General features: G+C 67.5%; 46 protein-coding genes and 1 tRNA gene (1 of these 47 running past the window's edge). 14 read left to right on the top strand and 33 right to left on the bottom strand.

All coding sequences use genetic code 11. The features are described 5' to 3' along the window. The 4 genes from KZX42_RS11840 to petA form a co-directional block, all read right to left on the bottom strand. On the bottom strand, nt 1-710 hold the 5' end (the start) of the coding sequence (locus KZX42_RS11840) for a M28 family metallopeptidase (RefSeq protein ID WP_248119544.1). 958 nt of this gene lie to the left of the window's left edge; only the first 710 of its 1,668 coding nucleotides appear in the window; its start codon is at nt 708-710; the stop codon falls past the left edge of the window. A 145-nt stretch (nt 711-855) separates the two neighbouring features. Next, nucleotides 856-1,731, bottom strand: a complete 876-nt coding sequence (locus KZX42_RS11835) for a cytochrome c1 (RefSeq protein WP_248119543.1) — start codon at nt 1,729-1,731, stop codon at nt 856-858. 5 nt (nt 1,732-1,736) lie between these two features. Beyond that, nucleotides 1,737-3,041, bottom strand: a complete 1,305-nt coding sequence (locus KZX42_RS11830; protein WP_248119542.1) for a cytochrome b N-terminal domain-containing protein — start codon at nt 3,039-3,041, stop codon at nt 1,737-1,739. A gap of 15 nt (nt 3,042-3,056) precedes the next feature. Further along, nucleotides 3,057-3,614: a ubiquinol-cytochrome c reductase iron-sulfur subunit gene (gene petA / locus KZX42_RS11825; RefSeq protein WP_248119541.1), complete on the bottom strand. Its 558-nt coding sequence runs from the start codon at nt 3,612-3,614 to the stop codon at nt 3,057-3,059. A gap of 193 nt (nt 3,615-3,807) precedes the next feature. On the opposite strand from petA, the gene KZX42_RS11820 reads away from it, so the two are divergent. Beyond that, a complete protein-coding gene (locus KZX42_RS11820) occupies nt 3,808-4,269 on the top strand; it encodes a tRNA (cytidine(34)-2'-O)-methyltransferase (RefSeq protein WP_248119540.1) in 462 nt (153 codons plus the stop codon). 14 nt (nt 4,270-4,283) lie between these two features. Here the strand turns inward: KZX42_RS11820 and KZX42_RS11815 are convergent, their stop codons facing one another. After that, nucleotides 4,284-6,101, bottom strand: a complete 1,818-nt coding sequence (locus KZX42_RS11815; RefSeq protein ID WP_248119539.1) for a hypothetical protein — start codon at nt 6,099-6,101, stop codon at nt 4,284-4,286. 155 nt (nt 6,102-6,256) lie between these two features. Here KZX42_RS11815 and hemF point away from each other — a divergent pair, with 155 nt between their 5' ends. Beyond that, a complete protein-coding gene (gene hemF / locus KZX42_RS11810; protein ID WP_248119538.1) occupies nt 6,257-7,138 on the top strand; it encodes an oxygen-dependent coproporphyrinogen oxidase in 882 nt (293 codons plus the stop codon). Nucleotides 7,139-7,195: 57 nt separating this feature from the next. On the opposite strand, the gene KZX42_RS11805 is transcribed toward hemF, so the two are convergent. Further along, nucleotides 7,196-7,930 carry an SDR family NAD(P)-dependent oxidoreductase gene (locus KZX42_RS11805; protein ID WP_248119537.1) on the bottom strand — a complete coding sequence of 245 codons (735 nt, stop codon included), beginning with the start codon at nt 7,928-7,930 and terminating at the stop codon, nt 7,196-7,198. Between the two features lie 169 nt (nt 7,931-8,099). Further along, the gene (locus KZX42_RS11800) at nt 8,100-8,972 is read right to left on the bottom strand and encodes a LysR family transcriptional regulator (RefSeq protein WP_248119536.1); all 873 of its coding nucleotides are present in this window, start codon (nt 8,970-8,972) and stop codon (nt 8,100-8,102) included. A 77-nt stretch (nt 8,973-9,049) separates the two neighbouring features. Between KZX42_RS11800 and KZX42_RS11795 the strand changes: the two genes are divergently transcribed. Beyond that, nucleotides 9,050-10,108, top strand: coding sequence for a putative sulfate exporter family transporter (locus KZX42_RS11795; RefSeq protein ID WP_248119535.1), 1,059 nt, complete (start codon nt 9,050-9,052; stop codon nt 10,106-10,108). On the opposite strand, the gene KZX42_RS11790 is transcribed toward KZX42_RS11795, so the two are convergent. Next, entirely contained in the window at nt 10,105-10,836 is a 732-nt protein-coding gene (locus KZX42_RS11790; RefSeq protein ID WP_248119534.1) for a type 1 glutamine amidotransferase, read from the bottom strand. The two genes, KZX42_RS11795 and KZX42_RS11790, sit on opposite strands and share 4 nt — an antisense overlap. A 310-nt stretch (nt 10,837-11,146) precedes the next feature. Next, the gene (gene rlmJ / locus KZX42_RS11785) at nt 11,147-11,953 is read right to left on the bottom strand and encodes a 23S rRNA (adenine(2030)-N(6))-methyltransferase RlmJ (protein WP_248119533.1); all 807 of its coding nucleotides are present in this window, start codon (nt 11,951-11,953) and stop codon (nt 11,147-11,149) included. 116 nt (nt 11,954-12,069) lie between these two features. Between rlmJ and KZX42_RS11780 the strand changes: the two genes are divergently transcribed. Together KZX42_RS11780 and KZX42_RS11775 are read left to right on the top strand one after the other, a co-directional pair. Next, nucleotides 12,070-13,092, top strand: a complete 1,023-nt coding sequence (locus tag KZX42_RS11780; protein WP_248119532.1) for a DNA topoisomerase IB — start codon at nt 12,070-12,072, stop codon at nt 13,090-13,092. Nucleotides 13,093-13,193: 101 nt separating this feature from the next. Next, entirely contained in the window at nt 13,194-15,593 is a 2,400-nt protein-coding gene (locus KZX42_RS11775; protein ID WP_248119531.1) for a TonB-dependent receptor, read from the top strand. Nucleotides 15,594-15,647: 54 nt separating this feature from the next. On the opposite strand, the gene tdh is transcribed toward KZX42_RS11775, so the two are convergent. From tdh to KZX42_RS11725, 10 genes are read right to left on the bottom strand one after another with little or no spacing between them, the layout of a single operon-like run. After that, nucleotides 15,648-16,688 carry an L-threonine 3-dehydrogenase gene (tdh, locus tag KZX42_RS11770; RefSeq protein WP_348983634.1) on the bottom strand — a complete coding sequence of 347 codons (1,041 nt, stop codon included), beginning with the start codon at nt 16,686-16,688 and terminating at the stop codon, nt 15,648-15,650. A gap of 24 nt (nt 16,689-16,712) precedes the next feature. After that, nucleotides 16,713-17,033 carry a barstar family protein gene (locus tag KZX42_RS11765; RefSeq protein WP_248119529.1) on the bottom strand — a complete coding sequence of 107 codons (321 nt, stop codon included), beginning with the start codon at nt 17,031-17,033 and terminating at the stop codon, nt 16,713-16,715. Then, nucleotides 17,034-18,224: a glycine C-acetyltransferase gene (locus KZX42_RS11760; RefSeq protein ID WP_248119528.1), complete on the bottom strand. Its 1,191-nt coding sequence runs from the start codon at nt 18,222-18,224 to the stop codon at nt 17,034-17,036. Nucleotides 18,225-18,266: 42 nt separating this feature from the next. Then, nucleotides 18,267-19,181, bottom strand: a complete 915-nt coding sequence (locus KZX42_RS11755; protein ID WP_248119527.1) for a DUF4232 domain-containing protein — start codon at nt 19,179-19,181, stop codon at nt 18,267-18,269. Nucleotides 19,182-19,241: 60 nt separating this feature from the next. Then, nucleotides 19,242-19,664, bottom strand: a complete 423-nt coding sequence (mce, locus tag KZX42_RS11750; protein WP_248119526.1) for a methylmalonyl-CoA epimerase — start codon at nt 19,662-19,664, stop codon at nt 19,242-19,244. Continuing rightward, nucleotides 19,661-21,820: a methylmalonyl-CoA mutase gene (scpA, locus tag KZX42_RS11745; RefSeq protein WP_248119525.1), complete on the bottom strand. Its 2,160-nt coding sequence runs from the start codon at nt 21,818-21,820 to the stop codon at nt 19,661-19,663. The genes mce and scpA overlap by 4 nt, the downstream gene beginning before the upstream one ends. Next, nucleotides 21,817-23,199 carry a methylmalonyl-CoA mutase family protein gene (locus KZX42_RS11740; RefSeq protein ID WP_248119524.1) on the bottom strand — a complete coding sequence of 461 codons (1,383 nt, stop codon included), beginning with the start codon at nt 23,197-23,199 and terminating at the stop codon, nt 21,817-21,819. The genes scpA and KZX42_RS11740 overlap by 4 nt, the downstream gene beginning before the upstream one ends. After that, a complete protein-coding gene (locus KZX42_RS11735) occupies nt 23,199-25,178 on the bottom strand; it encodes an acetyl/propionyl/methylcrotonyl-CoA carboxylase subunit alpha (RefSeq protein WP_248119523.1) in 1,980 nt (659 codons plus the stop codon). The genes KZX42_RS11740 and KZX42_RS11735 overlap by 1 nt, the downstream gene beginning before the upstream one ends. An 8-nt stretch (nt 25,179-25,186) precedes the next feature. Next, nucleotides 25,187-25,981 carry a hypothetical protein gene (locus KZX42_RS11730; protein WP_248119522.1) on the bottom strand — a complete coding sequence of 265 codons (795 nt, stop codon included), beginning with the start codon at nt 25,979-25,981 and terminating at the stop codon, nt 25,187-25,189. An 11-nt stretch (nt 25,982-25,992) separates the two neighbouring features. Continuing rightward, complete coding sequence (locus KZX42_RS11725) at nt 25,993-27,528, bottom strand: acyl-CoA carboxylase subunit beta (RefSeq protein WP_248119521.1); 1,536 nt, start codon at nt 27,526-27,528, stop codon at nt 25,993-25,995. A gap of 131 nt (nt 27,529-27,659) precedes the next feature. On the opposite strand from KZX42_RS11725, the gene KZX42_RS11720 reads away from it, so the two are divergent. Then, on the top strand, nt 27,660-29,096 hold the full coding sequence (locus KZX42_RS11720; RefSeq protein WP_248119520.1) for a short-chain fatty acyl-CoA regulator family protein: 1,437 nt from the start codon (nt 27,660-27,662) through the stop codon (nt 29,094-29,096). A gap of 7 nt (nt 29,097-29,103) precedes the next feature. Next, a complete protein-coding gene (locus KZX42_RS11715; protein WP_248119519.1) occupies nt 29,104-30,075 on the top strand; it encodes an oxidoreductase in 972 nt (323 codons plus the stop codon). A gap of 61 nt (nt 30,076-30,136) precedes the next feature. On the opposite strand, the gene pyk is transcribed toward KZX42_RS11715, so the two are convergent. From pyk to KZX42_RS11675, 8 genes are all read right to left on the bottom strand, one after another. Then, a complete protein-coding gene (pyk, locus tag KZX42_RS11710; protein ID WP_248119518.1) occupies nt 30,137-31,582 on the bottom strand; it encodes a pyruvate kinase in 1,446 nt (481 codons plus the stop codon). Nucleotides 31,583-31,719: 137 nt separating this feature from the next. Beyond that, nucleotides 31,720-33,447 (bottom strand): alkaline phosphatase family protein, encoded by a 1,728-nt coding sequence (locus KZX42_RS11705; protein WP_248119517.1) that lies wholly within the window; start codon nt 33,445-33,447, stop codon nt 31,720-31,722. 85 nt (nt 33,448-33,532) lie between these two features. Beyond that, on the bottom strand, nt 33,533-34,477 hold the full coding sequence (locus KZX42_RS11700) for a DUF808 domain-containing protein (RefSeq protein ID WP_248119516.1): 945 nt from the start codon (nt 34,475-34,477) through the stop codon (nt 33,533-33,535). A 6-nt stretch (nt 34,478-34,483) separates the two neighbouring features. Next, nucleotides 34,484-35,692: an LL-diaminopimelate aminotransferase gene (locus KZX42_RS11695; protein WP_248119515.1), complete on the bottom strand. Its 1,209-nt coding sequence runs from the start codon at nt 35,690-35,692 to the stop codon at nt 34,484-34,486. 172 nt (nt 35,693-35,864) lie between these two features. Next, nucleotides 35,865-37,253: an oxygen-independent coproporphyrinogen III oxidase gene (hemN, locus tag KZX42_RS11690; protein ID WP_248119514.1), complete on the bottom strand. Its 1,389-nt coding sequence runs from the start codon at nt 37,251-37,253 to the stop codon at nt 35,865-35,867. Continuing rightward, nucleotides 37,240-37,389 carry a cytochrome bd-I oxidase subunit CydX gene (cydX, locus tag KZX42_RS11685; protein ID WP_248119513.1) on the bottom strand — a complete coding sequence of 50 codons (150 nt, stop codon included), beginning with the start codon at nt 37,387-37,389 and terminating at the stop codon, nt 37,240-37,242. The genes hemN and cydX overlap by 14 nt, the downstream gene beginning before the upstream one ends. Nucleotides 37,390-37,408: 19 nt before the next feature. Next, on the bottom strand, nt 37,409-38,557 hold the full coding sequence (gene cydB, locus KZX42_RS11680; protein WP_248119512.1) for a cytochrome d ubiquinol oxidase subunit II: 1,149 nt from the start codon (nt 38,555-38,557) through the stop codon (nt 37,409-37,411). A 24-nt stretch (nt 38,558-38,581) separates the two neighbouring features. Beyond that, on the bottom strand, nt 38,582-40,162 hold the full coding sequence (locus KZX42_RS11675) for a cytochrome ubiquinol oxidase subunit I (RefSeq protein WP_248119819.1): 1,581 nt from the start codon (nt 40,160-40,162) through the stop codon (nt 38,582-38,584). Nucleotides 40,163-40,356: 194 nt separating this feature from the next. Between KZX42_RS11675 and cydD the strand changes: the two genes are divergently transcribed. Both cydD and KZX42_RS11665 read left to right on the top strand, forming a co-directional pair. Then, a complete protein-coding gene (gene cydD / locus KZX42_RS11670; RefSeq protein ID WP_248119511.1) occupies nt 40,357-41,961 on the top strand; it encodes a thiol reductant ABC exporter subunit CydD in 1,605 nt (534 codons plus the stop codon). Continuing rightward, nucleotides 41,958-43,601 (top strand): ATP-binding cassette domain-containing protein, encoded by a 1,644-nt coding sequence (locus KZX42_RS11665; RefSeq protein WP_248119510.1) that lies wholly within the window; start codon nt 41,958-41,960, stop codon nt 43,599-43,601. Before cydD ends, KZX42_RS11665 begins: the two co-directional genes overlap by 4 nt. Here KZX42_RS11665 and KZX42_RS11660 read toward each other — a convergent pair. Continuing rightward, nucleotides 43,598-44,335 carry a helix-turn-helix domain-containing protein gene (locus KZX42_RS11660; protein ID WP_248119509.1) on the bottom strand — a complete coding sequence of 246 codons (738 nt, stop codon included), beginning with the start codon at nt 44,333-44,335 and terminating at the stop codon, nt 43,598-43,600. The genes KZX42_RS11665 and KZX42_RS11660 overlap by 4 nt on opposite strands. 72 nt (nt 44,336-44,407) lie before the next feature. Then, nucleotides 44,408-46,444: a TonB-dependent receptor gene (locus KZX42_RS11655; protein WP_248119508.1), complete on the bottom strand. Its 2,037-nt coding sequence runs from the start codon at nt 46,442-46,444 to the stop codon at nt 44,408-44,410. A gap of 132 nt (nt 46,445-46,576) precedes the next feature. Between KZX42_RS11655 and KZX42_RS11650 the strand changes: the two genes are divergently transcribed. Continuing rightward, complete coding sequence (locus tag KZX42_RS11650; RefSeq protein WP_248119507.1) at nt 46,577-47,164, top strand: class I SAM-dependent methyltransferase; 588 nt, start codon at nt 46,577-46,579, stop codon at nt 47,162-47,164. A 35-nt stretch (nt 47,165-47,199) separates the two neighbouring features. Here the strand turns inward: KZX42_RS11650 and KZX42_RS11645 are convergent, their stop codons facing one another. Beyond that, nucleotides 47,200-48,315, bottom strand: a complete 1,116-nt coding sequence (locus KZX42_RS11645) for a glycosyltransferase family 4 protein (RefSeq protein ID WP_248119506.1) — start codon at nt 48,313-48,315, stop codon at nt 47,200-47,202. A gap of 4 nt (nt 48,316-48,319) precedes the next feature. After that, on the bottom strand, nt 48,320-49,285 hold the full coding sequence (locus KZX42_RS11640; protein WP_248119505.1) for a hypothetical protein: 966 nt from the start codon (nt 49,283-49,285) through the stop codon (nt 48,320-48,322). 199 nt (nt 49,286-49,484) lie between these two features. On the opposite strand from KZX42_RS11640, the gene KZX42_RS11635 reads away from it, so the two are divergent. The 3 genes from KZX42_RS11635 (at nt 49,485) to KZX42_RS11625 (ending at nt 53,545) form a co-directional block, all read left to right on the top strand. After that, nucleotides 49,485-50,012, top strand: a complete 528-nt coding sequence (locus KZX42_RS11635; protein ID WP_248119504.1) for an RNA polymerase sigma factor — start codon at nt 49,485-49,487, stop codon at nt 50,010-50,012. 106 nt (nt 50,013-50,118) lie between these two features. Further along, on the top strand, nt 50,119-51,084 hold the full coding sequence (locus KZX42_RS11630) for a FecR domain-containing protein (protein WP_248119503.1): 966 nt from the start codon (nt 50,119-50,121) through the stop codon (nt 51,082-51,084). Further along, a complete protein-coding gene (locus KZX42_RS11625) occupies nt 51,071-53,545 on the top strand; it encodes a TonB-dependent receptor (protein ID WP_248119502.1) in 2,475 nt (824 codons plus the stop codon). The genes KZX42_RS11630 and KZX42_RS11625 overlap by 14 nt, the downstream gene beginning before the upstream one ends. A 70-nt stretch (nt 53,546-53,615) precedes the next feature. Here the strand turns inward: KZX42_RS11625 and KZX42_RS11620 are convergent, their stop codons facing one another. Next, nucleotides 53,616-55,868 (bottom strand): TonB-dependent receptor, encoded by a 2,253-nt coding sequence (locus KZX42_RS11620; RefSeq protein ID WP_248119501.1) that lies wholly within the window; start codon nt 55,866-55,868, stop codon nt 53,616-53,618. 327 nt (nt 55,869-56,195) lie between these two features. Here KZX42_RS11620 and KZX42_RS11615 point away from each other — a divergent pair, with 327 nt between their 5' ends. Continuing rightward, nucleotides 56,196-57,473: a metallophosphoesterase gene (locus KZX42_RS11615; protein WP_248119500.1), complete on the top strand. Its 1,278-nt coding sequence runs from the start codon at nt 56,196-56,198 to the stop codon at nt 57,471-57,473. Nucleotides 57,474-57,545: 72 nt separating this feature from the next. Here KZX42_RS11615 and KZX42_RS11610 read toward each other — a convergent pair. Then, a tRNA-Met gene (locus KZX42_RS11610) sits at nt 57,546-57,622 on the bottom strand. Nucleotides 57,623-57,671: the final 49 nt, after the last annotated feature.

Here is a 57,671-nt window from a genome sequence, read left to right as displayed (position 1 = left end):
CGCAGGATGTCGAACTGGGGCACGCCCCAGGAGTTGGCCACCGTCTGCCAGCCATAGGACGCCGGCGCCGTCTCATGGACGATCAACACGCCCGCCGCGCCCTGGCGCGCCGCCTCCTCGTATTTGTAGGTCCAGCGCCCGTAATAGGTCATGGCCTTGCCGCCGAAGGTGTTCAGCGCCGGCTCCTCGAAGTCGGCGTCATTGACCAGCACGACCAGGATCTTGCCGCGCAGGTCCTGACCCTTGAAGTCGTCCCAGTTCCGCTCGGGCGCCTTGATGCCGTAGCCGACGAAGACCAGCGGGGCATCCTTCAGGCTGACGTGCTGGGCCGGGCGGCGGGTCGAGATCGCCACCTCGCGCCCTTGGGTCATCGGCAGGGTCCAGTCGCCCAGCTTCAGCGAGGCGTGGACGTTGGACTGGACGAAACGGTTCAGGATCACGTCCTGTGTCCACTGACCATTCGGCCCGCCCGGCTGGAAGCCGGCGGCGGCGTAGCCTTCGCTCAGATAGCGGATGACCTTCTCTTCCGCCGGGGTGGCGATGCCGCGCCCCTCGAAACTGTCGTCCGACAGGGTCTTGATGTCCTGCGAGATGCGCGCCGCATCGAAGGCGGGAACGGCATGGACCGCCGCAGGATTTGGCGCGGTCGCACAGGCCGACAGGGCGGCGCCGGCCAACAGCATGGCGGCGAAGGAAGAGACGAAACGCATGAAGGGCCCCACAGCCGGAAACGATAGCGGACCCTAGGCGGCGGAACCCATCGTGTCGATTCCGTGTCGCGGGCCAATCGTCGCAAACGAAAAGCCCGCCGAAGCGAACTTCGACGGGCTCAAGGATTTCGGCCTTGCGGCCGCTTTAGTGGGCGACGCCCTTCCAGATGCGGCGATAGGCGGCGTAGGTGACGCCCGCGAAGATCAGCAGATAGATCAACACGCCGAAGCCGGCCTGTTTCCGCTCCACCATCTTGGGTTCCGAGGTCCAGGCGATGAAGGCGGCGACGTCTTTGGCGTACTGGTCCACCGTTTGGGGCGAACCGTCGTCATAGGTGACCTGGCCGTTCTGCAGCGGCGGCGGCATGGCGATGAAGCCGCCGGGCGGCACATGGCCCTTGGTCTCGTCCCAGAACGGCGTCAGGTCGCCGGCCATATAGGGGTTGTAGTGCTGACCGTCGCGGATGGTCAGGCCCGCCGGCGGGTTCCGATAACCCGACAGCAGCGAATAGATGTAGTTGGCGCCGTCGTGACGGGCCTTGGCCATCACCGACAGGTCGGGCGGGGCCGCCCCGCCGTTGCCCGCCGCCGCCGCCGTCGCGTTCGGATAAGGGGCGCGGAACTTGTCGGCGGGAGTGGCGTCGCGCTGGATCGCTTCGCCGGTCTCGCTGTCGATGTCGCCGACCTGCACTTCCTTAGCCAGGGCCTTCACGACCGGGTTGTCGTTCGGGTTCGGATACTTGGGATTCCAGAACGGCCCATGACGGTCGCCCAGGTTCCGATAGTGCATCAGGTTCATGCTGTGACAGGCGGCGCAGACCTCGTGATAGACCTTGTAGCCGCGTTGAAGCTGGCCCTGGTCATATGTGCCGAACGGCCCTTCGAAGCTGAACCCGCCCGAGCGCGGATGCGCGGCCCCGCCCGAGGCCAGGGCGGGCGCGGCGCCCGCCATCAGGCCCAGGGCGACAGCGGCCGAGGCGATGATCGTCTTGAACGACATGGTCTTGGTTCCGATCGTCATGCCCCTCACCCCTTGTGCTCGACGGCGTCCGCGCCAGTCAGCACCGGCTCGGAAATGGTCGCCGGGATCGGCAGCGGCTGCTCCTTCAGGCCGACCAAGGGCATGATCACCAGGAAGAAGACAAAATAGTAGAGGGTGAACAGGCGCGTCAGCCACAGATAGCTGTTCAGGTCGCCGTCGAAGAGGGTGAAGGTCTTGAACGACCCGATCACATGGGCGTCCGGCAGTTGCCCGCCGCACCAGCCAAGGCCCACGCCGACCACCAGGAAGATGATGAAGAACACCTTCATCGTCGGGCGATAGCGCATGGAGCGCACCTTGGACGTATCCAGCCAAGGCAGGACGAACAGCACGCCGATGGCGCTGAACATCGCCACCACGCCGCCGAACTTGTCGGGGATGGCGCGCAGGATCGCGTAGAAGGGCAGCATGTACCACTCGGGCACGATGTGCGCCGGCGTCTGCAGCGGGTTGGCCGGGATATAGTTGTCGGCGTGGCCCAGGGCGTTCGGCTGATAGAAGACGAAGATCGCGAACAGGATCAGGAACAGGATGATGGCGAACCCGTCCTTGACCGTGAAATACGGATGGAAGGGCAGCGTGTCCTTGGCCTGACGATCCTTGGGGATCAGGATGCCGACCGGATTGTTCTGACCCGCCGCGTGCAGCGCCCACAGGTGCAGGACGACGCAGCCCAGGATGGCGAACGGCAGCAGATAGTGCAGCGAGAAGAAGCGGTTCAGCGTCGCATTGTCGATCGCCGGGCCGCCGCGCAGCCAGATCAGGATCGGCTCGCCGACGCCGGGGATGGCTCCGATCAGATTGGTGATGACCTCGGCGCCCCAGAAGGACATCTGGCCCCATGGCAAGACGTAGCCCAGGAAGGCGGTGGCGATCATCAGGAAGAAGATCACGCAGCCGATGATCCAGATCATCTCACGCGGCGCCTTGTAGGAACCGTAGTACAGGCCCCGCAGCATGTGCAGATAGACCGCGATGAAGAACATCGACGCCCCGTTGGCGTGGACGTAACGGATCAGCCAGCCGCCGTTGACGTCGCGCATGATGCGCTCGACCGAGGCGAAGGCCAGGTCGACGTTGGGCGTATAGTGCATGGCCAGAACGATGCCGGTGACGATCTGGGTCACCAGGCACAGGGCCAGGATGCCGCCGAAGGTCCACCAGTAGTTCAGGTTCCTGGGCGTCGGCAGGGACATATAGTCCGCGCCAAAGCGAATGATCGGCAGACGGCTGTCCAGCCATTTCTCGACGCCCGTCTTCGGGACGTAGGTGCTCTCGTGGTCGCTCATGATCCCCCCTTGTCCTCAGCCGATCTTGACGCGGGTGTCGGACAGATAGTCGTAGTCCGGCACAACCAGGTTCAGGGGCGCAGGCCCCTTTCTGATGCGGCCGGAGGCGTCGTAGTGCGAGCCGTGGCAAGGGCAGAACCACCCGCCGAAATCGCCCGCGCCAAAGGTCGGCACGCAGCCCAGGTGGGTGCAAGAACCGATGACGACCAGGTATTTCTCGTGCCCCGGCTTGGTGCGCTCGGCGTCGGTCTGGGGCTGTTTCAGGTCGGACGCATGGTCGTCGGCGATGACGCGCTGCAGCTCGGCCGGAGTGCGATAACGCACGAACACCGGCTTGCCCTGCCATTTGATGACGACCTGCTGGCCTTCCTGCACCTTGGTCAGGTCAAACTCGATCGAGGCCAGGGCCAGGGTGTCGGCGGCCGGGTTCATCTGGTTGATCAGGGGCCAGGCGATCATGGCGCCCGCGCCGACCGCTGCGGCGCCCGCCGCGATATAGATGAAGTCACGGCGATTGGGATCGCCGCTCTCGGGATTGCCAGAGTCTTGGGTATGCACGACCGATTCGGCCAAGTTTCCACCTCCCGATCGCCGCAGGAGAAGCCCTAGGGCCTCCCCAGCCGCGGCGCCAAACCAACATACGACGCGGGATTTCCCCACGGCCCTTGACCTGCGCCCCTCTGACGCAAGCTGCTGACGTTTCTTGCGAAACGCTCGCAAATAGACCGCGACAAACCCCCTCGCCGCGCGTATCAACGGGCTTAGAATGCGTCTCGCCCTTTTTCAACCGGACATTCCTCAGAACGTCGGCGCCTGCATCCGGCTTTCGGCCTGTTTCGGCGTCGATCTGCATGTGATCGAGCCGACGGGCTTCCGTTTCGACGACCGCGCCATGAAGCGCGCCGCCTTGGATTACGGTCCCCTGTCGCATATGACCCGCCATGCGGACTGGGACGCCTTCCAGGCCGACCGCCCGGCGGGACGGCTGGTTCTGCTGACCACCAAGGGCGCCACGCCCCTGCCCGACTTCGTCTTCCGCCCCGACGACATCCTGTTGTTCGGCAAGGAAAGCGCAGGCGCGCCGGACCATGTCCACGCCGCCGCCGACGCCCGCGTCGTCGTGCCGCTACGCGCGGGCGCCCGCTCTCTGAACCTGTCGGTCACCGCCGGCATCGCCCTGTGGGAAGGCCTGCGCCAGACGGGCGGCGTCGGTCAGCCCTCAAGCTAGCTTCGACGCCTGGCCTACGGCGTCGAAACGGCGTTCGCTTCCAGCACGCGATCGCCGGCAAGAAGATAATCCCCCGCCGGGTCCAGCCGGACACGAACGACGCGGTCAGCGCCTGACAAAGGCGTTCGGGCGCCGTCGATCTCGAGGGTCCGCCACTCGACCGAGCCGTCGTCCCGCTCCAGACCACAGCTGAACCGAGGCAGCCAGTAGACCGCGCCGTTCTGCACCAGGATCAACTGATCCCCCTGCCGCTCCAGGGCGATCCTCGGCGCACCGCGACCTTCGACCCAGGGCGTCAGGAACCGTCGCGCAACGTCCGCACTAGGTCCGAACCCCTGGACGAAGCTGTCATAGTCGGTGCGGCCCAGAGGTTCGGCGACATAGGCCCGCACGCCGGTGTCGAAAGCCTGTCGTCCCAGCACCCGTTCCAGCATGGCCAGCGTCCACGCCCCCTTGGCGTAGGAGACCCCCGCGTTTGACGGATCATCGTTCAATGCGCCCGCCATCGCCGTTTCGTTGATCAGGAACAGGCGCGCCTGATCGTTCCAGAACCAGCGCCGCGCTTCCGCACCATATCGGCGCTCTATGACCAGACCCTCGGCATAGGTCGACCAGCCTTCGGCCAGGAAGTTGCGGGCCGCCCCCGATGGTCGCGTCCACAGGTGCGCCACCTCATGGTCGAAGAAGGCCCTGACCGGAAAATCATTGATGCGCGAGGGCACGCCTCCCGCCGCCCCCGTAAACAGGGCCTGGTTCGAGAAGAAGTGCCATCCCGTCCCATTGCGTCCCCTGGCCTGGATTACTGAAATGCGATCCAGCGGCGGCGCGCCGAACCGGCCCGCGAGCAAGTCCCAGGTTTCGTTCGCGGCGGCGACTAACTGATCCGTCTTGGGCGTATAGTCGGGCGTGGCGAAGACCGAGAGCGTCACCTCTCCGAACCGGGCGTCGACGGGGGCCCAGGCCTCGTCATAGGCGAAGGATACGGCGGCGATCGGCCCCGATGATCGGGCAACGACCGTCCGCTGTCCCTCCACGACCGCATCGGTCTGAGGCAGATCGACGGCCAGCTTCAAACGCTCTGGGGCGCGAATCGAAATCTGGAAGTCCGCCAGCCCCTCATCCACGCCGAAGCCGAAGAACGGATGCCACCAGTACTGATTTCGGATGTGGCCATAGGCGTCGGCGAACATTGCGGAGTTCCCGCCCGGCGTGCGCTCGACCTTGATGTGATACTGGACCGAGACGCGGTGCGATCCCTTCGGCGCATCGACCCAGGCGAACCCGTCCTGGAAAAGGAATGGAACCGAGCGGCCGTCGATCGTTACCGCATCTATGACCGCCCCCGTGTTCAGCCCGAAGAAGAAGCCCTGGTCCGTTCCGACCGTAACCTCCATCTCGTCCACGGCCGACAGGCCGACGCTGGGATCAAGCTGGACAGCGATCCGATGCGTGCGGATGCGGTTGACGCTGAACGGCGTTCGGGCCTCGATCTTCCACCCCATTTCGGTCCAGCGCGCGCTGTGAAGCCCGGAGTATCGAAGCGAAGCAGAGGTTTCATTACCGCTGTCGTCCAGCTCGGCATGACCGGAAAGCAGGATGGTCGCCGTCTTCTCGCGTGCGTTCCAGCGGATGATGTGCGGGCTGCCCGACAGACGGGGCAGGTCGGCGCGAACCAGCCGGTCTGTGGCTGGCGTGGATCCATACCGCGCGATGAAGCCGTCGGGATCGTTCACGAATGCCGTTGAGATCGCGGTCGCATAGTCCTGCAGGGACGCGCGATCTTGAGCCGCCGCTGGCGCCACGCTCAACAGCAGCGCAAGCGCGATCGACACCGAAAAACCCTTCATGACAGCGCCCCCGCCCAACGATCAAGACCAGCTTCCGAGGTAGATAAGGCTCCGCTTCCGGTCACGTTAAATGGCGGTAAGTGTTCGCCTCGGGCTCTGCCACATTGGCGGACGCGCCGCGTCGGTCTAGGACCGAACCCATGAGCGACGCCGTCTTCTCCGATCCGCTCGACCTGAAGAAGGTCGAGACCCGCGCCTGGTTCGAACATCTGCGCGATCGCATCCACACCGCCTTCGAGGCGCTGGAGGACGCGGCACCCGCCGATCTGTTCCCCGGCGCACCGGGCCGTTTCGTCCGCACGCCCTGGGAAAGGCCGGAAGGCGGCGGCGGCGTCATGGGCATGATGCACGGGCGGCTGTTCGAAAAGGTCGGGGTCCACGTTTCGACCGTCCACGGCAGCTTCCCCGCCGACTACGCGAAGTCTGTGCCCGGCGCCGACGTCGATCCGCGCTTCTTCGCCACGGGGATCAGCCTGATCTGCCACCCGGTCAGCCCGCGCGTGCCGGCGGTTCACATGAACACCCGCTTCATCGCCACGACAAAAAGCTGGTTCGGCGGCGGCGGCGATCTGACGCCGGTGCTGATGGCGGATCGGCGTCAGGACCACCCCGACACCCTGGCCTTCCACGCCGCCATGCAGGCCGCCTGCGACGCCCACGACCCGGACTGGCACGCCAATTACAAGGCTTGGTGCGACGAGTATTTCTACCTGCCGCATCGCCAGGAGCCGCGTGGCACCGGCGGCGTCTTCTACGACCATCACGACAGCGGCGACTACGACCGCGATTTCGCCTTCACCCGCGACATCGGCCTGGCCTTCCTGGACGTCTATCCCCGTATCGTCGCCGCCCGCATGGCCGAGCCTTGGACGGCGGAAGAGCGCGAGGAACAGCTGGTCCGGCGCGGCCGATATGTGGAGTTCAATCTGCTCTACGACCGGGGCACCATGTTCGGCCTGAAGACCGGCGGAAACGTGGACTCCATCCTGTCGTCCATGCCGCCCATGGTGAAATGGCCCTAGTCCGTCGTCGAGGCGGACACAGGCCGGGGCGCGTCCGACACGCCCCGGCCTGATCCATCAGATCGCGGTGACCAGATAACCGCCGTCGACCGGCAGGATCGCGCCATTGACGAAGGAGGCCGCGTCGGACGCCAGGAAGGCGATGACCTGGGCCACTTCCACCGGCTCGCCGAACCGGTTCATCGGCGTCCGGTGCAGCAGCCGCTCGGTCGAGCCGGGATAGATGGTGTCGACCTTTTCCAGCAGCGGGGTGTTGATCCATCCCGGCGCCACCGAGTTGACGCGAATGCCGTCACCGGCATAGGCGCCGGCCAGCGACTTGGTCATCTGGACGATCGCGCCCTTGGCCGACGAATAGGCCACCGAGGTTCCGCCGCCGAAGTAGGCGTACATCGAGCTGATGGTGACGATGCTGCCCTTGGTCTTGGCCAGCAGCGGGCGGGACAGTTCGATGGTCTTGAACACGCCATCGAGTTGGATATCCAGCACCTTGCGATAGGACGCCCACTCCATTTCCTTCTCGCCGAGGGCGATCCCCGCCGCAGGCACAAGGATGTCCAGCCGGTCCAATCCGTTAATCAGTGCGGCCAGCCCGTCATGGTCGGTCACGTCCAGTTCGCGCAGGTCCAGGGTCACGCCGTCCCTAACCTGGGTCTTGTCGCTGCCCAGACCGGCGGCCACGACGGTCGCGCCGAGGGACGCCAGATATTCCGCTGTCGCAAGACCGATCCCCGACGTTCCCCCTGTGACCAGCGCCACCTTGCCCTTGAAGAGATCCTTGTCGAAAACCATTGTCTTTCCTTACGATAAATGTGTCAGGCCACGACCGTCCCGAGGGAGGCATGACCCGGATCGACGCCCGAGACAGCACTTAGGGAGGCCAAGGGCGCCCTGCCAGAAAGCGGCCCGCATTTCTCCGTTCGGCAGCCGGACAGGTTTCGTCCATCATCCGCAATCGCGGTCAGAGCACGCCGACGAAGGCGTCGCCCGCCCGGCTGCGATAGCGTTCCTTGTGCCGCAACAGGCGGAACGGCCGTTGCGGCAGGGTGAAGGGCGCTGTCGCCAGCCGACCGGCCGCCACCGCCGCATAGGCCACGCTTTCGGACAGGGCCGTGGCGCCCGCCCCCGCTTCGGCCGCCGCCAGCACCGCCTCATTGGACGGCAGGGTCATGGTTACCGACAGATCGGCCGGATCGACGCCCGCGTCCCGCACCGCCGCCTCCAGCGTCGAGCGGGTGCCGGACCCGACTTCACGCAACACCCACGGCTGGTCCGTCAAATCGCGCGCCTCCAGCCGTCGCAGCCTCGCCCACGGATGGTCCGGCGTGACCAGCACCGCCAGCCGGTCCGATCCCACCTGGGTCTGGGACAGGGCCGGTTCGTCCACCGCCCCCTCGACCAGGCCGATCTCGGCCGCGCCGCTCAGCACCGCCTGCGTCGCCTCGCGCGTATTGCCGATCTCCACCGCCAGTTCGACGCCGGGATAGGCGGCATGGAAATCCACCAGCCGGCGCGGCAGCCAGTAGCTGGCGATGGTCTGGCTGGCGAACACGGCCAGCCGCCCGCGCCGCAGCGCGCTCATGTCAGCCAGCGCCGCCTCCGCCGCCTGGGCCCGCGCCAGCACCGCCCTGGCCTCGGGCAAGAAGGCGCGGCCTGTCTCGTTCAGCACGATGCCCCGCCCCACACGGTCGAACAGGCGCACATCGTGTTCGGCCTCCAGCGCCGCGATGGCGTTCGAAACGGCCGATTGCGTCAGATTCAGCGCCCTCGCCGCCGCCGTCACATGGTCGCGCTCCGCCACGGCGACGAAGATGCGAAGACGGTCCAGGGTCAAGACTGATCTCCAAATCGGATTGAAACAACCATATCTATCCGTTGGACCGGCGTCGACCCGGAGCGCATTTTTGGCCCATGAAATCCGCCGCCCTGCCCGCCCCCATCGCCGCGCCACGCCTGGCGAGCGTGAAGGCGTTCGGCGGCGCCATCCGTCCCGGCGTCATGCTGTGCCTGCTGGTGACGCTGGCCGCGATCGGCCTGACCAGCATTGAGCGCGACCTGATCGGTCACGTCTGGCTGGAGCCGCTGGTCCTGGCCATCCTGCTGGGGGCCGCCGTCCGCACTGCCTGGACCCCGGACGTGCGGTTCAAGGCGGGGATCGACTTTTCGGCCAAGACCCTGCTTGAGGTCGCGGTGGTCCTGCTGGGCGCCTCGGTCAGCGCCGCGACCCTGTCGGCCCTGGGCGCGGCCTTCGTGGTGGGCATCTTCGCGCTGGTGGCCCTGGCCATCATCGCAGGGTTCGGCGTCGGGCGGGCCCTGGGCCTGACCCCGCGCATGGCGCTGCTGGTGGCCTGCGGCAACGCCATCTGCGGCAACTCCGCCATCGCCGCCGTGGCCCCCGTGATCGATGCGGATGGCGAGGAGGTCGCCGCCTCAATCGCCTTCACCGCCGTTCTGGGCGTGATCGTGGTCCTGGCCCTGCCGCTGCTGGGCGGCCTGATCCATCTGAACGGCCTGCAATACGGCGCCCTGGCCGGCCTGACCGTCTATGCGGTGCCCCAGGTTCTGGCCGCCGCCGCCCCGTTCGGCGCCGTCGCGACCCAGACCGGCACAGTGGTCAAGCTGGTGCGGGTGCTGATGCTGGGGCCGGTGATCTTCGCCCTGTCGCTGCTTTTCCGCGACCGTGCGCCCGGCGCCGCAAAGCCCGGCCTGACCCGCCTGCTGCCCTGGTTCATCGTCGGCTTCCTGGTCATGATCGCCCTGCGTTCGCTGGACCTGATCCCGCCGCCTGCCCTGGCGCCGATGGCCGCCGCCTCCAGCCTGCTGACCGTCGTCGCCATGGCCGCCCTGGGCCTGCAGACCGACATCCGCGCCGTGGCCCGCGCCGGGGGACGGGTCGTCGCCGCCGTCGTCCTGTCGCTGGGCGCCCTGGTCCTTCTGGCGCTCGTGCTGATCCGGCTTCTGGGGCTCTAGATTCCGCTGCCCTGATCCTCCACCGGCGGCGGAGTCAGCAGCAGGAAGGCGCGGATCCAGGCGGTCAGCACAGCCCGGTCGTTGGGCCGCTTCAGACTGTCGATCGCCTCGTCCGCCAGATCATGCGGGATGCGCGCCCCCCGCCGTCCCTCGATCAGGGCCGCCGCATAGTCCGGCTGAAATTCCGGGTGGCACTGAAACGAAATGGCGTCCTCGCCCCAGGCCAGACCGGCATAGGGGGTAAAGCCGCTGGAGGCGATCACCCGCGCATCGTCCGAGATCGCGACCACCTGATCCTGATGCGACACCGGAATGGCGATGGTCCGCGCGCGCGGATGCATCCACGGCTCGTTCGCCCGCACGTCATAACGGTGCAGCCCCACGCCCCAGCCCTTGTCCGACTTCTCCACCACCCCGCCGAACGCATGGGCCAGCGCCTGATGGCCGAAGCAGATGCCGACCAGCCGTGTCCGCCCCCGCGCCGCCCTCAGCCAATCGACCAGCCGGGGTATCCACGGCAGATCTTCATAGACCCCCGCCGCCGAGCCGGTGACGATGGCCCCCTGAAACGCGGCGGGATCGTCGGGCAGATGGCCCGCCTGCACATTGAACCGCGTCGTCGGCACGCCCTCACCCAACAGCGCCCGGAACCGCGCCGGATAGTCGTCGAAGTCGTCCTTCAGATGCTCGGGCGGATGGCCGGTTTCCAGAATGGCGATGCGGGTCATGGGCGGAACCCTAGAGCCTGATCCGTTGAGATGGAATCGCTTTGCGATTTCATCGATGCGGTGAATCAGGCTCCAGATATGAGCGAGAGCCTGATCGTTTTAGCCGATTGCATCCCGGGCGCCAGCCGAAACGGGGTCCAGACATCGCAATCGACGCGCGCAATCCCTTGCCGCACAAGGGTTTGCGGCGTTCATTACCCAATCGACCTATGGCGCCCCCGACCTGGGTTATGATGACCGATCGGTCTTTGACATCGTCGTCCGCGACAAAACTTGGACTCGTTGGACTGTTTTTTCGGGGTCCAGGAATTCAGAAGGTCCAGACCTCGGCCTTGCCGCCGGCCTCGCCCAAGGCGTTCGCCACCCAGCCGCACACCTCGCGCGCCGCCGTTTCCGCACCGGCCAGCGGATTGACCACCACCATGGCGCAGCCGTTCATCTTCATCGGATTGGTCAGCGGCCTCAGCCGCGCCTCCGCGACCAGCGTCGGACCCGCCCGCCCCTGCAGCTTGCGGATGAAGGCGTCGAAGGTCTCCATATCCTTCAGCGGCGTCCAGATCGCCACGGTCGCCGACGGATCGCGCCGCACGATGGCGACCGCCGTCTCGGCCGAGCGGATATAGTCGTCGGGCTTTTCGAACGGCGGGTCGATCAGCACCAGCGGCCCGCGCGCCCTGGCCGCCTCGGCGACCGCCAGAGCATAGCCGTCGCCCTCGCGCGCCTCGGCGTTCGCCCGCCCCGCCAGCGCCTCGGCCAGCATCCGGCGCACCGGCGGGTTTAGTTCAAACCCGACATAGCGCCCGCCGGGCGCCAGGGCGTCCGCGATCAGCAGCGGCGATCCCGGATAGAACCGCACCCCGCCGTCCGGGTTGAACCCCGCCACCCGGTCGGCCAGGGCGTCCATCACGGGCGGGCGCCCTTGGGCGGTCATCAGCCGCGCCACGCCGGCCTCGGCCTCCTTCGACCGCGCGCCATCCCCCGACAGATCGTACAGCCCCGCCCCCGCATGGGTGTCCAGCACCAACGGCGGCCGGGCCTGCCTGACCAGCCACAGCACCAGGGCGTGTTTGACCAGATCGGCGAAGTTTCCGGCGTGAAAGCTGTGGCGATAGTTCATGCCGCCTCGTCCCCCGCCGCGCCTCAGGGGTCAAGCGGAACTCACGACCTCGCCCCTGCGTTCGTCGCTCGTCTTCGGCAAGCGGCTGAAAGACCAATGAAAAGGAAACGCGGCGGATGGCCGACGGATCGCAGGCTTTCGACATCGCCGCCGAGGTTCCCCAGGGCCTCAGCTATTGCAGCGACGAGTTCGCGGGCCTGACCCGCCGCCGCGCGGGCAAGGGCTGGTCCTACAAGGACGCCAAGGGCCAGACTGTCACCGACGCCAAGACCTTGGCCCGCATCCGCGCCCTGGCCATTCCGCCCGCCTGGACCGATGTCTGGATCTGCCCCAAGGCCAACGGCCATATCCAGGCCACCGGCCGCGACGTGAAGGGCCGCAAACAGTATCGCTATCACAACGACTGGAGCACGGCCCGGTCCGAGAACAAGTTCGACAAGCTGCCGGCCTTCTCGCGCGCCCTGCCCAAATTGCGTGACAAGGTCGAGCACGATCTGGGTCTGCGCGGCGTTTGTCGCGACAAGGTGCTGGCCACCGCCGTCCGTCTGCTCGAGATCACCCTGATCCGCGTCGGCAACTCCATCTACGCCAAACAGAACCGCAGCTATGGCCTGACCACGCTGCACAAGCGGCACCTGGACGTGGACGGCGCGGCCCTGACGTTCGAGTTTCGCGGCAAGAGCGGCAAGGACCACAGCGTCAGCGTCAAGGACCGCCGTCTGGCCCGCGTGGTGCGCGAGTTGGAGGGCCTGCCGGGACAGCAGCTGTTCAAATATCGCGCGGCGGACGGCACGCTATGCCCCGTCGATTCCGACGACGTGAACGCCTACATCCGCGAGGCGATGGGCGAGCAGTTCTCGGCCAAGGATTTCCGCACCTGGGCGGGCACTGTCTCGGCGGCGCGGGCGCTGCGCGACATGGAGGGGGCGACCTCGCCCACCGACGCCAAGCGAAAGATCACCGTCTGCGTCAAGGCCGTCGCGGGCCTCTTGGGCAACACCCCCACCGTCTGCCGCGCCTCCTACGTCCACCCCAAGGTGTTCGCCCTGTTTGAAAGCGGCGAGATCGCCACCACCTTGCCCGGATCGGACACCAAGGGGTTCGAAAAAGCCTTGATCAAACATCTGCTTGCCGCCTGACCTCAGCGGTTCTCACGACTGGCGTTAGAAATCCCCATTTGATCGCTAGGATTTAAGCCCCTCCTCTTCTCGCTCGGCGCGTCATGTCGCCGGAGGGGACCATGAGAACATCCGCAACCGCCCGAGGCCTGCTGTCCGCCACGGCGATCCTGGCCTGCCTGGCCGCGCCCGCCGTCGCTATCGCCGCGCCGGATGAGACCGCCGCCCCCCAGGTGAACACGCCCAGCGTCGCCAGCGTCGGCGACATCGTCGTCACCGCTCGCCGCCGGGACGAGCGGGCGCAGGACGTGCCCATCGCCCTGACCGTGGTGAACGAGGAGCTTCTGGATCGCACCGGCGCCTATAACGTCGGCCAGGTGACGCAACTGGCCCCCAGCGTCCAGATGCTGACCTCCAACCCGCGCAACACCGCCATCACCATCCGGGGCCTGGGCGCCAGCTACGGCCTGGCCAACGACGGGCTGGAACAGGGCGTCGGCATCTATGTCGATCAGGTCTATTACGGCCGTCCCGCCACCGCGACCCTGGATTTCGTGGATCTGGACCGGATCGAGATCCTGCGCGGCCCACAGGGCACCCTGTTCGGCAAGAACACCACCGCCGGCGCCCTGAACATCACCACCCAGGCTCCGTCCTTCACCCCCGAAGGCCGCGCCGAACTCAGCGTCGGCGACTACGGCTTCCTCCAGGCCAAGGCGGCCTTCTCGGGGCCCATCGTGAACGACAAGGTGGCGGCCCGCTTCTCGGTCGTCTCCACCCGGCGCGACGGGGTGCTGGACAATGCGACCACCGGCCAGAAGCAGAACGGCCAGCAGTCGATCAGCCTGCGCGGCCAGCTTCTTTTCCAACCCACCGACCAGCTCCGCGTTCGCCTGTTCGCCGACTACGCCGACCTGACGCCCGACTGCTGCACCCAGGTCTATGTCAGGGTGGGCGACACGCAAAAGCCGCTCGATCAACGTTTCGCGGCCCTGGCCGCCGGCCGCGGCTATAGGCCCGCCAGCACCAATCCGTATGATCGGATTGCGGATGTGGACGGGGCGATCCAGGCGGACCAGATCCACCGGGGCGTCTCGGCCATCGTCGATTACGACTTCGGCTGGGCCACCCTGACTTCGGTCTCGGCCTGGCGGTCCTGGGACTGGGGACCCAGGAATGACCGCGACTACACCGCCCTCGACATCACGCGCCAATCGGCCAACCCGTCCTGGCAGGACCAGTGGAGCCAGGAGCTGCGCCTGTCTTCCAACGGCGCCAACCGCATCGACTGGACAGCGGGTCTCTACGCCTTCCATCAGGCGGTTGAGACCCACGGCGTCACCGAATACGGCCGCGACGCCAGCTACTGGCTGATCCCCGCCTATCAGCGCGTCGCCGGGGCGCCCTTGGAGCGCGTGCCCGACGGCTTGCTCGACGGCTACACCGTCTTCAACGACAGCCGCATCGAGACGGATTCCTACGCCGCCTTCGCCCAGCTGACCTGGAACATCACCGACCGGCTGCACCTGACCCCCGGCCTACGCTACACCAAGGAGGAAAAGTCGGGCCGCTACGCCGCCACCACGACCGGCGGCCTGGCGACGACGGACAGCACCTATATCTCCCGGCGCAACGGCATCGCCCGCCCGCAGGCCTATGAAGCCAGTCTTTCGGACGACGACCTGTCGGGCCAGGTCTCGCTGTCCTACGATTTCAGCGACGATGTCCTGACCTACGCCAGCGTCGCGCGGGGCTATAAGTCGGGCGGCATCAACATGGCCGGCATCCCCAATCTGCCGAACGGCCAGCCGTCCCTGACCAACGCCGTGGTCAAGCCTGAGGTGGTCACCACCTACGAGCTGGGCCTGAAGACCCAGGCCTTCGACCGCCGCCTCACCGCCAATCTGGCGGCCTATCGGACGGATGTGGAGGACTATCAGGCCAATGTGGTCGACAGCGGCCCCGGCGCCCTGCGCGGCTATCTGGCCAACGCCGACAAGGTGGTGATCCAGGGCGTCGAACTGGACGCCTTCGCCAGGCCGAACCAGCACCTCGACCTTTACGCCAATGTCGCCTGGACCGATGCGAAATACGACGCCTTCGCCAACGGCCCCTGCCCGCTGGAGCGGATCGGCACGACCACCGTCGCCTGCGACCTGTCGGGCCAGTCGTTGCCCGGCGTCTCGCCTTGGGCGGCGTCGGTCGGTGGGGAACTGCACGGTCCGGGCGGCTTCCTCGGTTTGCCGGGCGAGTTCTATGGCGGCGCCGACGCCAGCTACCGCTCCGCCTACAACTCCGACGCCTCGGTCTCGCGCTACACCGAGATCGAGGACTATACGATCCTCAACCTGCGCGCCGGTTTCCGCGCCGAGAACGGCTGGGAGGCGTTCGTCTGGGTCAAGAATGCGCTGGACGAGGACTATCTTCAGTTCGTCAGCGTCCAGTCTGGCAACTCGGGTCTGGTCATCGGCAACCCCGGCGACCCACGCACGGTTGGGATCACGCTCAGGGCGCGGTACTGATCACGAAAAAGGGGCGGCCGACGGGCCGCCCCTTTAATCTTCAATGTCCTCGTTTCAGGCCGCCTTATCCCAGTCCAGCACCACCTTCCCCGACTGTCCCGACCTCATGGCCTCGAAGCCTTCGCGGTAGTCGGCGTAACCCAGCCGATGCGTGATCAGCGGACTCAGGTCCAGACCGGCCTTCAGCAGGCCCAGCATCTTGCGCCAGGTGGTGAACATCTCGCGCCCATAGACGCCCTTGATCGTAAGGGCCTTCAGGATGATCGCACCCCAGTCGGTCTCCATCGGCTTGCCGGGAATGCCCAGCATGGCCATGCCGCCGCCCATGATCAGGGTGTCGACGCACTGTTTGAAGGCCACCGGCGATCCCGACATCTCCAGCGCCACGTCGAACCCGACCTTCAGGCCCAGTTCCTTCATGACGTCGTGGATGTCTTCCTTTGTGGTGTTCACGGTGCGGACGCCCGGCGCCACCTTCTGCGCCAGGTCCAGCCGGAAGTCGTTGATGTCGGTCAGCACCACGGTGCGGGCGCCCGCGTGACGCGCCACGGCGGCGGCCATCATGCCGATGGGACCGGCGCCGGTGACCAGCACGTCCTCGCCCAGCAGATCGAACTGCTGGGCGGTGTGAACCGCATTGCCGAACGGGTCCAGGATCGAGCCGATCTCATAGGGCACCTCGTCGGGCAGTTCGATCACGTTGAAGGCCGGGGCCACCACGAACTCGGCGAAGGCGCCCTGGCGGTTCACGCCGATGCCGCGCGTCTTCGGGTCCAGATGGAAATGCCCGGCGCGGGCGGCTTCGGAGTTCAAGTCGATGACATGCCCCTCGGCCGAGACGCGCTGACCGATCTTGAGGGGACGATCCACCTCCTTGCCGATGGCGACGATCTCGCCGGCGAACTCGTGGCCGGTGATCATCGGGGTCGGGACGTTCTTCTGGGACCACTCGTCCCAGTTCCAGATGTGGATGTCGGTTCCGCAGACGGCCGTGCGGTGCACACGGATCAGCACGTCCTCCGGCCCCGCCTCGGGCACTGGCGCGTCGATCAGCTCCAGGCCGATGCCGGGCGTGGTCTTGGCCAGGGCTTTCATTGTTTCCGACATGAAGGCGTCTCCTTAAAAGTCTTTGTCAGCCGGTCCGGCCTCGCCATCGAAGGCGCGAAAGGTGAAGCGGGATCGGGGCTCGTTTTCGGCATCCCGCAGAACGCCGGTCAGAATATCGAAGTCGGCGCCCATCGCCGTCGCCGAAGCTGTCGCATAAGTCCACTCCAGCGTCGTCGGCTTGGGCCAGATCGCCACAAGAACGTCGAACAAGGCGTCCAGGTTATGACCGATCCAGTCTGGCGTCCCTTCCACCTTGTCCACGGCGGCGTAGAAGTCCGCGCGGCTCAGGATCGTGCGCCCGTCGATGCGAACGAGATGCGCCGGCGCTTCCATTCAGATCACGCCCAATTCCCGTCCCGCTGTCGTGAACGCCTCCACCGTCCGGTCGATCTGGTCAAACGTGTGCGCCGCCGACATCTGGGTGCGGATGCGGGCCTGGCCGCGCGGCACCACCGGGAAGCTGAATCCGATCACATAGACGCCCAGCTCCAGCGCGCGCGCCGCGAAGTCCTGCGCCAGTTTGGCGTCGCCCAGCATGACCGGAATGATCGGATGTTCGCCGTCCAGCAGGGTGAAGCCCGCGTCCGCCATCGCGCCGCGATAGCGATGGGCGTTGGCCGACAGGCGGGTGCGCAGGGCGTCGCCTTCCTCGCCTTGCGCGATGCGGATCGCCTCAAGGCTCGACCCGCAGACAGCCGGCGCCAGGGCGTTTGAGAACAGATAGGGCCGCGCGCGTTGTTTCAGCAGTTCGACCACCGACTTCCTGGCGCAGATGAAGCCGCCCATGGCCCCGCCCAGCGCCTTGCCAAAGGTGCCGGTCACGAAGTCCACCTCGACCCCGTGATGGGCGAACGATCCGCGTCCCTTGGGACCCAGGAAGCCGGTCGCATGGCAGTCGTCCACCATGATCAGGGCCTCGTACTTGTCGGCCAGCGCGCGGATGTCCTTCAGCTTGGCGATATAGCCGTCCATCGAGAAGGCGCCGTCGGTGGCGATGATGATGTCGCGCGCACCCGCCGCCCGTGCCACCTTCAGCCGCGCCTCCAACTCGTCCATGTCCGAGTTGGCGAACCGATACCGCTTGGCCTTGCACAGCCGAACGCCGTCGATGATGGAGGCGTGGTTCAGGCTGTCCGAGACGATGGCGTCGTTCTCGCCCAGCAGGGGTTCGAACAGGCCGCCGTTGGCGTCGAAGGCGGCGGCGAACAGGATGGCGTCCTCGAACCCGAGATAGCCCGCGATAGCGGCCTCAAGCTCCTTATGGATCTCCAGCGTGCCGCAGATGAAGCGGACCGAGGCCGTTCCCGCCCCCCACTTCTGCTGCGCCGCGATCCCCGCCTCGGCGACACGCGCGTCGCCCGCCAGGCCCAGATAGTTGTTGGCGCAGAAGTTCAGCACGTCGCGCCCCGCGACCTGGATCATCGGCCCCTGACGCGAGGCGATCACCCGTTCGGGCTTGGTCAGCCCCTGCGCCTCGATGTCTGTCAGTTCGCCGGCGACGCGGTCGTAGAAGGTCTGGGTCATGGGTCGCGACCTACGCCGATTTTCGATCTGTTTCCACCCGCCTCAGGTCGTCGGCGGCGGGTTGGCCTCGGCCCGGATCGGGCTGACGCGGATGCGTCCGCCGCACGGACTGAAGGTGAAGGGCAGGCTGACGGCGGCGGTGTCGCTGGGCGCCGTCAGCTTCAGCGTCGCCGCCTCGGGACAAGTCTTCTGCATTGTCTCGTCGGGCATGACGTTCCACGACAATTCAAACCAGGCCTTGGCCTGGGGCGCCAGTTCGACCGGCGTCGGGGCCTGGCCCTGACGGAAATAGCTGCCAGGGCTCTGTTCCGCGCGGATCGACGACAGGGTGCGTCCGCGGCCGTCCTGCAGGGTCACGGTCGGATAGCCGGTCAGGCTGCAGGCCTGGGCGCCGATATTCTGAAGGCTGAAGTTGCGCACCCGGTTGCCCATTCCCGCGTCGCCGTCGCCGGCCGCCAGCTTCAGCTGCGGCCCCTTGCAAGGCATCGCGGCCGGCAGGACGCCGCCGGGCGCCGGCGTGGGCGTCTGGGCGGGCGTCGGCATCGGTCCCGGCGTCAGGTCGGCGCCGGGGATCGGCCGCGAGCAGCGTTCCAGCACCGCCACCCCCGTCGTCCCGTCCGGCCCCAACCGGCTCAACGTGCCGCTCTCCTGGCCGTCGCGGGTCGCCGTCCACCACTCCATGCCCGCGCCGACATAGCGGGCGCCGCTGGCCGACTGCACGGAGCGCAGGGCGTAGGCCTGGTTCTGATAGGTCAGTTGCGCGCTGTCGCTGTCGGCGTATTGCACCTGCAGGGTCGCCCCGCTTTCGCAGGCGTAGCCGACCGATGGCGCGGTCGAGGTCTGGGCCGGTTGCGGCTCGGCCGGGGCGGTCGGCTGCTCGGGCGCCGGCTGCGAACAGGCGGCCGCGCCGGTCAGGGCGGCGATGGCGACGAATGCGGTCAGGCGATGCGACATCATGTCATGTCCTCTGTTTCGCCATCAACGAGCGAACCGCCTGAAAGGCTCCGCTTGGCGCGCTCAGTGATCGCCTTTCGGCGTCTCCATCAGCTCGATCAGCACCCCGCCCATGTCGCGCGGATGCAGGAACACCACCGGCGTCCCGTGCGCCCCGATGCGCGGCTCGCCCGTGCCCAGGATGGTCACGCCCTTTGCGCGCATCTCGGCGACGGCGGCGTGGATGTCGGCGACCTCGAAACAGACGTGGTGCTGGCCGCCCTTGGGGTTGTTGGCCAGGAAGCCGACTATGGGACTGGTCTCGTCATAGGGTTCGATCAACTCGATCTGGGCCGTCGGCGTATTGACGAAACAGACCTTCACCCCCTGGGCCGGCAGATCGAACGGCTCGCCGATCTTCGTCGCGCCCAGCACGTCCCGATACAGCCTGATCGAGTCCGCGATTGAGGGCGTCGCCACGCCGACGTGGTTCAGGGCGCCGATCATGGCTTGTCCTTGTTGGGCGCGGGCTGGGCGTAACCCAGGCGCTGGTTCAGTTTCTCGATCAGGTCGACCGCGGTGTCCGCAATGGCCGAGCCGGGCGGATAGACGGCCGCCGCGCCCATATCCAGCAGCGGCTGGACGTCCGAGGGCGGGATGACGCCCCCCACCACGATCATGATGTCCGGTCGCCCCAGCCGCTCCAGCTCGGCCTTCAGTTCCGGAACCAGCGTCAGATGCCCCGCCGCCAGCGACGAGGCGCCGACCGCATGGACGCCCTTCTCCACCGCATCGCGCGCGGCCTCGGCCGGGGTCTGGAACAGGCTGCCCGCCGTGACGTCGAAGCCCAGATCGCCATATCCGGTGGCGACCACCTTCTGGCCCCGGTCATGGCCGTCCTGGCCCAGCTTGGCGATCAGGATGCGCGGCGGGCCGCCGTCGTTCTCCACAAAGGTCGCCACCATGTCGCGGGCGCGGGCGAAGCGCGGGTCACGTCCCGCCTCCTTGGCGTAAACGCCCGAAACTGTCTGGACCGTCGCCACGTGACGCCCGAAGGCCGCCTCCAGCGCATCCGAAATCTCGCCCACCGTCGCCTTGGCGCGCGCGGCCTGAACCGCCAGCTCCAGCAGGTTGGCCTTCCCCCGCGCGCCATTGGTCAGGGCCTGAAGCGCCGCATCGGTCGCCGTCTGATCCCGCTCGGCCCGCAGGCGTTTCAGCTTGTCGATCTGGGCGGCCAGAACGGCGGCGTTATCGACCTTCAGCATCGGAATGTCGTCGACGACGGCGTTCAGATATTTGTTCACCCCCACCACGGTCTGCTGGCCGGTGTCGATCCGGGCCTGAGTCTTGGCGGCGGACTCCTCGATCCGCAGCTTGGGAATGCCCGCCTCGATGGCCTTGGCCATGCCGCCCAGCGCCTCGACCTCGGCCATGTGGGCGCGCGCTCGCTGCGCCAGTTCGTGCGTCAGCCGCTCGACATAATAGCTGCCGCCCCACGGGTCGATGACCCGCGTCAGCCCCGTCTCCTGCTGCAGCAGGATTTGCGTATTGCGCGCGATCCGAGCCGAGAAGTCGGTCGGCAGGGCCAGGGCCTCGTCCAACGCATTGGTGTGCAGGCTCTGCGTCTGACCGCCGGCCGCCGCCATGGCCTCGACCATGGTGCGCGGCACATTGTTGAACACGTCCTGCGCCGCCAGCGACCAGCCTGAAGTCTGACAGTGGGCCCGCAGCGACAGGCTCTTGGGGTTTTCCCCGCCTTCGCGCTTCACCGCCTCGGCCCACAGCAGGCGACCGGCCCGCATCTTGGCCACCTCCATGAAATAGTTCATGCCGATGGCCCAGAAGAAGCTGAGACGCGGCGCGAACCGGTCGATGGGCATGCCCGCCGCGACGCCGGCCCGCAGATATTCGATCCCATCCGCCAGGGTGTAGGCCAGTTCGATATCCGCCGACGCCCCCGCCTCCTGCATGTGATAGCCGGAGATGGAGATGCTGTTGAACTTGGGCGTCTCCTGCGCCGTCCAGGCGAAGATGTCGGCGATGATCCGCATCGAGGGTTCGGGGGGATAGATGTAGGTATTGCGGACCATGAACTCCTTCAGAATGTCGTTCTGAATGGTCCCGGTCAGCTTGGCGTGATCGACGCCCTGCTCCTCGGCGGCGACGACATAGAGCGCCAGGATCGGCAGCACCGCCCCGTTCATCGTCATCGACACCGACATCTGGTCCAGCGGTATCCCGTCGAACAGGGTCCGCATGTCATAGATGCTGTCGATGGCCACGCCCGCCATGCCGACGTCGCCCTTCACCCGAGGGTGGTCGCTGTCATAGCCTCTGTGCGTCGCCAGGTCGAAGGCGATGGACAGGCCCTTCTGCCCCGCGGCCAGGTTGCGGCGATAGAAGGCGTTGGATTCCTCGGCGGTCGAGAAGCCCGCATATTGCCGGATCGTCCACGGATTGCCCGCATACATGGTCGGATAGGGACCGCGCACGAAGGGGGCGAACCCCGGCAGGCCGTGAAGCTGCTCCAGCCCGTCCAGCGCCTGCGGGCCATAGGCCGTCTCGACCGTCAGCCCCTCGGGCGTCTTCCATGGATCGCGGACAGGCCCCTGCCCGGTCGCGCCGAGGTCCAGGGCGATCTTGCCGAAGTCGGGAAAGGTCATTGGCCTGCCTCCTCGAAGGATGCGGCGAAGCGGATGGGGGCCAAGGGTTCGCAGACAAGCTGGACGGATGCGGCCGCGACCTCGGCGCCTTCGACCGGAGCCGCGCGCACCTCGGCGTCGACGTACTTCGTCACGCCGACGATCTGGGCCGCGCCCTGGCTCAAGGCCGCCTCTCGCACCTGACGCGCCCGTGCGATGCGGGGTTGGATGACGCCGCCCTTCAGCGCCTCCACCAGACCGCCCTCGGCCTCGATGGCCTGGAACTCGGCCCAGCCTGCCAGGGCCAGATCGTGCGTCCGCGCGTCCAGATACCAGCTGCCCGCCGCCGGATCGTCGACCCGGCCCAGATTGGCTTCCTCCATCAGGACCAACTGCATATTGCGCGCCTGTCTGCGGGCGAAGGCGTCGGGCCGCCCTGAGGCGCGGGTGAAGCCGTCCAGCACCACAACATCCGCCCCGCCGACCGCGCCCGCGAACCCCGCCGCCGTCAGGCGCAGCAGGTTGGGCCAAGGGTCGCGCGCCGACAGCATCCGCCGCGACGACCTCGCCTCAATGACCGCAGGCGTCTGCCCCCCGAACGCGCGGGACAGATTGGCCCAGATCAGCCGCATGGCCCGCACCTTCGCCAGGCTGTCGAAATATTCCTGATCGACCGACAGGCCGACGACCACGCCCTTCAGCGCCGCCTCGACCGACAAACCCGCCGCGACCGCCGCCTTCACATAGGCGACCGCGCCGGACGCCGCGAAGGCCAGTTCCTGCGCCGCCGATCCACCTGCCTCATGCGCCACGCGCCCGCTGGCCAGGAACAGGCTGGCGTCGGGATAGACGCCCGCATGGCGCACGGCCGCATCAGCCGCCGCGCCCAGATCGTCGTCGATCCCGCGCGGCGATCCGCCCGCCTCTGCAAAGGCCGAGATCGGGTCCAGATGGAAGCGCAGCATGGCGCGGGGCGAACCCTTGGCCACGACCGCCAGCGCCTCCGCCGCCTCGACGCCCGCGAACCCGGCGTCCAGCGCCACCGGCGCCAGCTCCAGCGCAACGCCGTCCAGCGCCCGGCCCAGCGTCGCCGCATCCGCCAGCACCCCGCCGCTGATCAATACCGACGCCGCCCCTTCCTGCAGATCGGTCAGAATGGCGGCGTTCACAGCCTCGGCGTCATCGCCCTCGACCGAGGTGCGCAGATCCCACGCGCGGCCTTCGGCGTCCGATGGACGGGGTGCGAACACCGGCTGAACCCCGGTCGCCCCGGCGTACAGCGGCCGCGTCACCAGTTGGTCGGCATCCAGATGCAGCAGCGATTCCAGCGGCCGGTCCTTCAGGGCCTTCTGGGCCGCCTCACGCCATTCAAGCGGCGTGGGCGTAGCGAAGGATGACATCACCCGAACTCCACCAGCACATCATCCGCCGCCACGGGATCGCCGTCCTTGGCGCCGACGGCCTTCACCACCCCGTCCCGCTCGGCCTTCAGGATGTTCTGCATCTTCATGGCCTCGATGATGGCCACGGTCTCGCCGGTCTTGACCTCCTGGCCCACGACCACCGGGATCGACACGACAAGACCCGGCATCGGCGACAGCACCATCTTCGAGGTATCCGCCACCGCCTTCTCCGGCAGGCGAGCATACATTTCGGCGACATGGGGGCGCAGCACCCGCACCCGCGCCCTGGCCGCGCGGTGACGGATGTCGAAGCCGTCGGCGACGCGCTTGACCTCGGCGGTGAAAGCCTCGCCGTCCAGATCGGCCTTGAACTGGGCCAGGCCGGGCCGCCAGTCGATGTCCGACAGGCGGATGTCGCCGCCGCCCGTCAGGGTCAGGATCATCTCCTCGTCGTCGTCATAGGACAGGCCCACGCCGTGCGGCGTCTTGTCGATCATCACGATCCAGTCGGTGCGGTCCGAAGGGTCGCCGTCCTGCTCGGCGATCACCTCGTGCATCGCCAGGGCCGAAGCGATCAGGATGCGCTCCTGTTCGACCGTCGGCTTCAGCCCGTGGAAGCCGTCCGGGAACTCGTCCTTGATATAGCTGGTCGACAGTTGGCCCGACTTGAACCGGTCCTGATCCATCACCGCCGCCAGGAAGGGCACATTGTGGCCCAGGCCCGCCAGATGGGTGTCCTCCAGGGCGCGGGCCATGCCCTCGACCGCGTCCGCCCGCGTCTCGCCCCAGGCGCACAGTTTGGCGATCATGGGGTCGTAGAACATGCTGATCTCGTCGCCCTCGCGGACGCCGGAGTCATTGCGAACCGTATAGCCGCCCTGATCGCCTTCCTCCGGCTGCTCATAACGGACCAGCCGCCCGATCGACGGCAGGAAGCCGCGATAGGGGTCTTCGGCGTAGATGCGGCTCTCGATGGCCCAGCCGTTGATCTTCAGGTCCTTCTGCTCGAAGGCCAGCGCCTCGCCCCAGGCCGAACGGATCATCTGTTCGACCAGATCGACCCCCGTGATCAGCTCCGTCACCGGATGCTCGACCTGCAGACGGGTGTTCATCTCCAGGAAGTAAAAGCTCTTGTCCTGCCCCGCCACGAACTCGACCGTGCCGGCCGAGTCATAGTTCACGGCCTGGGCCAGGGCGACGGCCTGCGCCCCCATGGCCGCGCGGGTGGCCTCGTCCAGCAGGGGCGACGGCGCCTCCTCGATGACCTTTTGGTTGCGGCGCTGGATCGAGCATTCACGCTCGAACAGATGGACCACATGGCCGTGCTTGTCGCCCAGCACCTGAATCTCGATGTGGCGCGGATCGACGATGAACTTCTCCAGGAAGACCCGGTCGTCGCCAAAGGCGTTCAGCGCCTCGGCCTTCACCGCCGCGAAACCCTCGGCCATGTCGGCGTCCGAATGGGCCACGCGGATGCCCTTGCCGCCGCCGCCGGCCGAAGCCTTGATCATGATCGGATAGCCGATCTCGTTGGCGATCCTGACCGCCTCGTCCGGCGTTTCGATCAGGCCCATATGGCCCGGCACGGTCGAGACCCCGGCCTCAGCCGCCAGCTTCTTGGAGCTGATCTTGTCGCCCATGGCCTCGATGGCCTCGGGGTTCGGGCCGATGAAGGCGATCCCCTCGTCCCTCAGCCGCCGCGCGAACCCGGCGTTCTCGCTCAGGAAGCCAAAGCCCGGATGCACGGCCTGCGCCCCCGTCTGGCGCACCGCCTCGACGATCTTGTCGGCCAGCAGATAGGACTGCGCCGCCGGCGCCGGCCCGATCAACACCGCCTCGTCGGCCATCTCGACCGCCAACGCCCCGGCGTCGGCTTCCGAATAGACCTGCACCGTCTGGATGCCCATCTTGCGGCAGGTCTTGATGATCCGAACCGCGATCTCGCCCCGGTTGGCGATGAGGATTTTGGAGAACATGGAAAGGCTCAGTTTCGCGTTGAGTTCGGCCGTAATGCAAGCGCCTGACGCAGGCGCGCCACAAAGGCGTCTTCAGGGTCATTGATAGGGACGAGGGACTGCATATTGAGAGGAAAACGCTCCCGAGCCCGGTTCTGAGTGCGGAACTCTACGTCGATTTGAAGCGGAAACCCGCCACTGGCCGGATAGAGGCCCCCATTCGAATTCCGGAACGCCAGCAAGGTTTGGCCAACTTCAAGAATATACGGCTTGGCGCACTCTCCTCCGCCCAAACCCGCAGTGTCGGAAGCAGCGATGAAGGCAAACCCTTGATCGCCGGGGCGATCCGACAACCAATCTGGCAAGGCATTGATCGTGCTCCGATCTACCGGCAACATCTCCGATGGAAGCACCTGTGGACCGAAACCCCTAACCCGAAGATCCTCGGTCTGGAGATAGTCCGGTAAGGGCCGGCCGACCTTTAACGTTTCGACCGGTTCAAGCTTGAACACGAACTCGTCGGTGAATTCGGGATAGTCCGAAGGCACCTTCAAATCTCCATAATTGAGATACCACGAACCCTCCGAATAGGTTCGGTTGACGAGGTATTTGGCCACCACCCTCACGATTTGGATGGTTTCAGCCTTGGCAGCGATCTGGGTCGGCAGATCACTTCCGACGTAACGACCATCGTCTCCGAATTTTACCGATGAGCAGGCGCTGGCCGCCCCACTGGCCGATGCGGTAGCGACCGCACAGACCAAAGTGACCATCACTACCTTGGCTTTTAGAGACCGAGCTTTTTCCACACAGACAACCGTCATGTTCAGCGCCCTTAAAGCGGAATGTTGTCGTGCTTCTTCCAGGGGTTCTCCTGGACCTTGTTCTTCAGCGTCCGCAGCGCCTTCACCAGCCGACGCCGCGTCCCGTGCGGCATGATGACGTCGTCGATGTAGCCCAGGCCCGCCGCCACGAAGGGGTTGGCGAAGCGGTTCTTGTATTCAGCCTCGCGCGCGGCCAGGGCCGCCGGGTCGCCCGCCTCCTTGCGGAAGATGATCTCGACCGCCCCCTTGGCGCCCATGACGGCGATCTCGGCGGTGGGCCAGGCGTAGTTGACGTCGCCGCGCAGGTGTTTGGAGCTCATCACGTCATAGGCGCCGCCATAGGCCTTGCGCGTGATCAGGGTCAGTTTCGGCACGGTCGCCTCGGCATAGGCGAACAGCAGCTTGGCGCCGTGTTTGATCAGGGCGCCGTATTCCTGCTTGGTGCCCGGCATGAAGCCCGGCACGTCCACCAGCGTCACCAGCGGAATGTCGAAGGCGTCGCAGAAACGCACGAACCGCGCGGCCTTGCGGCTTGAATCGATGTCCAGCACGCCCGCCAGCACCTGGGGCTGGTTGGCGACGATCCCGACCGTCTGGCCGTCCAGCCGCCCGAAGCCGGTGATGATGTTCTTGGCGAAGTCGGCCCCGATCTCGAAGAAGTCGGCCTCGTCGACCACCTTCAGGATCAGCTCCTTCATGTCATAGGGCTGGTTCGGGTTGGCCGGGATCAGGGTGTCCAGCGACGGCTCGTCCCGCTCGGGCTCGTCATAGCTTTCGCGCACTGGCGGCTTTTCACGGTTCGACAGCGGCAGGAAGCCGATCAGGCGGCGCACCTCCGACAGGGCCTCCAGATCGTTCTCGAACGCCCCGTCCGCCACGCCCGACTTGCCGGCATGGACGCGGGCGCCGCCCAGATCCTCATGGCTGACCACCTCGTTGGTGACCGTCTTCACCACGTCGGGGCCGGTCACATACATGTAGGACGTGTCCTTAACCATGAAGATGAAGTCGGTGATGGCCGGCGAATAGACGTCGCCGCCTGCGCACGGGCCCATGATCACGCTGATCTGGGGAATGACGCCGCTGGCCAGCGTGTTCTGCAGGAAGATATCGGCGTAACCCGCCAGGCTCTCGACCCCCTCCTGGATGCGCGCGCCGCCCGCGTCGAACAGGCCGATGATCGGCGCGCCCGTGGTCAGGGCCATCTTCTGCAGCTTGACGATCTTCGCCGCATGGGCGCCCGACAGCGAGCCGCCGAAGACGGTGAAGTCCTTGGAGAAGACATAGACCAGCCGCCCGCCGATAGTCCCGCGCCCCGTCACCACCCCGTCGCCGGGGATGCGCTGATCCTGCATGCCGAAATCGTGGCTGCGGTGCTCCACGAACATGTCGGTCTCCTCGAAGGAGCCCTCGTCCAGCAGCACGTCGATGCGTTCGCGCGCCGTCAGCTTGCCCTTGGCGTGCTGGGCGGCGATACGCTTTTCCCCGCCGCCCAGTTTCGCGGCGGCGCGACGACGCTCCAGTTCTTCAAGGATGGCTTGAGTCATGATGGATTTACGCCTCTTGTTCGTGGAGGAAGGCGTGGCGCCTTCATTGCAAACATGCAAACGCAACTTTGCAAAAAGTGTGGAACTGCGCCGACTTGCAAAGGATTTTCTTATGATTTGCAAAACTGCAAATGGCTGAGAAGCTTTTTCTCGGCGCAAAACTTCGCAAGCTGCGCGAGGCGCGCGGCTGGACGCTTGAGGCGTGCGCCGAACGTCTGGGCCTGTCGCCCTCCTATTTGTCGCAGATCGAGACGAACCAGCGGCCGGCCACCGCCCGGGTGCTGATCGCCCTGACCCGCGCCTTCCATGTGGACGCCAGCCTGTTCGATCTGGAGGGCGACGCGCGACTGCTGGCCGACCTGCGCGAAGCCACGACCGACATCGCCGGGCCGACGACCGGCGGCGCCGAGCCGCCCACCGCCGCAGAGCTGAAACAGGCGGTCGCCAACCTGCCGAGACTGGCGCGCCAGTTCCTGGCGCTGCACCAGACCTTCCGCCGTCTGGACGAGCGGGTGAAGGCGCTGGACGACACCCTGGGCCGCGACGAATACGGCGCCAGCGTCGCCCTGTTGCCCTATGAGGAGGTGCGCGACTTCTTCCACTATCGCGACAACTATATCGATGCGCTGGACACGGCGGCCGAGGCGCTGGCGGCGACCCTGCCGCAGGCGGGTCAGGTCGAGCGGGCGCTGGAAACGGCCCTGGCTCAGACCCACGGCGTGCGGGTCGTCTACGCCGCCGGGCAGGAGGCGCTGCGCCGCTATGATCCGACCAGCCGTGTCCTGACGCTGGACGCCTGGCAGCCGGGGGCCAGCCGGTCGTTCCAACTGGCGCACCAGCTGTCCCTGCTGTCCTTCCGCGACCTGATCGAGGCGGAACTGGATCAGGCCGCCTTCCGCACCGACGCCGCGCGCGCGGTGGCTCGCGTCGGCCTTGCCAACTATGCGGCGGGCGCGCTGCTCTTGCCCTATCGCGCCTTCCTGGAGGCGGCGCGGGAAGAAAAGCACGACATCGACCGGCTACTGACCCGTTTCCAGGTCAGTTTCGAACAGGTCTGCCACCGGCTGTCGACCCTGCAGAAACCGGGCTGGCGCGGCGTGCCCTTCTATTTCGCCCGCGTGGACATGGCTGGAAACATCACCAAGCGCCACAGCGCGACACGGTTCCAGTTCGCCCGTTTCGGCGGCGCCTGCCCGCTGTGGAACGTGCATGAAGCCTTTGCGGCGCCTGATCGGATCGGGGTGCAGTTGGCCGAGATGCCGGACGGGTCGCGCTACATCTCCATCGCCCGCAGCGTGTCCAAACCCAGCGGCTCATACCTGGCCAACGACCGCCGCTACGCCTTGTCGCTGGGGTGCGAGGTCGAGCACGCCTCGGCCCTGGTCTATGCGGCCGGCCTGGACCTGAACGGTCCGGCCACCCGCATCGGCGTCAGTTGCCGCATCTGCGAGCGCACCGACTGCACCCAGCGCGCCTTCCCGCCCATCGACCGCGCCCTTCACGTGCCGGAGAACGAGCGCGGGGTGGTGCCCTATGTGCTGGATGGCCCGCGCCCGGACCGCTATTGATCGGGGCATGACCTTATACGATCCGATCGGCGTCGCTGTCATAGGCTACGGCCTGGCGGGCCAGACCTTCCATGCGCCCCTGATCGCGGCCACGCCAGGCCTGAACCTGCGCGCCGTCGTCTCGTCCCGGCCCGAGGCCGTGCACGCGGACCTGCCCGAGGTCGAGGTCTTGCCTAGTCTAGGCTCGGCGTTGGCGCGCGATGACATCGGCCTGATCGTCGTCGCCACGCCCGACGCCCTGCACGCCGAACAGGCCATTGCGGCGCTGGAGGCCGGCAAGTCGGTCGTGGTCGACAAGCCCTTCGCTGCGACCCTGGCCGACGCCGAATCCGTCGCCGCCGTGGCGAAGACAGCGCCGGGCGTGTTCAGCGTGTTCCAAAACCGCCGCTGGGACGCCGACTTCCTGACCCTGCGCCGCCTGATCGACGAGGGCGAGTTGGGCGAGGTCGCCGTGTTCGAAAGCCATTACGACCGTTTTCGCCCGATCGTCACCGACCGCTGGAAGGACCAGCGCGACGGCGGGGTCTGGGCCGACCTCGGCCCTCACCTGATTGACCAGGCCGTGCAGTTGTTCGGGCCGCCGCTAGGCGTCTATGCCGACCTTCAGCCCCAGCGTCGAGGCGCCACGGGCATCGACTACGCCCACGTCCTGCTGCGCTACGACCGGCTGCGAGTGATCCTGAACATGGGGCATCTCGCCGCCGAATCCGGCCTGCGCTACGTCGTGCATGGTGACGGCGGCAGCTTCGTCAAACACGGGCTGGACGCTCAGGAGGGGCAGTCCAAGGCGGGGATGCGTCCCGGCGGCGCCGACTGGGGCGTCGACCCCTCGCCGGGCGTTCTGACTCAGGTGATCGACGGTTGCCCGGTGCACTCGACCCCGAGCCCAGAGCGTGGCGACTATCCAGCCTTCTACGCCGCAATGCGGGACGCGATCAGCGGCAGGGCCTGCCGCCCGTCCCCGCCGATCAGGCCCTGACGACGATGCGGATCATCGACGCGGGCCTGCGCAGCGCGACGGAACGGCGCGAGATCGCGCTTTAGCTCCGCTTGCGGCCCTTCGACGTCGCCGCCGGCGCATGGGCCAGTCGCAGCAGATTGGCCGCGCCTGGCGCCCCGAACGGCGTTCCGGCCAGGATCAGGATGCGCTGGCCCGGATCGGCTAAACCATATCGCACGGCGCTGTTCACCGCATCGTCCGTGACCGCCTCCAGCGAATCCGGTTGCTCGCCCAGGCGCGGCTCCAGTCCCCAGACCAGGGCCAGCCGGCGCGCGGTATTCGGATTGGGCGTCAGCACCAGGATGGGCTTCAACGGCCGCTCGCGCGCCATCCGTCTGGCGGTGCCGCCCAGCGTCGTGAACACCACCAGACAGCCTGTCGAGGGCGCATTGGCGGCCATGCGCGCGGCGCCGACGAGGGCGTCCACGTCATGTTCGTCCATGCCGGCGTGTTCCGCGCCCATCAGGCTGGGCCACATCGGATCGCGTTCGACCCGTTCGATGATCCGGCTCATGATGCCCACGGATTCCAGCGGATAGTCGCCCGACGCCGTTTCGGCCGACAGCATTAGGGCGTCGGCGCCTTCATACACGGCGTTGGCCACGTCGGTGGCCTCGGCGCGGGTCGGGGCGGGCGCGCTGGTCATGGATTCCAGCATCTGGGTCGCAACGATCACCGGCACGCCGCGATTGCGGGCCGCGCGCACGATCTGTTTCTGCGCCACCGGCACGTCCTCGGGGTCCAGTTCGACCCCCAGGTCGCCGCGCGCGACCATGACCCCGTCGCAATAGTCGAGGATGGCCTCCAGATCAGCCAGAGCCGCCGGCTTCTCGATCTTGGCCAGGCACGCCGCCTGACCGTTCACGATCCGCTTCAGCTCGGCCATGTCCTCGGGTTTCTGCACGAAGCTCAGAGCCACCCAATCCACGCCCATCCGCAGCGCGAAGGCCAGGTCTTCGCGGTCCTTGGGCGTCAGAGCCGACACCGGGATCACCGCCTCCGGCACGGCCACGCCCTTGCGGTCCGACAGTTTGGAGCCGCTCTCGACCGTCACGTCGGCCCAGTCGTCGGTGCGTTCGCCGACGCGCAGGCGCACCCGGCCGTCGTCCAGCAGCAGCAGCATCCCGGGTCGCAGGGCCTTGAAGATTTCGGGATGCGGCATCTGCACCCGCGTTTCGTCGCCCGGCGTCGGGTCCAGGTCGAAACGCATCGTGTGGCCTGCCTTGACCGCGATCTCGACGTCCTTGAACCGCCCCAGCCGCAGCTTGGGCCCCTGCAGGTCGGCAAGCACGCCCAACGGACGCTGCAACGCCATCTCTGCGCCGCGCACCGCCTTGAGGGCGGCGGCGTGATCCTCGTGCGAACCGTGGCTGAAGTTCAGGCGGAACACGTCCACCCCGGCTTGGGCCAGCGCCTTGACGGTGCTGGGCGCGCGGCTCGCGGGCCCCAGGGTCGCGACGATGCGGGCGCGGCGGGCTCTGTTCATGGATGTTTCCTGTCAGCTCTCGAATGTCACCCTTGCGGACGACATGGGCGATTTCGCCCCTTTTGCCTTTGAAACTTCCTTAGAGTAAGGCCGCCAGCCCGCCGGGAAACATGAGTTTATGACCCCGAAACAGGAGTTTATCGGGCCGGGGTCGTATCCGTCGCCGGGCAGTCCGAAACGGCGAACCCGTTCAGATCCATACAACGCCCTTCGACCTTGGGCGCGGGCACGCCCATGACGTGGGCCAGGGTCGGGGCGATGTCGATGGTGCGGATCGGCACGAACCGCTCCTCGCCATGCGCGCCCGGCCACCAGAAGATGATCGGCACGCGGCGGTCATATTCCCACGGGGTGCCGTGTCCGGCCAGGGTGCCGCCGACGCGCCCCCCCAGGTTCGCCACCTGCGCGAAGGCGATCATGATGTCGGGCGAACGCTCAGCCAGGGTCGACAGGCGCATCCGTTCGCGCACCGTCATCATCTCGGGCTGGCGGCTGTCAGGCAGCGGATCGGCCAGCAGACGGTCGCGCGTCTCCACGAAGGCGACGTCCGGCACGGCGCGCAGCATCTCGACAGCGGCCTCGGCCACCCGGGTCCGCAGCGGGTCGGGCAAGGAACGCAGTTGCTTGTCCGCCACCATCAGGCCGCTGCCGCCCATCTGCAACGGATTGTCGGCCAGGTTGAAGCGCTGGCGCAGGCTGTCGTTGATCGCCGCGATCGGCGCCAGATCGACGCGGTGCGCCTGGGGATAGCCGTGCTGATGCAGGCGTTCGACAAAGTCCGACCCGCCGTGATCCGCCGTCAGGACCACCAGCGCGCCGCCCGGAACCTGAGACAGCTTGTCGAGGAAGGCGCCCAGCGCCGCATCCAGACGATACATCTGTTCGCACATCTCCGGCCCTTGGGTGCCGTACATATGGCCGATGCGGTCGGTGGCGGACAGGCTGACGCCCAGCATGTCGGTCGTGCCCCCCTGCCCCAGACGCTGGCTGTCCAGCAGATATTCAGCCGCCTTCAGCGTCTGTTCGTCCAGCAGGGGCGAGGTGTCGAACTTCAGACCCGCAGGCGGCAGGACCGAATGGAAGGTCTGGCCGCGAATGGTCCAGTCGCCCGCCAGCGCACGGCATTCTTCGCGCTGATAGTCCCAGGTCACCGGGTTCGCCGCCATCCAGGCCTTGAAGCCGGTGTTGAAGGCCGCCACCGGCGCCAGCTTCGCCTCGGCCGTCTGGCCCGGCTCGACATAGGTGGTCAGGCCAAACCCGTCGGTGAACCAGAAGGCCTGGCCCTGATGCCCCGCCAGATTGATGGCGCCGCGATCCTTGCCCGACACGGCCATGACCTTGCTGTCCGGGCTGACGGCCTTCAGCCAGTCGCCGACGGTGGTGACGCCCAGTTGGTCAGGCCCAACCGGGCCGTTGTCGGTGTCGTCACGCCCATGCGCCAGATGGTTCTGCGGCGCGGCCAGGCAATAAATTTCCTTGCCTGTCTTCGTGTCGATCCAGTCGTTGGCCGGGATGCCCGTCTCGGTCGGATGCATCCCCGTCAGAACGGTCGAGTGGCCGGGGCAGGTCTCGGTCAGGCCGTGGGTCTGATAGCCGTTGGTGGACACCAGACCCTGATCGGCCATGCGGCGCAGACCGCCCGCGTAGCGGCTGCGGTACTGGTTGAACAGATTGGCGCTGAACTGATCGACTACGATGGTCACGATCAGCTTGGGCGGCGTCAGGGCCGCCGCTGACGCCTGGGGCGCGGGGCGATTAGGCGCGGCGACCTGTGCGTTGGCGACGCCCGTCATCGACAGAGCGGCCAGCACGGCCAGGGCGGCCTTGCGCGACAGGGACCGGGCCCAGGGCTTGATCGACGACATGGCAGGACACTCCAAAGACAGGCAGGCGGCCTCTAACGGCTGCGGATTGCATCTGCATGACAGGCGCCGAGGGACAGGCTCGGCCCTAATGCGATTCCTTGCCGCGCAGGCGAGCGATCTGATGGACGATCAGCACGACCAGACCGCCGACGATCAGACCGACCACCGACGACGCGACAGCCGTCGTCAGCCACCCCGTCACCGGCCCCAGCGGTCCTGTCGCCGCCGCGACCGCGTGCGACAGATGTTCCAGCGGCGCGGCGGGCCAGTGCAGGCCCAGCGTATGGGAACCGTGGACCAGGATGCCGCCGCCGACCCAAAGCATGGCCGCCGTGCCGATCACGGACAGGGCGCTCATCACCACCGGCATCCCCTTGACCAGACCTCGGCCCAGGCCGCGCACCCCGCCGTTGTCGCGGCGCGCCAGGACCAGGCCGATGTCATCCATCTTCACGATCAGGCCGACCGCGCCATAGACGACGATGGTCATGGCCACCCCGACCACCACCAGCACGGCCGCCTGGGTCAGGATCGGCTGGGCGGCCACGTCGGCCAAGGCGATGGCCATTATCTCGGCCGACAGGATCAGATCGGTCCGCACCGCGCCCGAGACGGTGGTCTTCTCCAGCGCGGCGGCGTCGCCCGTCTGGACCGCCGCCTCGTCATGGCCGCCATGCCCCATGGCCTCCAGCAACTTCTCGGCGCCCTCGAAACACAGGTAGGTTCCGCCGCACATCAGGATGGGCGTGATGGCCCAGGGCGCGAAGGCGCTGAGCAGCAGGGCCGCCGGCAGGATGAGGATCAGCTTGTTGCGGAACGACCCCAGGGCGATCTTGCCGATGATCGGCAGTTCGCGGCTGGGCGACAGGCCGGTGACATAGCGCGGCGTCACCGCCGCATCGTCCACCACCACCCCCGCCGCCTTGGTCGAGGCCTTGCCGGCGGCCGCACCGACATCGTCCAGCGAGGCGGCGGCCAGTTTGGCGATGCCGGCGACATCGTCCAGCAGCGCGATCAGTCCTGAGGGCATGGTTGATCAGTCTTCCCGGCTGGGCGGCACATTGACGCCCTGCGATTTCAGATAGGCCTTCACGTTGCGCGCCGCCTGCCGGATGCGCTGCTCGTTCTCGACCATGGCGATGCGCACGAAGCCCTCGCCATTCTCGCCATAGCCGACGCCCGCCGCCACCGCGACCTTGGCGTGGGTCAGCAGTTGCTTGGAAAACTCCAGGCTGCCCAGATGCTTCAGCGCCGGCGGCAGCGGCGCCCAGGCGAACATGGAGGCGGCGGGCTTGGGAATGTCCCAGCCCGCACGGCCGAAACTGTCGATCAACACGTCGCGACGGCGGTGATAAAGCTGGCGGTTCTGCTCGACGATGTCCTGCGGCCCGTTCAGCGCCGCGCAGGCCGCCGCCTGGATGGGCGTGAAGGCGCCATAGTCCAGATACGACTTCACCCGCGACATGGCCGCGATCAGCTTCTTGTTGCCGACCGCGAAGCCGATGCGCCAGCCCGCCATGCTGTAGGTCTTGGACAGGGAGGTGAACTCGATCGCCACGTCCTTGGCGCCCGGGACCTGCAGGATCGAGACCGTCGGCTTGCCGTCGTAATACAGCTCCGAATAGGCCAGGTCGCTGATGATCCACAGGTCGTTGGCCTTGGCGAAGTCCACGACCCGCTCATAGAAGGCCAGATCGACCGTCTCGGCCGTCGGGTTCGACGGGTAGTTCATCACCAGGATCTTGGGCCGGGGCACGGTGAAGGCCATGGCCCGCTCCAGCGCCTCGAAATATTTCTCGTCCGGCGTCGTCGGCACGCTGCGGATCGCGGCTCCGGCGATGATGAAGCCGAAGGTGTGGATCGGATAGGACGGATTGGGCGCCAGGATCACGTCGCCCGGCTCGGTGATGGCGGTGGCCAGGCTGGCCAGACCTTCCTTGGAGCCCATGGTGACGATGACCTCGCTCTCGGGGTCGACGTCGACTCCGAAGCGGCGGCCGTAATAGTTGGCCTGGGCGCGACGCAGACCGGGAATGCCCTTGGACTGCGAATAGCCGTGGGCGTCGGGCTTCCTGGCGACTTCGATCAGCTTGTCGATGACGTGCTGAGGCGGCGGCAGATCCGGGTTGCCCATGCCCAGGTCGATCACATCCTCGCCCGCTGCGCGTGCGGCCGCTCGCATCGCATTGGTCTCGGCGATGACATAGGGCGGCAACCGCTTCATGCGGTAGAATTCTTCGGACATGACTGGCTCGTCGTTCGGGGTGTGGGCCTATGAATGGCCTGCCAAGCGATTAGCGCGCCTGCGACCACCCGGACCAGCGCGAAAGGCGGTTTTTGCCTCTGATTACGACGAAATCCCCAGCCGCGCGCACGATGCGCGCCGAAAGCGCGCCCCACCCGCTCCGATCCGAGCGTCAGACCACCCGCGCATGACGGTTGGCGATCGCGACGGCGGCCGGGTCGAAGGCGGCGCACACGGCGCGAACGAACGGACGGCCAAGCGCCGTGACACTCAATCGCTGGCCGTCGATCTCGATCAGCTCGTCCTCGGCGAACCGTTCCAGGATGGTCCAGGCGCCCGCGACGCTTGCGACGGGGCGGTCATGGCGCGCGGCGACCTCGGCTACATCGACAGCGAAGTCGCACATCAACCGCTCGATAATCGCGCCCACGAACACGTCCTGCGCGCTCAGCGCCACGCCCCGCGCCGCCGCAAGACGGCCTGCGGAGACGGCGGCCCGCCACTCCCGCTCCAGCGACAGGTTCTGGACATAGCCGTCCGGCGTGCGGCTGATCGACGAGACGCCCAGTCCGATCAGAACGGGCGCCTGGTCGGTGGTGTAGCCCTGGAAGTTGCGACGCAGCTGGCCGCTGCGTTGCGCCGCCGCCAGCCCGTCGTGCGGCAGGGCGAAATGATCCAGGCCGATCGGCGTCCAGCCCTTGCCGGCCAGATAGCGCGCGGCCGCCTGGCTCTGCAGGAAACGCAAGGGCGCGTCGGGCAGCTCGGCGTCCTTGATCAGCTTCTGATGCGGCTTCATCCACGGCACATGGGCATAGCCGAACAGGGCGATCCGCTCTGGCCGCAGGGTCGTGACCACCCCCAGGGTTGTCACGACGTGTTCCGCCGTCTGGCGCGGCAGGCCGTACATCAGGTCCAGGTTCAGCGAAACGAGGCCCTGAGCGCGCAAGGCCTGGGCCGCCCAGCGGATGGTCTCGAACCGTTCGGGCCGGTTGACCGCCGCCTGCACATCCGGCGACAGGTCCTGCACCCCCAGACTGGCGCGGGTCAGGCCGATCCGCCCCGCCGCCTCGACCCATTCCGGCGTCAGCACTTCGGGGTCCAGTTCGGCGGCGATCTCGAAACAGTCGCCCAGATCGAACCGGGCGGCCAGACCGGAGAACAGCCGCTCCAGGTCAGCGGGCGCCAGCATATTGGGCGTGCCCCCGCCGAGATGGATCGAGCCCACCCTAACGGGCCGCCCGATCCGCTCCAGCACCAGATCGGCTTCGCGCAGCAGCAGGTCGACATAGCTGGCGATGACGCTTTCGCGGTTCACCGCCCGAGTGTTGCACCCGCAATACCAGCACAGCCGCTTGCAGAACGGGATGTGCAGGTAAAGCGACACCGCTTGGTCCAGCGGCGCGCGCGTCAGCCAGCCGCCCCATTGCTCGGCCCCGACGGCGGGCGTGAACTGCGCCGCCGTCGGATAGGAGGTGTAGCGCGGCGCATTGGCGTCGTAGCGCGCGATCAGATCGGCGGTCGACGCGACCGGCGATGCGACGGCGGGACTAGAGAGGAACATCGCCCTCTTTCGATGCATCAGGCGTGGACAGACCGGCGTCGCCTTCGTCGAAAAGGTGGAACTCGTGCCACAGGCCGTTCAGCACGCCGAAGCCGACCGCCAGGCCAAGCCCCAGGATCCAGGAAAAAAACCACATGGTCGTGCGCTCCTAAGGCTCAGTACAGGTCCGGGTTGGTCTTCAGGGCGGCGGTCGAGGTCCGGCCCCACAGCACGCGATAGACCCAGGTCGTGTAGATCAGGATCAACGGCAGGAAGATCACCGTCACGATCAGCATGATGAACAGGGTCAGGTGGCTGGACGAGGCGTTCCACACCGTCAGGCTGGACTGCGGATTGACCGAACTGGGCAGGATGAACGGGAACATCGACAGGCCGACGGTGGAGATGATGCCGACCGCCGACAGTGACGATCCGCCGAACGCCATACCGGCCGATCGACGCCACATCCCGATCAGGCCCATCACGGCGCCCAGGAAGCCCAGGGCCGGCGCGATCAGCATCCACGGATAGCGGCCGTAATTGTCCAGCCATGCGCCGGGCGCGGCCTCGACGGTCGTGCGCAGCGGGTTGGAGAAGCCGTTGATGTCCAGTGCGCCAGTGATCCGGTAGCCCATACCGCCGAAGGCGACATACAAACCGCCCGCCGCGAACAACACCAGGGCCAGGATGCCGGCGACGGTTCCGAAGGTGCGGGCGCGGTCCAGCACCGGCCCCTGCTCGGCCTTGACCGACAGCCAGGCCGCGCCGTGCAGCACCAGCATGGCCGCCGACAACAGGCCGGCGATCAGGCTGAAGGGCGTGAAGAGGCCCAGCAGGCTGCCGTCGTAGAAGGACCGGAGATCGCCATCCAAGTGGAAGGGCGCGCCCAAGAGGACGTTGCCCACCGCGACCCCGAACACCAGGGCCGGAACGAAGCCGCCGATGAACAGGCACCAGTCCCAGAACGACCGCCATTGCGGCGATGTCCGCTTGGACCGGTACTTGAACGACACCGGCCGCAGGATCAGCGCGGACAGCACCAGGAACATGGCCAGGTAGAAGCCAGAGAAGCTGACCGCATAGACGAAGGGCCAGGCGGCGAAGATGGCGCCGCCGCCCAGGATGAACCACACCTGGTTGCCTTCCCAGGTGGCGCCGACGGTGTTGATCACCATGCGCCGCTCCTCGTCGGTCTTGGCGACGAAGGGCAGAAGGGCGCCGACGCCCAGGTCGAAGCCGTCGGTCAGGGCGAAGGCGATCAGAAGAACGCCCAGCAGTCCCCACCAGATCAGGCGGAGCGTGGCGAAGTCGAGGGGAAGATCCATTGTCGGATGTCCTAAGGTCTTGGGTCAGGCCACGGCGGGCGCGGGAACGCGCTCGGCCGGCGCTTCGGGGCTGGGCTCGCCGAACGTCTCCTGTTCGTGGAACGGCCCCTTCTTGATGGCGAACAGCATCAGCCGCACCTCGACCACCGCCAGCGCGCCATACAGCAGGATGAAGCCGACGATGGTGGCCCACAGCTGCGGCACGGTTAGCGACGAGGCGCCGAGGAAGGTGGGCAGCACGCCTTCCACCGCCCAGGGCTGGCGACCGAACTCGGCCAGAATCCACCCGAATTCGATGGCGATCCACGGCAGGGGAATGGCCAGGACGGCCAGGCGCAGGAACCACTTCGTGTGATGCTTGCGCAGGGTGCACAGCACGAAGGCCGTCCCGAACAAGGCGATCATGAACATTCCGACGCCGGCCATGATGCGGAAGCTCCAGAACAGGGCCGGCACGTTCGGCACCGTCTCCCACGCCGCCTGCTTGATCAGTTCGGGCGAGGCCATGCGCGGATCGGCGACATGGCGTTTCAGCAGCAGGCCGTAGCCCAGGTCGCGGCGATGGGTCTCGAACACGCCGCGCGCGACGGGATCGGCCGGGTCAGCCTTGACCTTCTCCAGCGCATCATAGGCGACGACGCCGGATTCGATGCGGTCCTCGGCCGTGGCGACCAGTTCGAAAATGCCTTCGACCGGCTTGTCGATCGTGCGGGTGGCGATCAAGCCCATGACCCACGGCACGTGGACGCCGAAGTGGGTCTCGCGGTCCTTCATCGAGGGAATGCCGATCAGGGTCAGACCCGCCGGCGCCGGCTCGGTGTGCCACATGGCCTCCAGCGCGGCCAACTTCATCTTCTGGTTATCGGTCAGGGCATAGCCGGACTGGTCGCCCAGCACGACGACCGACAGCGACGCCGCCAGACCGAAGGCCGAAGCCACCGTCATCGACCGCTTGGCGAAACCGACGTGCTTACCGCGCAACAGATAGAAGGCCGACACGCCCAGCACGAAGACCGAGGCGCAGACATAACCGGCGCTGACGGTGTGAACGAACTTGGCCTGGGCCACCGGGTTGAACAACACGGCCATGAAGTCCGTGACCTCCATCCGCATGGTGTCGGGATTGAAAGCGGCGCCGACCGGGTTCTGCATCCAGCCGTTGGCGATCAGGATCCACAGGGCCGACAGGTTGGTGCCCAGCGCGACCATGAAGGTGACGAACAGGTGCGCGTGCGGTTTCAGCTTGTCCCAGCCGAAGAACATCAATCCGACGAACGTCGCCTCCAGGAAGAAGGCCATGAGCCCTTCGATGGCCAGAGGCGCGCCGAAGATGTCGCCGACATAGTGGCTGTAATAGCTCCAGTTCATGCCGAACTGGAACTCCATGGTGATGCCGGTCGCGACGCCCAGCACGAAGTTGATGCCGAACAGCACGCCCCAAAAACGGGTGATGGTCCGCCAGATGGGCCGGCGAGTCATCACATAGATCGACTCCATGATGACCAGCATGAACGACAGCCCCAGCGTCAGGGGCACGAAAAGGAAGTGATAAAGGGCCGTCAGCGCAAACTGCAGCCGGGACAGGTCGACGACCGCGAGGTCGATCATGGCTTTGCTCCGTCACGCCAGTCCGGTCGCCGGCGTTTGGATGGCCCTAGAAGCACGCCCGGCTGGTCGCCTTGATCTCGATCAAAGCGCCCCCGCGACGGCCGACCTATTGGACGGTTCGTCCTTGGACATTCCGCCCAACGGCGTTTTGTCCAGAGGCGCCGCGCGCCGGGACGTGCTGGAGTTCGCCGATGACCACCCTGTCGCCCGACGCCGTCGCGCCTGCCGCCTGGCTGAAGGCCGCCGGTCGGCCCTGGCGCAGACTGGCGATGCTGGCCGGGGTGTTGACCGTGGCGGATGTCGCGCCCGCCGTCGGCTTCGCCGCCGGCCTGGCCCTGACTATCTCAAACTTCGAGGCCGGCCCGGCCGCCGCCGCGCCCTGGCTGGCGCTGGCCGTCCTCAGCCTGGTGGCGCGCGCCCTGATCGGCCAGGTCGCCGTCGTCGTCGGCGCGCGGCTCGGTCGGGCGGTCAAGACCCAGGTGCGCGGTCGGTTGCTGGCGGATCTGTTCGGACGAGGCGTGCGGTCCAACGACCGCCTGACGGCCTTGGTCGAGGGCGTCGGCGCGCTGGACGGCTATTTCGCCCGGTTCACGCCGTTACGCCTGGCGGCCGGCCTGTCGCCCCTGCTGTTGATCGCGGCGGCGGCCGTCGCCAGCCCCGTCGCCGCGGGCGTGCTGCTGTTCACACTGTTCCCCTTCATCGTCGGCATGGCTCTGGCTGGCACGGCGGCGGCGGGCGAAAGTCGACGCCAGTTCCAGGCGCTGGAGCGGCTGTCGGGCCTGTTCGTCGACCGCATCCGCACCCTGCCCGCCATCCTGGCCTTCGACGCCACAGCGTCGACCGTCGACCGGATCGCCCAAGCGTCGGACGAGTTGGAGCGCCGCACCGCGCGCGTCATGCGCATCGCCTTCCTGTCGTCCGGCGTGCTGGAGTTCTTTTCGGCCCTGTCTGTGGCCCTGATCGCCGTCTATTGCGGGTTCAACCTGCTGCGGCTTCTGCCCTTCCCCGTGCCGGAAGCGCTAGACCTGCCGCGCGCCTTCTTCGTGCTGGCCCTCGCGCCCGAGGTCTATCAGCCGCTGCGCCGCCTGGCCGCCGCCTATCACGACCGCCGGGCCGCCGAGGCCGCCGCTCCCTCGCTGGTCACGCCGCCGTCGGTCCAGCGTTCGCACGCCGCGCTGGGCGACCTGGCCCCGGCCATCCGGTTCCGGGACGTCGCCATCGCCTACGACGGCCGCGCGCCTGTCGTTCGCGACTTTGACCTGGACGTCGCGCCGGGCCAGATCGTGGCGCTGATGGGGGCCAGCGGTGCGGGCAAATCCAGCATCCTGCATCTGCTGCTGGGCCTGTCGCCCCTGACCAACGGGGAGGTCGAGATCGGCGCGGCCCGGCTGAGCGTGGACGGCGACGTCGCCGGCCGCATCGCCTGGGCCAGCCAGCAGCCCGTCGTCGTGCCGGGCGACCTGGCCCACAACATCGCCCTGGCCGATCCCGCCAGCTGCCCCGGCCGGGTGGCGATGGCGGCGCGCACCGCCGGCCTGTCGGGCGATCTGGCCCGCCGCATCGACGAGCGCGGCGGCGGCCTGTCGGGCGGCGAACGTCGTCGTCTGGGTCTGGCCCGCGCGCTTTTGAAACGCGCGCCCATTCTCCTGCTTGACGAGCCGACCGCCAATCTGGACCCCGCCTCCGAACAGGCCATGATCGCCGTCATCGCCAAGGCCGCGCGCGGTCGCACCACCCTGATCGCCACCCATTCGGCCGCCGTCGCGGCCCTGGCCGACCGCGTGGTGCGGCTGTGAGCCGGCGGACGCAGATCGGGCGGCTGATTGCGGCCCAGACGCAGGAACAGCGCGCACGCCTGCGGCTGGCCGCCGCCGCCGGGGCGGTGGTTACGGTCTCGGCGGTCTGCCTGTTGGGCCTGTCGGGCTGGTTCATCACCGGAGCCGCCTTCGCCGGGGCGGCGGGCGCGGCGGCGGCCCAGAGCTTCAACTATATGATGCCCAGCGCCATCATCCGCCTGTTGGCTATCCTGCGCACCGGGGGGCGATATGTCGAACGGGTGGCGGGTCACGAGGCGGCGCTGAAGGCCCTGGCCCGACTGCGGCCGCAACTGTTTCACGCCATCGCCGAGGGTCCGCCCGAAGCGGCGCTGAGCCTGTCGTCCGGCGAGATGTCTGCCCGCCTGGTTCAGGACGTGGATGCGGTGCAGACCCTGTTCGTGCGCCGCTCCGTCCCCGTCAGCCTGGGCGCCGGGGCCGCCGCCGCCATCGTTCTGGCCAGCCTGGCGACGCCCTGGGCGGGCCTGGCCCTGTTCGCAGCCATGGCCGTCGCCTGCATCGGCGGCGTCGTGATCGCGCGCCGTTTAGCCGAGCCGGCGGGGCGCGCGGTCCAGGTCGCGGTGGGCGTGCTGAAGGACCGCCTGGCCGCGCTGGAGGCCGTCACGCCCGAGTTGAAAGCCTATGGGCTGGAAGGCTGGGCCGCCGAGCAGGCGGCGACGGCGGCGGCCGATCATGACCAGGCCCAGGTCGCCTTGACCCAGGCCGCCGGCTGGATGGCGGCGTGGCAGGCCGTGACGGTCGCCCTCGCCGTCGCTCTAGTCCTGCCGGCCAGCGCGGGGGCCGCCCTGCCGCTGACGGCCCTGGCCGCGCTGGCCGCCATCATGGGGATCGAGGCTGCCGGCGGCCTGGTCGCCGCCCTGCATCAGAACGGCGCCGCCGGCCAGGCTCTGTCGCGGCTGGATGCGCTCTTGCCCGCTGAGGATCAGAGTCGGACCCGCGCGCCGCAGGGCGACGCCATCTTCCTGATGGGCGCGGGCGATCCGCTTTCGCCGCCGCAACGGCTGGGCCTGACGGGCCCGTCCGGCGTCGGCAAGACCACCCTGATCGAGCGGCTGATCGGCCTGCGCCCTGCGCTGAGCGGCGAGTTGGGTATCGGCGGCGTCGACGTCGCCGAGATCGCGCCTCGTGATCGCCGCGCCCTGTTCGCCTATGCGGCTCAGGACGTGCGGCTGTTGGACGGATCGGTGCGTGAGAACCTGACCTTGGCCGGGTCGGCCGAAGAGGCGGCGATGTGGCGAGCCCTGGACGACGCGGGCCTCGGCCAGCGCATCCGCGACGAGCCCCTGGGCCTTGACGCGCCCATCGGATCGAACGGTGAGCGACTGTCGGGCGGCGAACGTCGCCGGCTGAACCTGGCGCGCGCCTATCTGCGCGACGCCGCCTGGCTGGTGCTGGACGAACCGACAGAGGGGCTGGACGCCGCGACCGAAGCCCATGTCCTGACGGCGCTTCAGGCCCGGCTGGCCGAGCGCGGCCAGGGCCTGATCCTGATCAGCCATCGCGCCTCGCCGATGGCCCTCTGCCCTCGCACGGTCCGCATCGACGGCCTGGAGACCGATGGCCGGGTCCGACTGGCGTCAGCGAAGCGGAACGCCGCCTAGATCTCGCCGTCGGCCAGTTCCTGCAGACGATCCGGGCGTTCCACCTCGATCTCGTGCAGCGACAGGGCCTGAATGACCTGGGCGTTCTTCAGCTTGGTCAGCTCGCGGCTGACCGTCTCGATGGTCAGGCCCAGATAGTCGGCCATTTCCGCCCGCGTCATGGGCAGGCGCACCCGGTTGTCGCGCGACGGCCGCATGGGATCGCGTCCCGGCAGGTCCAGCAGGAAAGAGGCCAGACGCTCCCTGGCCGTCTTGCGCCCCAGAAGCAGCATCTGCTTCTGCGCCGCCGCCAGTTCGTTCATCGCCCGATCCAGCAGCGCCGCCTCCAGCGCGGGACGCGACCGAACCGCCGCCTGATAGTCGGTCTTTCGAAACCGACACGCGGTGGTCGGCTCGATCGCCTCGGCTGAAAACCCATACTCGTCGCCCGCCGCCAGCCCGATGAAGTCTCCGGCGAACAGGAAACCGATGATCTGACGCCGCCCATCGGCCAGCAGCTTGTACAGCCGCACCGAACCGGAGGTGATGTTGAACACGCTGTTCGCCGGATCGCCTTCGCGGACCAGCACCGCATCGGCCTGCAGAGAAAGCTGTTCGGCTATGGCGTCCAGAACCGCCATGTCCTCGGGGTTCAGGCTGGCGCAGACGCTGAACGGCCGCGCGCCGCAGGTGTCGCATACCGCGCTCTGGCGCCGTTCCAGGCACGCGTTCGACAGGGATCGGACTTCCAACATCAGGCCTCACGTTCGGTTGAAGCCTAAAACGCGCGGCCCTTCGGTGCAAATCCGGCCTGCGGACAGACCCGATCAGTAGCTCAATCGCAGACCGATGCTGGCGGTGCGCGGCGGGCCGTAAGCGGCGACGCCGTTTCCGGTCTGCGAAACCTCGACGTCCTTATCGAACAGATTGTCCGCCGCCACCCACAGGGTGGTGCGCGCATCGAACGCCCATTCCGCGCGCGCATCCAGCGTGACGGCGCCGGCCAGGGTGCGGCTGTTCAGATCGTCGTCGAAACGGCGCGATTCATAACGCGCCGCCAAAGCCAGGGTCAGGGCGCTGGACAGGCGCCAGTCCAGGCCGGCGGTCGCGCTCCAGTCCGGCGCCTGTGCGGGACGCAGGCCGGTCAACTGCGGCGCCGAGGCCCCGCCGTCCACCGTCGCATCGGTCCAGGACACCGCCCCGTTCAACGACAGGGCGGGCGTCAAATCGGCCGCCCCGGTCAGCTCCACGCCCCAGGCGTCGATGGTCCCGGCATTCTGGCGCTGGCGCAGCACCCCGCCCGCCGGCACGAAGCCCGCGCGGGGGAAGGTCGCAGGGCCGGCGCCCAGGGTGACATTGACGATGGCGTCGTCGATCTGGTTCCAGAAGACGGTCGCGCCCCAACGCACGCCGTCGCGGTTGAACGCCAGCCCGGTTTCGATCCCCTTCAGCGTTTCGGGCGCCAGGCCGGCGTTGGCCTCGGTGATGTCGTTGCCGACCCGGAACGGCCGATGCAATTCGTTCAGCGTCGCGGGCCGGAAACCGGAATAGGCCGCCGCCCGCGCGGCGTAACCGCCCCCCCGATCACGCCGCGCGGCCAGGCGAGCGCTGACCACCTCGCCGGACCGACCCGGGTCGGTTTCATCCAGCAACACCGCGCCGGTCGCCAGCGTGTATTCGTTGCGAAATCCGTTTGAATTCTCCCACCGGTCCAGACGAAGGCCGCCTGCGACCAGCCAGTCGCCGCCCGTCCAGGACCCGTCCACATAGGCGCCGCCGACCGAGGTTTCGCCGCCCGCCCGGCGCCCGCGCGCAAAGCCGGCCCCGGTCGGATTGCTGAAGAATTCGTTCGTTTGGCCTTCGTTGAAACGGGCATCGGCGCCCACCTCCCACTCCAACCGCCCCCCGGCGAAGTCCGACGCCCGCCGACGCAGGGCGGCGTTCAAACCCCATCCGGTCGCGGGGGTCTTGTATTGATCGTTGGCGGGCGTGGTCGTGGAGCGGTCTGCGGCCACCGAGGCGGAACTGTTCGCCAGGTCGCTGTCGATCCGCCATGCCTGAAGACGCCAGCCGTATCCGTCGGCGGTCGACGCCTGGGCGACGGCGGCGCTGAGGCTGTGGCCGCTGGCGTTGGCGCGCGTGCCCGCCAGACCCGATCCGCGATCCTCTTCCCAGGTGGCCGCGCGCACCGACAGATTGGTCGGCCCCACGGCGCCGTCGATCCGCACGGCGGCGGCCCGGCTGTCCAGATCCAGCGGCGTGTCCGCCGCCCCCGCCGTCGACCCCCGTACGGGGACATAGCCGTCGCTGACCTCGCGAAAGCCGCTGACCGTGACCGCCAGCGATCCCAGCCGTGTCGAGGCCGAGCCCGCCGCGCGCACCCCGCCCCTCTCGGCGGCCGAGACGTTCAGCACTCCGCCCTGGCTGCGTTCGCGCAGGGTGACGGTCCCCGTCAGGGCGCCGGCGCCGTACGGCCCCGATCCCGCGCCGCGCACCACATCCAGGCTGTCCAGCGCTTCCGGCGCGACCTGGGACCAGATCACCCAGCCCCCGAATGGATCGTTCAACGGCGCCCCATCCAGCAGCACCAGCGTCCGCCCTGCGCCCGACGGCGCGATGGCCCTCAGCGACAGACCCTGGGTCGTCGGATTGGCCGCCAGACTGGTGGTGCGGCGAAACAGCGACACCGCAGGCGCCGACCGCAGGGCCTCGTCAATCCGCGCCGAACGGGACAATACGGCCTGGTCGATTCGGACCACGGAAAAGGCCGCGTCCGCCGCGGCGGGGGGCAGACGGGCCGCGGTCACGACGATTTCGGGCAGGGCCGCGGGCGCGACGACGGGGGGAGGAGCGTCTTGCAGCATTGGCACTCGATACGGGTTGGCGGGCCGGGGTGAAAGCCCGGGCGACAAATTGCCCCCCGGCGTCTCGACGAACTTCGATTGGCAGATGCGGCGTCCGCCGGTAGAAACGTTCTGGGGAACACGGGGGATGCAATGGGCTTTATCGCGGCCTTCATGACGCTGGTGCTGGGCGAAGGCGCGGTCCACGCAAGGCGGTCCGCCAAGGCGACGCGCATCCGCGCCCTGCCCGACCGTCAGGTCATGGCCGACAGCTATGTCCCGGCGCTGGCCGCCAAGGGCGGGCGCATCCTGTGGGTCGGATGTCGCGAATATACGTTGGACGACTATGCCGCGCTTGAGGCGCTGGGCGGCGAGGTCTGGACCACAGACATCGACGCGGGCGCCGCGCGCTGGGGCCGACCGGGTCGTCACCGCACAGGCGACGTCTGCCAGGCGGATCGACTGTTTTCGGACCTGACGTTCGACGCCGTCGTCTGCAACGGCGTCCTGGGCTATGGCGTGGACACGCCCGAGCAGCAGCGGCAAGCCTTGACCGCCATGGCCGCCGTTCTACGTCCCGGCGGACGCCTGCTGCTGGGGTGGAACACCGACAAGATAGACGATCCCGTCGCGGCGGGTTTGACCACCGCCGACTTCGCACCCGCGCCTTTGGGCGATCGCCCGACACGCGTCGCCTTCGACGCCGTGACCCATGTCTATGACAGTCTGATCCGCATCTAGCTGAGCAGGCTGGTCAGCGACCAAACGCCTTGGCCTTAGGCCGCGCGGCAGGATTTACCCTGGCCATGGCGGGTCACCGACCGATCCGCCAGCGCATAACGCAGGGCGTCCAGTTCGGCCGCACGCGCCGCTGGCGAGTGCACACGCGCCACATGGGCCTGACCGGCCTGGGCCAGTTTCAACCGCTCGGCCTGGTTCTGAACCAGATGTTCCATTGCGGCGGCCAGAGGCGCGGCGTCTTCGACATCCACATAGAGGGCGTGTTCGCCGCTGGCCTCGCGCAATCCGCCCCGCCCCGAGGAGATCAGGGCCGCGCCCGCCGCATGGGCTTCCAGCGCCGAAAGGCCCAACGCCTCGCGCACCCGCGACGGGACCACCGCGATGGCGGCGCGGCGCGTGACCGCCTTCACCTCGCCCAAGGACGCGGATTTGTGGATTTCCACCCGGTCGCCGAACCGGGCCAGGGCGCGGACATGGGGTTCGGCCCAGTCCTGATGCTTGTCCCAGTCGCCCAGCATCAGGGCGCCGCGCCAGTCGGGATGCCGGTCCAGCGTCGCCGCCAAAGCCGTGCAGAACAGATCCAGCCCCTTGTCGTGCATGGCGCGGCCTGAAAACAGGATCAGCTGCTCGCGGTCCTCCGGCGCCGCCCGCCAGTCGTCCATGGCGATGGGATTGCACACCGCCGAAACCCGCCCGGCCAGACGCGGATAATCGGCCGCGAACTCCTGACCCGCCGCCTGGCTGACAAACACCAGACGGTCGAACCGCGCCAATCGACGGCCATAGCGCCAGGCTGCAATCGGACTGCGCGCGGGCTTTATGCGGGTGTGACGATAGAGGACGTTGATCGCCTTCGGAAACTGGCGCGCCAGTTCGGATGCGGACTTCAGCTGCTGGTGATATTCCACGATATCAGGCGACAGGGTCCGCAGAATATCGGCCACCGCCGCATTGCGCGCCTTGCGGCCCAGTCCCGCCGGCACGGTCAGCATACGGACATCGGACGGGGCGACGGCGCCCGCGTCGGCGATCAGGGTCACGGCCTTCTGCAGGCGGCTGTGGGCCGACAGGGTGCGGACCACCGTCTCCATCGAATTGGCCTTGTCGGGGCAGTAGGTCGAGCCACGCGGCAGAACGACGGCGATACGCATGATCTTAGCCGCCCTTGCCGACGTTGGACGTCGAGAAGAGCGTCGGATGGACCGCCAGCCCGGTCGCACCACGGCCGCGCGGCCCGTTCAGCCCCAGCAGGCGCCGCGCCTTGAACCCCGCCTTCAGCCACGGCTCGGCAGCCGATCGGCGGATGCTCTTCACGTCGATGAAGGTCACGTCGCCATGACCGGACAGGGTGTGAAACCCATCGCCGAACCCAGCCAACAGATCGCCAGGCTGGAACCGTCTGACCGGCGTCACCGAAAAGGCGCCGGGCGTCAGCGTCTCGATCCTCAGCAGATTGACCGCCGCCCCATAGGTCGCCACGCAGTCCTGAACCGGCAGATGCAGGGCGCCGTCGTGAACGAAGGCCGTGCCGCCAGGCCGCGACACGTCGAAACCGCTCATGACCGGATTGGCGGCATGGGCCGTCCACGGCCCCGTCAGGGTCTCGCTCCAGGCCAGATGCATCTCGCGCATCGCCCGGTCATCCGGCCCCGCCAGGGCGTGGAACATCCACCACAGGCCGTCGTGCCGCACGACCGTCGCATCGATGGCGGCCAAGTCGCCCAGACGCGCCGCCGGCTCCCACCGATCCGGGAAGCGCACACAGCGATAGAGGATCAGCCCACCGCTCTTGTAGCCTTCGGGCAGCATGTAAAGCTCGCCGCCGTCCTCGACCAGGGTCGGATAGGACAGGTGCCAGGGTTCGGTCAGCGCCACGCCCTGGCCGATCAGCCGGTCGTCGGCGTCGTACTGGCGGTAATGAATCTCGCCTCGCCGCACATGATAGTCGAACGCCTCGACGAAGACGGTCAGCACGCCGTCGCGCGTGACGCCGAACGGATCGGCGACATAGGCGTAGGGTCCGCAATCCGGCAGCCACGTCACCTCGTCGGCGGTCGGCGGCTGGTCCATGACGCTGGGCAGGGGGCGGCGGATGAAGCCGGAACGCCAAATATCGAACATGGCGCCGCCTAGCCGACCCGAAGGACCGGCGCCGTCGCTCTGCCGTGTGCTGGATACGCGCGCATCGAAACCCTGTTCGCCGCCGCACAGCGACGCCTTCGATCTAAAGACGCCGCCGGTCCGCCCTTGCCTCAGGAAAATCGTCGCGGCATGGAGGACCGACGTTCCATCCTGGGACGCGACAAAGGATTTCGCCTGTTTGACCGCGCCCGCCGCGCATCCTCTGGTCGCCACCTATATGGAGCAGCGACAGGATCTGGCCCGCTTCTGCCGTGCGCGGCTCAGCGGGGCCTCGGGCGATGTCGATGATCTGTTGCAGGACCTCTATCTGAAGGTTTCGGCCCTGTCGGCGGACACGCCAGTCGACAATCCACGCGCGTTTCTTTTCCGCCTGCTCTCCAACCTGATGCTGGACCGATGGCGCTCGGGCCAGCGCGCCGCCGCGCGCGACAGCGCCTGGCGCCAGATCAATCACCAGACCGGAGCGGTCGAAGATCTGGACGACGCCCCGTCCGCCGAGGCCGTGGTGACGTCGCGCGAGCGGCTGGCGCGGCTGGTCGCGGCTCTGGAAACGCTGCCGCCCAAAACCCGCACGATCTTTCGCCTGCACAAGTTCGACGGCGTCAGCTATGCCGACATCGCCAGCCAACTCGACATTTCGCGCAGTTCGGTCGAGAAACATATGATGGAGGCCCTGCGCGTCCTGGCCCGAAAGGCGCAGCCGTGAGCACCCTTTCGCCCGTCGCCGAACGAAACTGTGGAGGCGGCGCAGTCGCCGTGACGTCTGAGTATCAGGGATTGCGTTTTCCGGCGCACATCCAGGCTGGGATGGCATGAAGGCGACCACCGACATCGACGAAAAGGCGCTGCACTGGTTCGTCGCCCTGCGCGACGAGGCGGCCGGCGACGACGTCTGGTTTGGCTTCCAGTCCTGGCTGGAGGCGGCGCCCGCCCACGCCCTGGCCTATGACGCGATCGAGCGGCTATGGGTCGATCTGGACGCCGCCGATACGGCCTCGGCCGTCGAGCCCCAACCAGCCCCCGTCATTGATTTCGCCCCAGCCCGCGACCGCCGCACGCAGCGTCGTCGTCCCTGGCTAAGCGCGGGGCTCGGCATCGCCGCCAGCGTCACCTTGGCGGTCGGCCTGTGGATGTGGATGGCGCCCAACGGCCAGACCTACGCCACCACCGACGCGCCGCTTACGGTGGCGTTGGAGGACGGTTCCCACGTCTATCTGAACCGCCATTCGCGCCTGGACGTGCGGTTCGACGGCGATCGCCGCGCGGTGTCGCTGGACGAGGGCGAGGCCGCCTTCGACGTGGTCCATGACCCCGCTCACCCGTTCGTGGTCGCCGCCGGCGCGCATCAGGTCGAGGTTCTGGGCACCGCCTTCAATGTACTGAACCACGGCGATAACTTCGCCGTGGCCGTGGAACGCGGCGTCGTGGCCGTGACGCCGCAAAAGGCGCCGCGCGTTCGTTTGATCGCCGGCCAGGCATTGGCCCAAACAGCCCAGAAGACCCCGATGCTGGCCACGGTCGCGCCCGACCGCGCCTCCGCCTGGCGCCAGGGGGTGCTGGTCTATCGCGATCGCCCGCTGGGCGAAGTCGCGGACGATCTTTCGCGTTATCTCGACAAACCTGTTGTGCTATCGACATCGGCTCGGGCGCTGCGCTTCACGGGCGCCCTGCGTATTGGCGACGAGGCCGTGATGTTGCAGCAACTCCAGGACTTCCTTCCCATTCGGATCGACGCCTCGACGACCGCTGTCCGCGTCGATGCGCGTGAGGCCGGCTGAGGCCGGGCGGCCCCGAACCCCTGGCCTGTCCCGGTCACGCGCCGCCGCACTGAACGCCAGCCTCGCGCTTGTCGCGACCGCCGCCCTGGCCGCCCCGGCCTGGGCTGAACAGTCGCATGTCCTGAACCTCTATGTGCCGCGCCAGCCGGTGGACCGCGCCCTTCTGGACCTGGCGTTGCAGGCGCGGGTGTCGCTGGGGGGCGGCGTCGCAGCCTGCACTGGAACCAGCCCTGCGCTGCGCGGCCGCATGACCCTGGACGCGGCGCTGGACCGCATACTGGCCGGATCGGGCTGCCGCTATCTGGTCAGGCCGGACGGGGCGGTTATCATCAGTTCGGCGCCGCGCGTCGCCACCCCGCCGCCTTCGCCCTCTGTACGGCCCGCGCCTCGACCTGCCCCACAGACCGAGGCGGTTCAGGTCAGCGAAGTGGTCGTGACCGCCCCGCGCCGCCCGGAGTTGATCCAGCGGTCCTCCTCGGCCATGACCGCCATCACCGGCGACCGGATCGGCCGGTCCGGCGTCACGGGGATGCAGGGGCTAGACAGCCTGGTCTCGGGCATGACGGTGACGAACCTGGGCCCCGGCCGAAACAAGATCTTGCTGCGCGGCATCTCCGACGGGGTGTTCACCGGCCTGACCCAATCGACGGTCGGCCTCTATCTCGATCTGACGCCCGTCACCTACAGCGCCCCCGACCCGGACCTGAAGCTGATCGACATCGACCGGGTCGAGGTTCTTCGCGGCCCACAGGGCACGCTGTACGGCACCGGCCCAATCGGCGGCGTGGTGCGTATCGTCACCCGCCGCCCCGAGTTCGGCCGCGAGGACCTGGCCGTCGCCCTGACCCGATCCCATACCCATAGCGGCGGAACCAACACCGACTACAACCTAGTCGCCAACCTGCCCCTGGCCGGCGACCGCGCGGCCGTCCGCGCGGCCGTCTATGGCGAGACCTTCAGCGGCTACATCAACGATGTCGAACTGAACCTGCGCCGCGTCAACGACGGCACGCGGCGGGGTGGTCGCCTGTCGGGCGCCCTGGCCTTGGCGCCAGGCTGGACCGCGCGCGCGGGCGTCGTCCATCAGTCGATCATGACCGAGGACACCCACTATGTTTATCGTGGATTAGGCCCATTGCGTCGCGCCAATCTGGTGCGCGAACCGCATCAGAACCGCTTCGACCAGGCGTCGCTGTCGCTGGAAGGGCGCGGAACCTGGGGCCGACTGGACGCCTCGCTCGCGGTGGTCGAACATGGGTTTAAAAGCCGGTACGACGCCTCCAGCGCGCTCCGTCGGTTCGGCTCTCTGGCTTCGGTCGGCGCGCTGGACGAAAACAAGGACATCCATCTGGTTGTGGGCGAGACGGTGCTGACCTCGCCCGACGTCGGGCGCTGGCGCTGGCTGGTCGGCGCCCTGGCCTCCACCAGCACGACCCGCACCGATCCCGTCCTGTCGATCCTGCGTCCCGAACCGCTGGCGCTCTACGCCGAGAAGCGCCGCGACACCCTGCAGGAGGCGGCCCTCTATGGCGAAGCGGCCTGGGATCTGACGCCCAAACTGACCCTGACCGCCGGCGCCCGCTATTACACCCTGGACTACGACACCACCTCCCAGGTGCGCCAGCGAACGCGCGTGCGAAACTTCGATGGCCAAGGGGGGTCGTCCGGCCTGACGCCCAAGATCGCCCTGGCCTGGCAACCCAGCGACCGGCTGAACCTGTCGGCTCAGCTCAGCCACGGCCGGCGCGCGGGCGGTTTCAACACCGCGGGCGTCATCGGTCAGGACTTCAGCGGCCTGAGGGATTCGCCGGCGCGCCAGTATCGCCCCGACTCGCTATGGAACCTGGAGTTCAACGCCAAGGTCCGATCCGCCGATGGCCGCGCGCGGCTGCGCGCCGCCCTCTACGCCGCCCGCTGGCGCGATGTGCAGAGCGACCAGTTCCTGCCCAGCGGCCTGGCCTATGTGGTCAATGTCGGCGACGGCGCCGACGTCGGTTTCGAGGCCGAGGCCAACTGGCGGCCCACAGACGGACTTGAGGTGTTCGCCAACGCCCTGATCGCCGATCCGCGCATCACCGATCCCGCCAGCCGGTTCGCGACCCAACGGGGCGCAGGCTTGCCCGGCGTGCCAAAGGCCTCTGCCAACCTGGGCTTCACCTATCGCCGCCCAATGACGGATCGCCTGCAACTGATCGCGGACGGCGGCGTGTCCTATGTCGGCGCGTCCCGCCTGACCTTCGATGGCCGACAGCAGCACCGTATGGGCGACTACGCCACCGGCCGGTTGTCGATGGGCGTGGAGAGTGCGCCCTGGGTGGCCACCGTCTTCGTGGACAATCTGTTCGACACCCGCGCCAACACCTTCGCCTACAGCGATCCCTTCCGGCTGCCCGACGCCCAGGCCGTCACGCCTCTACGTCCCCGCACCATCGGGGTTGCGCTGAAATGGGCGCTTCAGTAGCGAGGCAAGCAACGAAAAAGCCGCCCTGCGAACAGGGCGGCTTCCGTTGGCTGTCAACTTGGTTTCGACCTCAGAACCGCTTGGTCAGTTGCACGCCATAGGTGCGCGGCTCGTTGACGAAGGCTGTCAGGTTGTTGAAGTCGATGGCGCCGATCACATTCTCCTCGTCCGTCAGGTTGCGGACGTAGGCGGCGGCTTCGATACCGCGCGACAGATCGCGCCAGCCCGCGCGCAGTCCGCCTTCGAAATGCGTATCCTGCATGAACTCGACCGATTCATAGAGGAACAGGTTGAAATTCTTCTGCATGACCCAGTCGGTCGAGGCGAACAGCTCGGTGTCGACGCCCAGCGGCCTGACGTAGTTCAGCGTCAGATTGGCGGTGTATTCCGGCGCCTGCGGGAAGGGGTTGCCGTCGATGGCGGCGCGACGGGTCGTTCCCACCATGACGATGGGATCGGTGACGGTGCAGTTGGAGCCGCAGACGGCGACCAGCAGATCCTTGTCCTTGATCTCGGTGTGGTTCCAGGCGCCGCCGGCCGCCAGGCTGAAGCCGGCACCCAGATAGACATCGCCGTCCAGTTCCAGGCCATAGCCCTCGCCCTTCTTGGCGTTGATCAGGCGGTTGGAGTTGTCCGCGCCGCCGATGGCGGTGAACTGCATGTCGCTGACTTCATAGACATAGGCGGTGGCGTTGAAGCGCGCCCGGCCGTCTATCATCCGCGCCTTCATACCCGTTTCGTACGACATGACCGTCTCGGAATTGGCCGTCGTCAGGACCGGCAGGTTGCGGCCCTGGATCGACGGGCCGCGATAGCCCTTGGCCACCCGCGCGAACAGGTTCAGGTCGTCGTTCACCTGATAGACCGCGCTGACGTCCCAGCTGACCTGCTGATCCCCGACCGACACGGCGCCCTGGCCGCCGACCGGCGTTCCGACCACGATCCGGCCGTTGTAGTGGCGATTGTCGTCCGTGTAGCGCAGACCCGCCGTCACCTTCAGCGCGTCGGTCACCTTGTAGCTGCCTTGGCCGAAGATCGACCAGGAATCGGACTTCTGAACGATATCGGTGATCTTGGTGGGGATCAGACCGCCCACGCCGTTGAACGTGCCGCTGACCAGGTTGAAGCGCTCGTCCCAATAGAAGGCGCCCACCTGCCAGCCGACCCGGCCGTCGCCGTTCGACGCCAGGCGCAGCTCATAGGTGTTCTGCAGCAGGTCGCTGGACAGGGTGCCGGTTTCTGAGTTGAACGGCGTCTTGTAGGAGGCGGTCGTCGGGGCCGACGCCACGCCGCCGTCAATGTCGCCGTCGCCCTGCGACCAGCCCTGATAGGAGCCGACGATGCCGGTCAGCGTGGCGGGGCCGAAATCGTAGGCCACCTTCAACGATTCGGACGTCGTCTTCTGCTTCTGGAAGTTGTTGCGGCCGCCGTCGTAATAGACGGTGTCGCGGTCGAAGTTGTCGTTCAGCTTGTTGGAGCCCTTGGTCAGGGCGTTGGCCCGGTTCATCGTCCCCGTGCCGTCATAGTCGCGCGCCTGCAGCGTCAGAACCGTGGATAGCCGATCGGTCGGCGTCCACGCGACATGGACGCGTGCGGCCAGATCGTCGAACCCGCCCAGGTCATCCTTGTCGGGATTGGCGAACGACGGATTGTAGGCGTTGTTCACCCAGTCGTCGCGGTGGTTCCACAGGATGGCGCCGCGCACCTGAAGCGTGTCCGACGCAGGCAGGGTGACGGCCGCCTCGGCGCGCGTCGAGCCCAGGTTGCCATAGGTCAGAGAGCCGAAGCCGGTGAACTCGTCCGAGGGCTTGACCGTATCGATCTTGACCACGCCCGCCGGGGTGTTGCGGCCGAAAAGCGTGCCCTGCGGCCCGCGCAGCACTTCCAGCTGCTGCACGTCGAACAGGGGGAAGCCCTTCAGATAGACGCTTTCCAGAACGACATCGTCCAGCACCACCGAGACCGGCTGGGAGGCGGTGAAGTCGAAGTCCACATTGCCCAGGCCGCGGATGTAGAAGCGCGGGGCGTAACGGCCGTTCGAGCTTTCGACCTGCAGGCTGGGCACGCGGCCCGACAGCGACAGGATGTCGGCGCCGCCGGCCGACACCTCCTGCAGCGTCTGCGGGCTCAGGGCGGTGACGGCGAACGGCACGTCGCGGATGTTCTCGCTGCGGCGCTGGGCCGTGACCACGATGTCGTCGACGCCCGCCGGTTCGGCGGCGGGAACGGCCTGGCTGTTCGGGGCGGTCTGGGCCGAAACGGCGCCGGCGCTCAGCAGGGCGACGCCGCTGACGGTGGCGGCCAAAAGGGCTTGGCGAAGCATGAAGAATATTCCTTGGCGACAGGGGGAGGACGTGTCGCGCGACGACCTAAAGCGTCGCCGTCTCCCCCGCCAGAGGAGACCACGCCGCGTTTCTTGAACCTTTGAAGACGCGGCCACAGCCCTGTGACAATCTGTCTTCAAACCGATGGATCATCGTAGGATCGCATTGCGCGTCATGGCTCTGGATGCGAAAGTCAGTCGGTGCGTGAGTTTTGCTCCGCGTCTTCCCGCACATCGCCTGGAGAAACCGTGGCCCTCATCGCGCCTTCCCGTCGTCGACTTCTTCAGTTCGCCGCCGGAGCGGCCTTCGCACCAGGGTTGGCGGCCTTGAAAACCCAGGCGGTCGTCGGCCGGGTTCTGGCCGTATCGGACCTTCATTCCGCCTATGAGCGCACGCCTTACCTGTTGGCGGCCTTTGAACACGAAATCCGGTCGCATCCCGTCCCCCATGTCATCGCCATCAACGGCGACATCTTCGAACATGGCAATGTCGTCGCCCAGCGTTCGGACGGCATAGTGGACTGGGCTTTTCTGGCCGCCCTGCCCGCCCTGGCGCCGACCGTAGTGAACCTGGGCAACCACGACAATGATCTGACGCCCGACCTGGCCGATATCGTTGCCCGGATGAGGGACATGGGCCTCCATGTCGTCACCACCATCACCGACACACGTACCGGCGCCGGTTACGCCCTGCCAACAGCGACGCTGCCGTTCGGCGCTCATCGGCTGCGGGTCGTCGGCATGGCGACCAATTCGATGAACACCTATCCCAAGGCGTCGCGAGACCAACTCTCGATCCCGGCCGCCGCCGACTGGGCGCGGGCGAACCTGTCCGACAGCCTTTCCGGCGCCGACAAGGTGATGGTCATGAGCCACGCGGGCGTGGTCGCGGATCGGGATATTCTGCCCCTGTTGCCTGAGGGCGCCTTGATGGTGGGGGGACACGACCACCTTCTTTTCCAGCACCAGCTGGGCGCCAGCGCCTATGTGCATACGGGTTCGTTCACCAGCGCCTACACCGCGGCGACGTTCACAGCGGACGGGTCCGTGATCGCCGCCTCCCATCCGGTTTCGACGGACAATTCCGCCTCCTCGGCCCTGGCAGGCTTGACGACCCAAACACTCGCCGACCACCTCACGCCCGAGGAACGCACGGTCCTCTGGACAGGCCGCCCCGCGATGTCCCTGGGCGACACGGGCCGCGCGATCGCCGCCGGCATGGCGCGCGAGGCGGGAGCCCACGCCGGCTTCATCGGCCACACCACCCTGGGCAACGCCGCCCCGGCCGGGCCGGTCACCCGCTACATTTTCGATTCCATCGTGCGCTTCAACGGCGCCCTGATGACGGCCGAGGCCACGCCGACGCAGTTCGGGGCCTTCATGGCCCGCGCCAATCAGGACCGCCCCCTGCCCCTCGACGCCCTGACCGGCGACTTCCTCTACGCCGCCAGCCTTACGCCCCCTTCAGGTCCGGTGCGCATCGTCACGACCGACTGGTGTGCGACCAACCAGCAGAAGTATTTTGGAACCGACGATCTGGTTTTCGAACAGGCGCCCGGCGTTACGCTTAAGTCGGTCGCGTCTTCCGCCTTGGCGCGCGCATAATTCCGGGATCATGACTGGTGGATTTGAGGCATGAAAAAACCCGCCATCCTTTTGGGATAGCGGGTTAAATCTTGGGTGCGGGAGTAGGATTTGAACCTACGACCTTCAGGTTATGAGCCTGACGAGCTACCGGGCTGCTCCATCCCGCGTCAAACGGGTTTTCGGTAAGGAAGAGTGTGTTCGAGAAGGGCCGTTTGG

Source organism: Brevundimonas sp. EYE_349 (assembly GCF_023147505.1).
Classification (GTDB): domain Bacteria; phylum Pseudomonadota; class Alphaproteobacteria; order Caulobacterales; family Caulobacteraceae; genus Brevundimonas.
Note: the sequence above shows the minus strand (reverse complement) of the source record. Positions and strands in the feature narration are given on the sequence as shown.

Excerpts from the sequence above, each read along its gene's own strand:
- KZX42_RS11835 (WP_248119543.1), bottom strand. The coding sequence starts at position 1,731 with ATGACGATCGGAACCAAGACCATGTCGTTCAAGACGATCATCGCCTCG.
- KZX42_RS11830 (WP_248119542.1), bottom strand. The coding sequence starts at position 3,041 with ATGAGCGACCACGAGAGCACCTACGTCCCGAAGACGGGCGTCGAGAAA.
- KZX42_RS11820 (WP_248119540.1), top strand. The coding sequence starts at position 3,808 with ATGCGTCTCGCCCTTTTTCAACCGGACATTCCTCAGAACGTCGGCGCC.
- hemF (WP_248119538.1), top strand. The coding sequence starts at position 6,257 with ATGAGCGACGCCGTCTTCTCCGATCCGCTCGACCTGAAGAAGGTCGAG.
- KZX42_RS11805 (WP_248119537.1), bottom strand. The coding sequence starts at position 7,930 with ATGGTTTTCGACAAGGATCTCTTCAAGGGCAAGGTGGCGCTGGTCACA.
- KZX42_RS11795 (WP_248119535.1), top strand. The coding sequence starts at position 9,050 with ATGAAATCCGCCGCCCTGCCCGCCCCCATCGCCGCGCCACGCCTGGCG.
- KZX42_RS11790 (WP_248119534.1), bottom strand. The coding sequence starts at position 10,836 with ATGACCCGCATCGCCATTCTGGAAACCGGCCATCCGCCCGAGCATCTG.
- rlmJ (WP_248119533.1), bottom strand. The coding sequence starts at position 11,953 with ATGAACTATCGCCACAGCTTTCACGCCGGAAACTTCGCCGATCTGGTC.
- KZX42_RS11780 (WP_248119532.1), top strand. The coding sequence starts at position 12,070 with ATGGCCGACGGATCGCAGGCTTTCGACATCGCCGCCGAGGTTCCCCAG.
- KZX42_RS11775 (WP_248119531.1), top strand. The coding sequence starts at position 13,194 with ATGAGAACATCCGCAACCGCCCGAGGCCTGCTGTCCGCCACGGCGATC.
- tdh (WP_348983634.1), bottom strand. The coding sequence starts at position 16,688 with ATGAAAGCCCTGGCCAAGACCACGCCCGGCATCGGCCTGGAGCTGATC.
- KZX42_RS11765 (WP_248119529.1), bottom strand. The coding sequence starts at position 17,033 with ATGGAAGCGCCGGCGCATCTCGTTCGCATCGACGGGCGCACGATCCTG.
- KZX42_RS11760 (WP_248119528.1), bottom strand. The coding sequence starts at position 18,224 with ATGACCCAGACCTTCTACGACCGCGTCGCCGGCGAACTGACAGACATC.
- KZX42_RS11755 (WP_248119527.1), bottom strand. The coding sequence starts at position 19,181 with ATGATGTCGCATCGCCTGACCGCATTCGTCGCCATCGCCGCCCTGACC.
- mce (WP_248119526.1), bottom strand. The coding sequence starts at position 19,664 with ATGATCGGCGCCCTGAACCACGTCGGCGTGGCGACGCCCTCAATCGCG.
- scpA (WP_248119525.1), bottom strand. The coding sequence starts at position 21,820 with ATGACCTTTCCCGACTTCGGCAAGATCGCCCTGGACCTCGGCGCGACC.
- KZX42_RS11740 (WP_248119524.1), bottom strand. The coding sequence starts at position 23,199 with ATGTCATCCTTCGCTACGCCCACGCCGCTTGAATGGCGTGAGGCGGCC.
- KZX42_RS11735 (WP_248119523.1), bottom strand. The coding sequence starts at position 25,178 with ATGTTCTCCAAAATCCTCATCGCCAACCGGGGCGAGATCGCGGTTCGG.
- KZX42_RS11730 (WP_248119522.1), bottom strand. The coding sequence starts at position 25,981 with ATGACGGTTGTCTGTGTGGAAAAAGCTCGGTCTCTAAAAGCCAAGGTA.
- KZX42_RS11725 (WP_248119521.1), bottom strand. The coding sequence starts at position 27,528 with ATGACTCAAGCCATCCTTGAAGAACTGGAGCGTCGTCGCGCCGCCGCG.
- KZX42_RS11720 (WP_248119520.1), top strand. The coding sequence starts at position 27,660 with ATGGCTGAGAAGCTTTTTCTCGGCGCAAAACTTCGCAAGCTGCGCGAG.
- KZX42_RS11715 (WP_248119519.1), top strand. The coding sequence starts at position 29,104 with ATGACCTTATACGATCCGATCGGCGTCGCTGTCATAGGCTACGGCCTG.
- pyk (WP_248119518.1), bottom strand. The coding sequence starts at position 31,582 with ATGAACAGAGCCCGCCGCGCCCGCATCGTCGCGACCCTGGGGCCCGCG.
- KZX42_RS11705 (WP_248119517.1), bottom strand. The coding sequence starts at position 33,447 with ATGTCGTCGATCAAGCCCTGGGCCCGGTCCCTGTCGCGCAAGGCCGCC.
- KZX42_RS11700 (WP_248119516.1), bottom strand. The coding sequence starts at position 34,477 with ATGCCCTCAGGACTGATCGCGCTGCTGGACGATGTCGCCGGCATCGCC.
- KZX42_RS11695 (WP_248119515.1), bottom strand. The coding sequence starts at position 35,692 with ATGTCCGAAGAATTCTACCGCATGAAGCGGTTGCCGCCCTATGTCATC.
- hemN (WP_248119514.1), bottom strand. The coding sequence starts at position 37,253 with ATGTTCCTCTCTAGTCCCGCCGTCGCATCGCCGGTCGCGTCGACCGCC.
- cydX (WP_248119513.1), bottom strand. The coding sequence starts at position 37,389 with ATGTGGTTTTTTTCCTGGATCCTGGGGCTTGGCCTGGCGGTCGGCTTC.
- cydB (WP_248119512.1), bottom strand. The coding sequence starts at position 38,557 with ATGGATCTTCCCCTCGACTTCGCCACGCTCCGCCTGATCTGGTGGGGA.
- cydD (WP_248119511.1), top strand. The coding sequence starts at position 40,357 with ATGACCACCCTGTCGCCCGACGCCGTCGCGCCTGCCGCCTGGCTGAAG.
- KZX42_RS11660 (WP_248119509.1), bottom strand. The coding sequence starts at position 44,335 with ATGTTGGAAGTCCGATCCCTGTCGAACGCGTGCCTGGAACGGCGCCAG.
- KZX42_RS11655 (WP_248119508.1), bottom strand. The coding sequence starts at position 46,444 with ATGCTGCAAGACGCTCCTCCCCCCGTCGTCGCGCCCGCGGCCCTGCCC.
- KZX42_RS11650 (WP_248119507.1), top strand. The coding sequence starts at position 46,577 with ATGGGCTTTATCGCGGCCTTCATGACGCTGGTGCTGGGCGAAGGCGCG.
- KZX42_RS11645 (WP_248119506.1), bottom strand. The coding sequence starts at position 48,315 with ATGCGTATCGCCGTCGTTCTGCCGCGTGGCTCGACCTACTGCCCCGAC.
- KZX42_RS11640 (WP_248119505.1), bottom strand. The coding sequence starts at position 49,285 with ATGTTCGATATTTGGCGTTCCGGCTTCATCCGCCGCCCCCTGCCCAGC.
- KZX42_RS11630 (WP_248119503.1), top strand. The coding sequence starts at position 50,119 with ATGAAGGCGACCACCGACATCGACGAAAAGGCGCTGCACTGGTTCGTC.
- KZX42_RS11620 (WP_248119501.1), bottom strand. The coding sequence starts at position 55,868 with ATGCTTCGCCAAGCCCTTTTGGCCGCCACCGTCAGCGGCGTCGCCCTG.